At 37.3% G+C, this 57,671-nt stretch carries 54 protein-coding genes and 1 riboswitch (2 of these 55 cut by a window edge); of the genes, 23 read left to right on the top strand and 31 right to left on the bottom strand.

Annotated features, from left to right (window positions below; translation table 11 throughout):
- Positions 1 to 619: the 5' portion of an alpha/beta hydrolase family protein gene (locus ACXACQ_RS09920; protein ID WP_474975785.1), read on the bottom strand. It extends 251 nt beyond the left edge of the window; only the first 619 of its 870 coding nucleotides appear in the window; the start codon lies at positions 617 to 619; the stop codon falls past the left edge of the window.
- A 54-nt stretch (positions 620 to 673) separates the two neighbouring features.
- Between ACXACQ_RS09920 and ACXACQ_RS09925 the strand changes: the two genes are divergently transcribed.
- The gene (locus ACXACQ_RS09925) at positions 674 to 1,648 is read left to right on the top strand and encodes a polyprenyl synthetase family protein (RefSeq protein ID WP_474975786.1); all 975 of its coding nucleotides are present in this window, start codon (positions 674 to 676) and stop codon (positions 1,646 to 1,648) included.
- A gap of 76 nt (positions 1,649 to 1,724) precedes the next feature.
- Here ACXACQ_RS09925 and ACXACQ_RS09930 read toward each other — a convergent pair whose 3' ends face one another.
- A complete protein-coding gene (locus ACXACQ_RS09930; protein WP_474975787.1) occupies positions 1,725 to 3,167 on the bottom strand; it encodes a DUF5106 domain-containing protein in 1,443 nt (480 codons plus the stop codon).
- A gap of 175 nt (positions 3,168 to 3,342) precedes the next feature.
- Between ACXACQ_RS09930 and gldA the strand changes: the two genes are divergently transcribed.
- The 5 genes from gldA (at position 3,343) to dnaN (ending at position 8,846) form a co-directional block, all read left to right on the top strand.
- Positions 3,343 to 4,266, top strand: coding sequence for a gliding motility-associated ABC transporter ATP-binding subunit GldA (gene gldA, locus ACXACQ_RS09935; protein WP_474975788.1), 924 nt, complete (start codon positions 3,343 to 3,345; stop codon positions 4,264 to 4,266).
- Positions 4,263 to 4,991: a gliding motility-associated ABC transporter permease subunit GldF gene (gene gldF, locus ACXACQ_RS09940; RefSeq protein ID WP_474975789.1), complete on the top strand. Its 729-nt coding sequence runs from the start codon at positions 4,263 to 4,265 to the stop codon at positions 4,989 to 4,991. Before gldA ends, gldF begins: the two co-directional genes overlap by 4 nt.
- Entirely contained in the window at positions 4,985 to 6,682 is a 1,698-nt protein-coding gene (gldG, locus tag ACXACQ_RS09945) for a gliding motility-associated ABC transporter substrate-binding protein GldG (RefSeq protein ID WP_474975790.1), read from the top strand. Before gldF ends, gldG begins: the two co-directional genes overlap by 7 nt.
- 3 nt (positions 6,683 to 6,685) lie before the next feature.
- Entirely contained in the window at positions 6,686 to 7,639 is a 954-nt protein-coding gene (locus tag ACXACQ_RS09950) for a DUF4340 domain-containing protein (protein ID WP_474975791.1), read from the top strand.
- Between the two features lie 82 nt (positions 7,640 to 7,721).
- On the top strand, positions 7,722 to 8,846 hold the full coding sequence (gene dnaN, locus ACXACQ_RS09955; RefSeq protein WP_474975792.1) for a DNA polymerase III subunit beta: 1,125 nt from the start codon (positions 7,722 to 7,724) through the stop codon (positions 8,844 to 8,846).
- A gap of 76 nt (positions 8,847 to 8,922) precedes the next feature.
- Here dnaN and ACXACQ_RS09960 read toward each other — a convergent pair whose 3' ends face one another.
- The 5 genes from ACXACQ_RS09960 to ACXACQ_RS09980 all read right to left on the bottom strand — a co-directional run bounded on the left by ACXACQ_RS09960 (position 8,923) and on the right by ACXACQ_RS09980 (position 16,535).
- On the bottom strand, positions 8,923 to 9,753 hold the full coding sequence (locus tag ACXACQ_RS09960) for a mechanosensitive ion channel family protein (RefSeq protein ID WP_474975793.1): 831 nt from the start codon (positions 9,751 to 9,753) through the stop codon (positions 8,923 to 8,925).
- 85 nt (positions 9,754 to 9,838) lie between these two features.
- Positions 9,839 to 11,149, bottom strand: a complete 1,311-nt coding sequence (gene murA / locus ACXACQ_RS09965; RefSeq protein ID WP_474975794.1) for a UDP-N-acetylglucosamine 1-carboxyvinyltransferase — start codon at positions 11,147 to 11,149, stop codon at positions 9,839 to 9,841.
- Positions 11,149 to 11,808, bottom strand: a complete 660-nt coding sequence (locus ACXACQ_RS09970; RefSeq protein ID WP_474975795.1) for a DUF4290 domain-containing protein — start codon at positions 11,806 to 11,808, stop codon at positions 11,149 to 11,151. The genes murA and ACXACQ_RS09970 overlap by 1 nt, the downstream gene beginning before the upstream one ends.
- A gap of 19 nt (positions 11,809 to 11,827) precedes the next feature.
- Complete coding sequence (locus tag ACXACQ_RS09975; RefSeq protein WP_474975796.1) at positions 11,828 to 14,101, bottom strand: ATP-dependent helicase; 2,274 nt, start codon at positions 14,099 to 14,101, stop codon at positions 11,828 to 11,830.
- A 136-nt stretch (positions 14,102 to 14,237) separates the two neighbouring features.
- Positions 14,238 to 16,535 carry a TonB-dependent receptor domain-containing protein gene (locus ACXACQ_RS09980; RefSeq protein WP_474975797.1) on the bottom strand — a complete coding sequence of 766 codons (2,298 nt, stop codon included), beginning with the start codon at positions 16,533 to 16,535 and terminating at the stop codon, positions 14,238 to 14,240.
- 298 nt (positions 16,536 to 16,833) lie between these two features.
- On the opposite strand from ACXACQ_RS09980, the gene ACXACQ_RS09985 reads away from it, so the two are divergent.
- Complete coding sequence (locus ACXACQ_RS09985) at positions 16,834 to 17,409, top strand: DUF3109 family protein (protein WP_474975798.1); 576 nt, start codon at positions 16,834 to 16,836, stop codon at positions 17,407 to 17,409.
- Here the strand turns inward: ACXACQ_RS09985 and ACXACQ_RS09990 are convergent.
- From ACXACQ_RS09990 to pdxA, 10 genes are all read right to left on the bottom strand, one after another.
- Positions 17,406 to 18,044: a hypothetical protein gene (locus ACXACQ_RS09990; RefSeq protein ID WP_474975799.1), complete on the bottom strand. Its 639-nt coding sequence runs from the start codon at positions 18,042 to 18,044 to the stop codon at positions 17,406 to 17,408. The two genes, ACXACQ_RS09985 and ACXACQ_RS09990, sit on opposite strands and share 4 nt — an antisense overlap.
- 103 nt (positions 18,045 to 18,147) lie before the next feature.
- Positions 18,148 to 19,494: an acetyl-CoA carboxylase biotin carboxylase subunit gene (accC, locus tag ACXACQ_RS09995; RefSeq protein WP_474975800.1), complete on the bottom strand. Its 1,347-nt coding sequence runs from the start codon at positions 19,492 to 19,494 to the stop codon at positions 18,148 to 18,150.
- An 86-nt stretch (positions 19,495 to 19,580) separates the two neighbouring features.
- The gene (gene accB / locus ACXACQ_RS10000) at positions 19,581 to 20,069 is read right to left on the bottom strand and encodes an acetyl-CoA carboxylase biotin carboxyl carrier protein (RefSeq protein ID WP_474975801.1); all 489 of its coding nucleotides are present in this window, start codon (positions 20,067 to 20,069) and stop codon (positions 19,581 to 19,583) included.
- A 28-nt stretch (positions 20,070 to 20,097) separates the two neighbouring features.
- Positions 20,098 to 20,664: an elongation factor P gene (gene efp, locus ACXACQ_RS10005; protein WP_474975802.1), complete on the bottom strand. Its 567-nt coding sequence runs from the start codon at positions 20,662 to 20,664 to the stop codon at positions 20,098 to 20,100.
- Positions 20,665 to 20,720: 56 nt separating this feature from the next.
- Positions 20,721 to 21,713 carry a beta-ketoacyl-ACP synthase III gene (locus tag ACXACQ_RS10010; RefSeq protein WP_474975803.1) on the bottom strand — a complete coding sequence of 331 codons (993 nt, stop codon included), beginning with the start codon at positions 21,711 to 21,713 and terminating at the stop codon, positions 20,721 to 20,723.
- Positions 21,714 to 21,727: 14 nt separating this feature from the next.
- Positions 21,728 to 22,669 (bottom strand): phosphate acyltransferase PlsX, encoded by a 942-nt coding sequence (gene plsX, locus ACXACQ_RS10015; RefSeq protein WP_474975804.1) that lies wholly within the window; start codon positions 22,667 to 22,669, stop codon positions 21,728 to 21,730.
- Between the two features lie 11 nt (positions 22,670 to 22,680).
- Positions 22,681 to 22,872 (bottom strand): 50S ribosomal protein L32, encoded by a 192-nt coding sequence (gene rpmF / locus ACXACQ_RS10020; protein WP_202244210.1) that lies wholly within the window; start codon positions 22,870 to 22,872, stop codon positions 22,681 to 22,683.
- Positions 22,873 to 22,899: 27 nt separating this feature from the next.
- A complete protein-coding gene (locus ACXACQ_RS10025) occupies positions 22,900 to 23,439 on the bottom strand; it encodes a YceD family protein (protein ID WP_474975805.1) in 540 nt (179 codons plus the stop codon).
- Between the two features lie 158 nt (positions 23,440 to 23,597).
- Positions 23,598 to 23,984: a TerB family tellurite resistance protein gene (locus ACXACQ_RS10030; protein ID WP_474975806.1), complete on the bottom strand. Its 387-nt coding sequence runs from the start codon at positions 23,982 to 23,984 to the stop codon at positions 23,598 to 23,600.
- 108 nt (positions 23,985 to 24,092) lie between these two features.
- The gene (pdxA, locus tag ACXACQ_RS10035) at positions 24,093 to 25,151 is read right to left on the bottom strand and encodes a 4-hydroxythreonine-4-phosphate dehydrogenase PdxA (RefSeq protein WP_474975807.1); all 1,059 of its coding nucleotides are present in this window, start codon (positions 25,149 to 25,151) and stop codon (positions 24,093 to 24,095) included.
- Between the two features lie 91 nt (positions 25,152 to 25,242).
- On the opposite strand from pdxA, the gene rsmA reads away from it, so the two are divergent.
- The 6 genes from rsmA (at position 25,243) to ACXACQ_RS10065 (ending at position 30,256) form a co-directional block, all read left to right on the top strand.
- Positions 25,243 to 26,028: a 16S rRNA (adenine(1518)-N(6)/adenine(1519)-N(6))-dimethyltransferase RsmA gene (rsmA, locus tag ACXACQ_RS10040; RefSeq protein WP_474975808.1), complete on the top strand. Its 786-nt coding sequence runs from the start codon at positions 25,243 to 25,245 to the stop codon at positions 26,026 to 26,028.
- Positions 26,006 to 27,364, top strand: a complete 1,359-nt coding sequence (gene mgtE / locus ACXACQ_RS10045; RefSeq protein WP_474975809.1) for a magnesium transporter — start codon at positions 26,006 to 26,008, stop codon at positions 27,362 to 27,364. Before rsmA ends, mgtE begins: the two co-directional genes overlap by 23 nt.
- Positions 27,365 to 27,373: 9 nt before the next feature.
- Positions 27,374 to 28,309 (top strand): NAD(P)-dependent oxidoreductase, encoded by a 936-nt coding sequence (locus ACXACQ_RS10050; RefSeq protein WP_474975810.1) that lies wholly within the window; start codon positions 27,374 to 27,376, stop codon positions 28,307 to 28,309.
- 109 nt (positions 28,310 to 28,418) lie between these two features.
- Positions 28,419 to 29,258 (top strand): pentapeptide repeat-containing protein, encoded by an 840-nt coding sequence (locus ACXACQ_RS10055; protein WP_474975811.1) that lies wholly within the window; start codon positions 28,419 to 28,421, stop codon positions 29,256 to 29,258.
- 130 nt (positions 29,259 to 29,388) lie between these two features.
- Positions 29,389 to 29,862 carry a transcription elongation factor GreA gene (gene greA / locus ACXACQ_RS10060; protein WP_474975812.1) on the top strand — a complete coding sequence of 158 codons (474 nt, stop codon included), beginning with the start codon at positions 29,389 to 29,391 and terminating at the stop codon, positions 29,860 to 29,862.
- Between the two features lies 1 nt (position 29,863).
- Complete coding sequence (locus ACXACQ_RS10065; RefSeq protein WP_474975813.1) at positions 29,864 to 30,256, top strand: HIT family protein; 393 nt, start codon at positions 29,864 to 29,866, stop codon at positions 30,254 to 30,256.
- A 3-nt stretch (positions 30,257 to 30,259) separates the two neighbouring features.
- Here ACXACQ_RS10065 and ACXACQ_RS10070 read toward each other — a convergent pair whose 3' ends face one another.
- Genes ACXACQ_RS10070 through ACXACQ_RS10085 form a run of 4 tightly spaced genes read right to left on the bottom strand, consistent with a single transcriptional unit; the run spans position 30,260 to position 33,958 of the window.
- Positions 30,260 to 31,315 (bottom strand): NAD(P)H-dependent glycerol-3-phosphate dehydrogenase, encoded by a 1,056-nt coding sequence (locus ACXACQ_RS10070; protein WP_474975814.1) that lies wholly within the window; start codon positions 31,313 to 31,315, stop codon positions 30,260 to 30,262.
- Positions 31,293 to 32,978, bottom strand: a complete 1,686-nt coding sequence (locus tag ACXACQ_RS10075) for a 1-acyl-sn-glycerol-3-phosphate acyltransferase (RefSeq protein ID WP_474975815.1) — start codon at positions 32,976 to 32,978, stop codon at positions 31,293 to 31,295. The genes ACXACQ_RS10070 and ACXACQ_RS10075 overlap by 23 nt, the downstream gene beginning before the upstream one ends.
- A gap of 50 nt (positions 32,979 to 33,028) precedes the next feature.
- Entirely contained in the window at positions 33,029 to 33,715 is a 687-nt protein-coding gene (locus ACXACQ_RS10080; protein WP_474975816.1) for a hypothetical protein, read from the bottom strand.
- A complete protein-coding gene (locus ACXACQ_RS10085) occupies positions 33,716 to 33,958 on the bottom strand; it encodes a hypothetical protein (protein ID WP_474975817.1) in 243 nt (80 codons plus the stop codon).
- Positions 33,959 to 34,143: 185 nt separating this feature from the next.
- Here ACXACQ_RS10085 and ACXACQ_RS10090 point away from each other — a divergent pair, with 185 nt between their 5' ends.
- From ACXACQ_RS10090 to fabD, 3 genes are all read left to right on the top strand, one after another.
- On the top strand, positions 34,144 to 36,984 hold the full coding sequence (locus ACXACQ_RS10090) for a T9SS type B sorting domain-containing protein (RefSeq protein ID WP_474975818.1): 2,841 nt from the start codon (positions 34,144 to 34,146) through the stop codon (positions 36,982 to 36,984).
- Between the two features lies 1 nt (position 36,985).
- Positions 36,986 to 37,402 (top strand): thiol-disulfide oxidoreductase DCC family protein, encoded by a 417-nt coding sequence (locus ACXACQ_RS10095; RefSeq protein ID WP_474975819.1) that lies wholly within the window; start codon positions 36,986 to 36,988, stop codon positions 37,400 to 37,402.
- Positions 37,403 to 37,518: 116 nt separating this feature from the next.
- Complete coding sequence (gene fabD, locus ACXACQ_RS10100; RefSeq protein WP_474975820.1) at positions 37,519 to 38,394, top strand: ACP S-malonyltransferase; 876 nt, start codon at positions 37,519 to 37,521, stop codon at positions 38,392 to 38,394.
- On the opposite strand, the gene folK is transcribed toward fabD, so the two are convergent.
- Positions 38,391 to 38,873 carry a 2-amino-4-hydroxy-6-hydroxymethyldihydropteridine diphosphokinase gene (gene folK / locus ACXACQ_RS10105; protein WP_474975821.1) on the bottom strand — a complete coding sequence of 161 codons (483 nt, stop codon included), beginning with the start codon at positions 38,871 to 38,873 and terminating at the stop codon, positions 38,391 to 38,393. The genes fabD and folK overlap by 4 nt on opposite strands.
- 81 nt (positions 38,874 to 38,954) lie before the next feature.
- Between folK and sppA the strand changes: the two genes are divergently transcribed.
- Together sppA and bioB are read left to right on the top strand one after the other, a co-directional pair.
- Positions 38,955 to 40,706: a signal peptide peptidase SppA gene (gene sppA, locus ACXACQ_RS10110; RefSeq protein WP_474975822.1), complete on the top strand. Its 1,752-nt coding sequence runs from the start codon at positions 38,955 to 38,957 to the stop codon at positions 40,704 to 40,706.
- Positions 40,707 to 40,783: 77 nt separating this feature from the next.
- Positions 40,784 to 41,782, top strand: a complete 999-nt coding sequence (gene bioB / locus ACXACQ_RS10115; RefSeq protein WP_474975823.1) for a biotin synthase BioB — start codon at positions 40,784 to 40,786, stop codon at positions 41,780 to 41,782.
- Between the two features lie 63 nt (positions 41,783 to 41,845).
- Here bioB and ACXACQ_RS10120 read toward each other — a convergent pair whose 3' ends face one another.
- The 6 genes from ACXACQ_RS10120 to ACXACQ_RS10145 all read right to left on the bottom strand — a co-directional run bounded on the left by ACXACQ_RS10120 (position 41,846) and on the right by ACXACQ_RS10145 (position 47,637).
- Positions 41,846 to 42,523, bottom strand: a complete 678-nt coding sequence (locus ACXACQ_RS10120) for a phosphoadenylyl-sulfate reductase (protein WP_474975824.1) — start codon at positions 42,521 to 42,523, stop codon at positions 41,846 to 41,848.
- Positions 42,498 to 43,100 (bottom strand): precorrin-2 dehydrogenase/sirohydrochlorin ferrochelatase family protein, encoded by a 603-nt coding sequence (locus ACXACQ_RS10125; protein WP_474975825.1) that lies wholly within the window; start codon positions 43,098 to 43,100, stop codon positions 42,498 to 42,500. Before ACXACQ_RS10125 ends, ACXACQ_RS10120 begins: the two co-directional genes overlap by 26 nt.
- Positions 43,087 to 43,845, bottom strand: coding sequence for a uroporphyrinogen-III C-methyltransferase (cobA, locus tag ACXACQ_RS10130; protein ID WP_474975826.1), 759 nt, complete (start codon positions 43,843 to 43,845; stop codon positions 43,087 to 43,089). The genes ACXACQ_RS10125 and cobA overlap by 14 nt, the downstream gene beginning before the upstream one ends.
- Positions 43,842 to 45,977 (bottom strand): HEPN domain-containing protein, encoded by a 2,136-nt coding sequence (locus tag ACXACQ_RS10135; protein ID WP_474975827.1) that lies wholly within the window; start codon positions 45,975 to 45,977, stop codon positions 43,842 to 43,844. Before ACXACQ_RS10135 ends, cobA begins: the two co-directional genes overlap by 4 nt.
- A 101-nt stretch (positions 45,978 to 46,078) precedes the next feature.
- Positions 46,079 to 47,263: a trans-sulfuration enzyme family protein gene (locus tag ACXACQ_RS10140; RefSeq protein WP_474975828.1), complete on the bottom strand. Its 1,185-nt coding sequence runs from the start codon at positions 47,261 to 47,263 to the stop codon at positions 46,079 to 46,081.
- Between the two features lie 26 nt (positions 47,264 to 47,289).
- Positions 47,290 to 47,637, bottom strand: coding sequence for a 4Fe-4S binding protein (locus ACXACQ_RS10145; protein WP_474975829.1), 348 nt, complete (start codon positions 47,635 to 47,637; stop codon positions 47,290 to 47,292).
- Between the two features lie 236 nt (positions 47,638 to 47,873).
- A riboswitch (SAM riboswitch) is annotated at positions 47,874 to 47,999 on the bottom strand.
- 224 nt (positions 48,000 to 48,223) lie between these two features.
- Between ACXACQ_RS10145 and ACXACQ_RS10150 the strand changes: the two genes are divergently transcribed.
- Both ACXACQ_RS10150 and ACXACQ_RS10155 read left to right on the top strand, forming a co-directional pair.
- Complete coding sequence (locus ACXACQ_RS10150) at positions 48,224 to 49,273, top strand: M42 family metallopeptidase (protein ID WP_474975830.1); 1,050 nt, start codon at positions 48,224 to 48,226, stop codon at positions 49,271 to 49,273.
- 8 nt (positions 49,274 to 49,281) lie between these two features.
- Complete coding sequence (locus ACXACQ_RS10155) at positions 49,282 to 49,905, top strand: carboxypeptidase-like regulatory domain-containing protein (protein WP_474975831.1); 624 nt, start codon at positions 49,282 to 49,284, stop codon at positions 49,903 to 49,905.
- Between the two features lie 123 nt (positions 49,906 to 50,028).
- Here ACXACQ_RS10155 and ACXACQ_RS10160 read toward each other — a convergent pair whose 3' ends face one another.
- On the bottom strand, positions 50,029 to 50,475 hold the full coding sequence (locus ACXACQ_RS10160) for a hypothetical protein (protein WP_474975832.1): 447 nt from the start codon (positions 50,473 to 50,475) through the stop codon (positions 50,029 to 50,031).
- 14 nt (positions 50,476 to 50,489) lie between these two features.
- Here ACXACQ_RS10160 and ACXACQ_RS10165 point away from each other — a divergent pair, with 14 nt between their 5' ends.
- Positions 50,490 to 51,146 carry a DUF6232 family protein gene (locus ACXACQ_RS10165; RefSeq protein ID WP_474975833.1) on the top strand — a complete coding sequence of 219 codons (657 nt, stop codon included), beginning with the start codon at positions 50,490 to 50,492 and terminating at the stop codon, positions 51,144 to 51,146.
- Positions 51,147 to 51,206: 60 nt separating this feature from the next.
- Here ACXACQ_RS10165 and ACXACQ_RS10170 read toward each other — a convergent pair whose 3' ends face one another.
- Positions 51,207 to 52,253 carry a hypothetical protein gene (locus tag ACXACQ_RS10170; protein WP_474975834.1) on the bottom strand — a complete coding sequence of 349 codons (1,047 nt, stop codon included), beginning with the start codon at positions 52,251 to 52,253 and terminating at the stop codon, positions 51,207 to 51,209.
- A 178-nt stretch (positions 52,254 to 52,431) separates the two neighbouring features.
- On the opposite strand from ACXACQ_RS10170, the gene ACXACQ_RS10175 reads away from it, so the two are divergent.
- The gene (locus tag ACXACQ_RS10175) at positions 52,432 to 52,659 is read left to right on the top strand and encodes a DUF3820 family protein (protein ID WP_474975835.1); all 228 of its coding nucleotides are present in this window, start codon (positions 52,432 to 52,434) and stop codon (positions 52,657 to 52,659) included.
- Between the two features lies 1 nt (position 52,660).
- On the opposite strand, the gene ACXACQ_RS10180 is transcribed toward ACXACQ_RS10175, so the two are convergent.
- Positions 52,661 to 53,038 (bottom strand): hypothetical protein, encoded by a 378-nt coding sequence (locus tag ACXACQ_RS10180; RefSeq protein ID WP_474975836.1) that lies wholly within the window; start codon positions 53,036 to 53,038, stop codon positions 52,661 to 52,663.
- Between the two features lie 118 nt (positions 53,039 to 53,156).
- Between ACXACQ_RS10180 and ACXACQ_RS10185 the strand changes: the two genes are divergently transcribed.
- Positions 53,157 to 57,671 carry the 5' portion of an alpha-2-macroglobulin family protein gene (locus tag ACXACQ_RS10185; protein ID WP_474975837.1) on the top strand. Its footprint extends 1,050 nt past the window's final position, so the window shows 4,515 of its 5,565 coding nt (coding positions 1-4,515); its start codon is at positions 53,157 to 53,159; its stop codon lies off the right edge, out of view.

Here is a 57,671-nt window from a genome sequence, read left to right on the forward strand (position 1 = left end):
ATCGTTCTTCGTTAGCATAAAAGTCCTCTACAATCTGGTACTTCATTGGCATATCCTGCTTGGTTCTGCTATTAGGCATCATAAATACTCCTTCTTTTTTCCATGCTTCAAGAATGTGATCTGGCCAGCCAAATTTGAAATCAGCTACGGAGGCCCAGGTGGCAACAGCTCTGATGCGGTCATCTTCATAGGTCTTTAGTATGGCTAATCCTCCGCCACGGCTATGGCCTATTAAGAATAATCTTTCTAGGTCCATCTCATCTTTGTCTATGTCACACTCTGCAGAATGTAAATAATCAATGACAGTACCTATATCGTCTAATTCAATGCTAAAGTTATTTTCGCTAAAGGCCTCCATGTTGCCATATTCTGTTGGGTTGTCTACCGTGGTGCCGTTATGCGAGAGATTTAACTTTACGTATACGTACCCTGCTTGAGCCATTTCGTTGGCCACCAGGTTAAATGTGCCCCAATCTTTGAAGCCTTTGAAGCCGTGAATAAAAATAATTACAGGTTTTTTTAATTTATTTTGCACGTATCTGGTGTCGACTAATATTTTTGCAGCTTTATGCTCACTTTCAAGTATGATGTCTTGCTTTATTTTCAAAGAGTTAGTCATTATATATTTTGATTAGGGTTATTTCGTGATTAATATTGTAGCTCACTGGTCAACATGGCTTTAAAACTAAGAGATATTCAGGCACCGATAGCTTCAGAGATGGAGGAATTTGAAAAGAAATTCCGATTATCTATGAAGACAAAGGTTTTATTATTAGACAAAATAATGAGCTACATTGTTAAGCGCAAAGGTAAGCAAATGAGGCCTATGTTTGTGTTTCTTAGCGCGGGAGCTTGTTCTGAAATTACAGAAGCTACATATCGTGGTGCTTCTCTTATAGAATTACTTCATACCGCCACCTTAGTGCATGACGATGTAGTAGATGATGCCAATTACAGGAGAGGCTTCTTTTCTGTAAATGCGCTGTGGAAGAATAAAATAGCGGTGCTTGTTGGTGATTACTTGTTAAGTAGAGGCCTACTCCTCTCTGTAGATAATGGTGATTATGACTTGCTGAAAATCGTTTCGCAGGCGGTGAAGCTAATGAGTGAAGGGGAACTGCTGCAAATGGAGAAGGCCAGAAGGCTGGATATTACCGAAGAGGTTTATTATGAAATAATCAGACAAAAAACGGCTTCTTTAATAGCTTCTTGCTGTGCTGTGGGGGCTGCATCTACTAATCAGAATGAAGATGTAATAGAGAAGATGCAGATGTTTGGAGAGAAGGTAGGAATGGCTTTTCAGATTAAAGATGATTTATTTGATTATGGTGAGACCGAGGTAGGGAAGCCTTTAGGTATTGATATTAGAGAAAAGAAAATGACCCTTCCTTTAATTAATGCATTAGAAAATGCCTCTAAAAGGGAGAAGCGTCATATCCTCAATTTGGTGAAGAACCACAATGACAATACTAAAAAAATTAATGAGATAATTGCTTTTGTAAAGGCATCGGGAGGGTTGCAGTATGCTCAGGATGTAATGCATAAGTACTACCAAGAAGCTTTGGCTATTTTAGATGCGTTTCCTGAATCTCAGTATAAAACTTCATTAAGGCAACTGGTGCAGTTTACCATTGAAAGAAATAAATAGAATAAACTATATCAAAAATAAAAAAGCCAATTGCACTGCAATTGGCTTTTTTTATTGGAGGCTTACATTAAATGTGTTACTGAGATGCTTCGTTTTCCTTTAGCTCCGCTTCCATTTTGGTGTATTTTTCTAAAAAATCTTGAAGCCTATCGGCAGGCAGTTTTTTAGCAATAATTTTCTTTTTGTCGTTCAGTACATAAATAGTAGGAGTAGTTAATGCATCGTATAATTTACGGTAATGCTCTGTGTACGTTCTTGGGCCGTTTACTGTGGTCCATTCCTCAATGTGCATTTTTTTGATGTACTCCTTCATTTTTGTTAAACTAGAATCTGCCGAAATAGCATATATACCTACGTCAAAAGTGGTTTCATCGTAAAAGCTTTTAAGTTTAGGTGTTTCTTTTTTACAGTGCCCACAATCAGGATCATAAATATAAATGATGGTGTATTTGTGAGGTACATCATACAAAGCTTGTGGTACTAAGTTTTCGTCTTGTATTTTTAGAGGCGGGGCTTGCTTGCCAACTAAGCTATTTCTAAGTTGGTCAGCCCTTTCTTTTAAGTTTTTCTTTAAGCTAGCATTAGCCCAAAAATCCATTTCTCCAGATTCGAAATATTGATCGTAAATATCTACGAAAACTTCATCAAGGCCCATGATTTCGGGTTGTTGATATTTAATGGCAGCAGTCCAAACCAAATATTTATAAGTATCGGTGTTCTTCTTAGCTACAGCTGCCATTTTGTTTAATTCCTTTATGACAGTATCAGGGTGTTGTACTATGAGTTTGTCTAAGTAATCTTCTACCTTTTTCTTGTAGATGGGGTCAGCTAAGCGAATAAGCGTAGGGTCACTTAAATCAAAGTAATCCCAATAGTGATTTTTGTAATAATTATATCTGAAGTCAGGGTCTGGTTTGCCATTAGCCATTAGTGGAGCTTCAGGAACGTCAATTCTTTTGTTGGCTTTAAGCATCTTGGCCACAATAGAATTAGGGTGCTTGGCTATAATTTCGTCTTGGTGCTGCAGAACTTTCTGATTTATCTTCTCTAGCCCTTTTCTTGCCTCTGCTTTTTTGTCTTCTGTTTGCAGGCTATCTTGTAATATCTTTACAAAAGGTTGAGCCTCATCATTTCTTTCAATGTTATAGATGATGTTACTAAAGAAGATTTGATTTTCTTCACTGCCAGATATTTTAGCAGATTTTACAAAATCAGGTCGGTTAGTTTTTATAGAAAAATCCTGATCTTTATCTATCACTATGTCAAAAAGACGAGATTTATTGAGTACGATAAAATAAACGCCAGTTTCTAAAGGTTTTTTGCCGGTAAAACTAAAGTTGCCGTTAGCATCTACCGTGGCAGTATCTCTCACATAAGTGCTTTCTCCGAAAAAATTACCTAAGTAAACGGTAGTATCTGCTATTCCTGCTACATTAAACTTTATGTTATAGCCCTTTTGAGCGTGAGCTGAAACAATACTTAGCGTGATAAAAATTAAAAATAATACCCTTTGTTTCATGTTTATCAGAATTAGGTCTGTAAGTTTGAAAATCAACAATAATACAAAACGTAAAGTTTCTTATTGTAAGATTACAATTTTACAGATTTACAATTGAAGTTACTATGCAATCACGGCCTATAATTTTTTTGCCATAAATACAGTAACTTAATAAATTTGTCGTTGATTTTATACTATGTCAATAACGGTTAAGAGTCTTACCAAGATATTCGGAGAGCAGCGGGCAATAGACAATGTATCTTTTGAAGTGAAAAAAGGAGAGATACTGGGGTTTTTAGGGCCAAACGGAGCTGGTAAATCCACTACAATGAAAATAGCTACTGGTTATTTGCCGCCCACCACAGGTACGGTAGAAGTTTGTGGGTTTGATGTTTTAGAAAATTCTTTAGAAGTACGCAAGCATATTGGTTATCTACCTGAGCATAATCCTCTTTACTTGGATATGTATGTACGCGAATACCTGGAGTTTATAGGTAAAGTGTATGGGATGAAAGGTAAAGCTTTGCGTCAGCGCCTCGATGAGATCATTGCTTTATGTGGCCTTACCAGAGAGCAGAATAAAAAGATAGAGGCTTTATCTAAAGGGTATAGGCAAAGAGTGGGGCTTGGGCAAGCATTGATTCATGATCCGGAAGTGTTGATTTTGGATGAACCTACCACTGGGCTGGACCCCAATCAGATTGTAGAGATACGACAACTCATAAAAAGCATTAGCCAGAATAAAACCGTAGTTTTTTCTACGCATATCATGCAAGAAGTGCAGGCGCTTTGCGATAGAGTAATTGTGATTAATAAAGGTAAAGTGGTAGCTAATGATGCTATAGAGCAGTTGAAGACCACTTCTACCAAAGTGGCTGTTATTACTGCTGAGTTTGATGCACCAGTGTCTGTAGATGTTTTGAAGGATATTGAGGGGGTGCTTGAAGTAGAGGCATTAAAAGATAATAAATATTCCATAAAAGCAGCATTGGACAAAGATGTGCGTCCTGCAGTATTTAAGTTTGCTAGCGAACAAGGCCTTACCTTGTTGGGTATGCAGCAGCAGGAAGTGACTATAGAGAATGTATTTCAGGAGCTTACAAAAGGAGGAGATAAATGATACAGGTTTTTGTAAAAGAGTTTAATAGTTTTTTAAACTCACTTATCGCCTATATTGTAATTAGCGTGTTTTTAACGGGCATAGGTCTGTTAATGTGGGTTTTTCCTGATACATCTGTTTTAGAGTATGGCTATGCCGATATGGAAACGCTGTTTTCATTAGGACCTTATGTTTTTATGTTTCTAATCCCCGCTATCACCATGCGTATGTTTGCGGAAGAGAAACGTGGCGGTACCATAGAGTTATTGTTGACAAAGCCGCTAACGGATTGGCAAATTATTTTAGGTAAATACCTTTCTGGATTTATGCTAGTGGTTTTTGCTGTACTGCCTACACTCATTTACTATTGGTCTATCTATCAACTAGGAGCACCTAAAGGAAATATTGACACGGCAGGAGTGATGGGTTCTTATATCGGGTTGCTGCTTTTGGGAGCAGTTTTTACAGCTATAGGCATCTTCTCTTCTTTAATTAGTACTAATCAGATAGTTTCATTTATAGTGGCGGTGTTTTTATGCTTTATTGTCTATACCGGATTTTCATCTATTGCTGCTATTAACGAATGGGGAGGCTTCTCTTCTTTTATAGATCAACTAGGGATATTATATCATTACGATTCATTAAGCAAGGGGCTGATTGACAGCCGTGATGTAATTTATTTTTTAAGTGTAATTACAGTAGTGCTTTTGGCTACTAAATTAATTTTAAGCAGCAGAAAATGGTAAATCTCAACAGTCGGAAATTAGAGTCTTTTTTAAGATTTGCTATAGGCTTAGTGGCTGTTATATTGATCAATATAGTGGTTTCACAACATTTTTTTAGAGTGGATCTTACTGAAGAGGGACGTTACTCTATAAAAAAGCCAACCAAAGAGATGCTCAAAGACCTCGATGATGTGGTGTATATTGAAGTTTACTTGGATGGGGAGTTGAATGCAGGTTTTACTCGATTGCAAAAATCTATAAGAGAAACTCTTGAGGAATTTAGGGTTTATTCTGGAAATAATATTCAGTATACTTTTAACGATCCTTCGCTGGCAATGAGTGAAAAGGCCAGAGGTGAGTTTATGCGAGGCTTAATGGCGAAAGGTATTCAGCCTACTAATATTATTGATGAAAAAGATGGTAATAGGGTGGAAAAGCTCATTTTTCCAGGGGCTGTTATCAGTTATGGTGGTGCCGAAGTAGGAGTGATGCTGCTAAAAGGAAATAAGGCTTCTACCGCAGAGGAGAAACTCAATCAGTCTATAGAAGGCGTTGAATATGAGTTTGCTTCAGCTATAAGAGGTTTAACTACATTAGAAAGAAAGAAAATTGCAGTCATTAGAGGGCATAATGAACTTGATTCATTAGAAATGGCTAGTCTGAGCTCATCTCTAGCTGCTAATTATGATTTGGCTAAAGAAGAATTGAATAAAGATTTGCAGGCTTATGATGCCATGATAATAGCTAAACCTACCACATCATTCTCCGATTATGAGAAGTATTATCTAGACCAGTACATTATGGCTGGAGGTAAGGTACTATTGATGATGGATAAGCTCTATGCAAATATGGACAGTGCATCTGCCGCTAACAATTTTGCCTTGCCCTATGATTTAAATTTAGATGATCAACTTTTTAAATATGGTGTTAGGGTTAATGCTGACTTAGTGCAAGATCAAAGGGCTGTAGGTTACCCCGTAGTAGTCGGAAATATGGGAGATCAGCCGCAGATTAAACTTCAAAATTGGCCTTTCTATCCTATAATAAATAGGTTTGCTAATCATCCTATAACTCGCAATATGGATGGCGTATTGCTGAAGTTTGCTTCTACTATAGATAGCATTACTGTAGCTGGCGTAAAGAAGACACCTTTATTGTTTACCTCTCAATATTCACGTTCAGTAACAGCTCCTGTAAATGTTTCAGTTCAGGATTTAAGAAAGAACTTAACTCCAGAGATGTTAAACAGGCCATTCATTCCAGTTGCTTATCTGCTTGAAGGAGAATTTGAATCGTTGTATCACAATAGGTTTAAGCCAGAAGGAGTAAATGATAAAAACTTTAAAGAAAGGGCCGCTGAAGGAGCTAAGCTTTTGGTTGTGGCTGATGGTGATATTGCCGCAAATGAAATCAATAGGAGAACCGGAGAACCTCAGCCTTTAGGTTTTTATCCTTTTGTGAAGACTGAATTTGCAAACGAAGATTTTCTTATGAATGCAATAGCCTATTTACTTGATGATTCAGGAATTATTACAGCGAGGAATAAAGAAATTAAAATCAGACCATTGGATAAAGTAGCCATTAATAATGAAAAAACGGAATGGCAATTAATTAATCTTGTGGTGCCCGTGGTGCTGATCATTCTTTATGGACTACTAAGGTATTATTTGCGCAAAAGAAAGTATACTGGATATTCTACAGAAGAGAAATAAACAATGCAGAAGAGACGAAATATAAGGCTTCTTTTAATTTTAATAGTACTGATTGGGGCTACTGTACTTGCGTATTTTGTAACTAGGCCAGAAGATAGGCTGGATGTAAAGCGGGAGCTTTTTAGCTATGCAGACCCTAGCCATGTTAATAAAGTGGAGTTTGTGCAAAATGGGAAGGTTAATACCTTAATGTTTAACGACAGGGAGTGGAAAATCAATGATAAATATGAGGCAGATCAACAACGTGTAAGCGTTTTGTTTGCCGTACTTAAGCAAGTGAGGGTGAGGCGTAGGGTTTCGAAGCATAAAATTGATTCTATAGAGAGTAAAATGAGGGTTGATGGTGTAGAGGCTAAATTCTATGAAGGTGATAACCTGATAAAAGATGTAGTTATCTGGGGAGATGAAGATAATCATGTTACCTATATGCAGAAAGCAGGTGATTCAGAACCTTATATAGTGGAGATACCTGGGTACAGAAGTTATTTGGCAGGTATTTATGATTTAGATGAGAATGGATGGAGAAATCCATTAGTTTTTGATGTCAACTGGAATAATCTAGAGCGAGTAAAAATGGATTATGCTCTTCAATCTACTGAAAATTTTACGGTAGAACATTCAGAGGGTTTTTATCATATACCACAAATAGAAAAGACAGACTCCCTTAAACTAACAGGGTTTTTAGATGATGTTTCGCTTTTGTATGTAAATGATTATCTTAATGAGACGGAGGTGGCTGAACATCAGCAATATATGGTGGATGGTCCGCAGGCTGTAATAACGGTTGAGGATATTGCCAATAAAAAGTATACCTTAGAGGTATTCAAGGAGATTAAAAATAAGAAAGAAATCTTGGTAAGGATTGACTCTTCAGAAATGGGTGTGGTGGATTATTATAAGATAAAAAGAGTCCTTAGGCCTAAAGATTTTTTCATTGAAAAGAAACGCTCGATATAATGCAATATCCCGTTTCCTATAAATGATTTTATTTTTAACTTTACCGAGTTTAAAATATAACTATACGTAATCATCATCAGTAATGAAATTTATTGTTTCTTCATCAGCACTTTTAAAGCAGCTTGCAAGTATCAATGGAGTAATTACCACTAATCCGGTAGTTCCTATTTTGGAGAATTTTCTTTTTGAAATAGAAGATGGGAAATTAACTGTTACAGCTTCTGATCTGCAAACTTCTATGATTACTGAAATAGAAGTAGAATCAAAAGAAGGTGGTAGCATTGCTGTTCCTGCAAAAATTCTTCTTGAGACACTGAAGAATTTACCAGAGCAGCCAGTGACTTTTTCTATTGATGAGGATACCTATAGTGTTGAAATCAGCTCAGATAACGGTCGTTATAAGTTAGCAGGTGAAAATGCTACAGACTTCCCTAAAGTGCCTACAGTATCTGATGATTTCTCTGTAGACATGTCTACTCAGGTTTTGAGCAGTGCTATCAATAATACTATTTTCGCAACTAGCAACGATGAATTAAGACCGGCCATGACTGGGGTTTACATGAACCTTACTGATACAAATACTACGTTTGTATCTACTGATGGTCATAGATTGATTAGGTATAGAAGAGTAGATGTAGCCTCTGATAATGGCAATGCTATCATCATACCACGTAAGGCATTAAATCTATTAAAGTCTACGTTGCCTTCTGAAAATACTAATGTTTCTGTTGAGTTCAACGTGTCTAATGCGTTTTTCAGATTCAATAATATAAAAATGATTTGTCGTCTGATCGATGAGCGTTTTCCTGATTATGAAAACGTAATTCCTGCAGATAATAACAATACAATGATTATTGACAGATCTGATTTGGTGAGTTCATTAAAGAGGATCGCAATTTATGCCAATAAAACAACACACCAGGTGAGATTAAAAATTACTGGTAGTGAGCTTCAAATTTCAGCTGAAGATTTAGACTTTGCTAATGAAGCTAATGAAAGACTTTCGTGTGAACATGATGGAGAGGATATCGAAATCGGATTCAACGCTAAGTTTTTAATAGAAATGCTTAACAATGTAGATTCTGATAAGGTAGAATTAAGACTTTCTGAGCCTAATAAGGCAGGACTTTTAATTCCTACTGATAAGAATGATAATGAAGATATATTAATGCTTGTAATGCCTGTAATGCTTAATAATTACGTGTAATAGGTATACATGCTGATGAACAAAAAAGGCTTTCCTTACAAGGAAAGCCTTTTTTGTTTTATATAAAAGTAAGTTTTTATTCTTTGCTAGCCGTTTCATTGTAAATATGAACATCTCTTTGTGGGTATGGAATAGAGATGCCATTTTTATCAAATTCAAGTTTAACATTCTCTTGGAAGTCCCAGTACAGATTCCAGTAATCAGCACGATTAACCCAAGGTCTAACATTGAAGTTAACAGAGCTATCGCCAAGACTAGCTACTGTTACAGTAGGTTCAGGCTCCGCAAGCACTCGAGAATCATTTTTAACCATGTTCTCTAGTATTTCTTTAGCCTTTTTAATGTCATCGTCATATCCAATTCCAAAAACCAAATCAACTCTTCTAGTATCGTTGGCCGAATAGTTTTTGATCGAGTTATTAGATAAGTCTCCGTTGGGTATCACAATTCTTACATTGTCGGGAGTGGCCAATACAGTTTGGAATATTTGTATTTCTTTTACCGTACCGGAGTGTCCGCCACCTTCAATATAGTCACCTACTTTGAAAGGTCTTAATGTAAGCAGTATTACACCTCCTGCAAAGTTTTGTAGAGTGCCTTGAAGAGCTAGACCTATAGCAAGTCCTGCGGCTCCAATAATGGCTACAAAAGAGGTCATTTCAATGCCTACTGTAGTGAGTACACTAAGCACTAGTAATACAAGTAGGGTGTTGTGGAAAAGGCTGCTAAGGAATGGTTTTAGTGAATCATCAACCTTGCGGCCCTCTAAGAATTTTGTGAAAGAGCGAGATATAAATTTTACAACCTGCAAGCCGATGACTAATATAAGTACGGCTTTTATGATCATTAGGCCTATATCTACCCCTTTGGTGGCTAAAAATAGTTTAGCTTGATCTAGGTATTCCATAAAAGATAAAATTGTTAAGTTTTAAGTATATCTAAAGACGCATAGTTACATGTAAAATAACTTAAAACTTAACAATTTCCTAGTCTTAATGTTCTAAACGCTGGATGTCAGCACCTAAAGCTTTAAGTCTTGAATCAATATTTTGATATCCTCTATCTATTTGTTCTACATTAGAGATAATACTCTCACCTTCTGCTGATAATGCTGCAATGAGTAATGAAACACCAGCTCTAATATCAGGAGAAGACATTTTAATGCCTCTTAAATTTTGCTTTCTGTCTAGGCCTATTACCGTAGCTCTGTGCGGGTCGCATAATATAATCTGTGCGCCCATGTCTATGAGTTTGTCAACAAAGAATAAACGGCTTTCAAACATTTTTTGATGTACGAGTACAGTACCCTTTGCCTGAATAGCTGTAACCAATACAATGCTAAGCAAGTCAGGAGTGAAGCCAGGCCAAGGTGAATCTGCAACAGTCATGATGCTACCATCAATGAAAGTGTCAATTTCATAATGCTTTTGCGCAGGTACAATAATGTCATCGCCATTAAATACCATTTGTATGCCGAGCCTTCTAAATACTTCAGGGATAAGTCCTAGTTGTTCAATCCCTGCATTTTTTATAGTAATTTCAGACTGGGTCATAGCGGCTAAGCCAATGAAGCTACCTACTTCTATCATATCAGGAAGAAGTGTATGTTCTGTGCCTCCAAGTTGGTCTACTCCTTCAATAGTTAGCAGGTTAGAGCCAATGCCCTGTATTTTTGCTCCCATCCTATTAAGCATTTTACATAGCTGCTGTAAATAAGGCTCACAGGCAGCATTGTAAATGGTAGTTTTGCCTTTAGAAAGTACTGCCGCCATTACAATATTTGCGGTACCAGTAACAGAAGCTTCATCAAGGTGCATATAGCAGCCTTGAAGATTAGACGCGTCAATTTTAAAGAATCCGTCTTTAGAGTTATAGTTGAATTTAGCTCCTAACTTTTCGAATCCTATAAAGTGAGTGTCAAGTCTTCTTCTTCCTATTTTATCACCACCCGGTCTTGGAATTTTAGCCTTTCCGAATCGGGCTAATAATGGGCCTAAAATCATTATTGAACCTCTTAAAGAAGCCGCTTTTGATTTGTAAGCGTCTGTCTCCAGATAGTCTACATCTATATTTTTAGCTGTGATTTTATATGATTCTGAATCTAGCTTCTCTACCGTAGCTCCTAAATCACCAATTAGCTCTATAAGCTTATTTACATCCCTTATATTGGGTATTTTGTGGAGGGTAACTGCTTCTTCAGTGAGCAACGTTGCAGCTACAATTTGCAATGCTTCGTTTTTTGCTCCTTGAGGGATTATTTCTCCGCTGAGGCTGTGACCTCCTTGTATTTTGAAAGAACTCATTAATTTCTTCTTCTTCTTCTGTTGTTGTTGTTTGACTTTCTGTTATCTCTATCTCCCGATTTTCCCTTTTGAGAATTATTTTGATTTGTCTTACGCTTGTTTTTGTATAACTTCTCAAATAGGTTGTCTTCCTTCACTTTTTCAAGATCGATGTCTAAACTACCACCAGAAATGCTTTTAATATTTTCTAGAATAACAGAGTCATCAATTACTTCTTTATTCCAGCTGCCATAGAAGCTTTTCATTAATTTACCTATGTAAATAATAGCTTCTTCTCTTTCTTGAGGGTCTTCTTTTTTTATAGCTTCTTTTATTAAAAGCTCTATGTTTCTGCCGTAATGGCGGTATTTAATATGATGATAAGTATATTCTAATCTCTTTGGCTTTTTAAAAAGTAAACCTACTTCTGGAGCAGGGTATGGACAATCGATATCTAGGTCAAAGTCAGCCATGATAAAAAGATCGTCCCAAAGCTTTTGGCTAGTTTCAGGGGTTTCTTTTACAGAAGGAGTAACCTGTCTCATTAATTCTATTAGCGTTTCAGCTTTTTGCGAGCGCTCTTCCCTGTCTTTTATAGTCTTTAAGTACTTAACTAGTTTTTGTACATTTCGACCATATTCTTTTAAAATGAGTGGTGGTTGGCTAGTGTTATATTCCATCGTGAGGATATTAGTGCTATTAATTAGCGTGTATTTTTAATTTAGCAAAACTAAGTAATAAAGTCTTTTCTCCAAAGTCGTCAAAATGAACTTTGGCCTTTCTATTGGCGCCCGATAGATCCAGTTCTACAACTTTTCCAAACCCAAATTTTGGGTGTTCTACTTTCATGCCTTCTTTTAGCTGCGAGGTATCGCTGGGCTTAAAGTCTGCCGAAGGTTTGTAATTAGATTTTCTTACAACGGGTTGAGATCTAGTAGTTTTTTTTATTCCATTAACTAAATCTTTCGCGTAGTTAGAGTTGGAGCTGCTTTCTCTTACTGCTGGCCCTGATTCTACCTTTGTATGACGCCTGCTGATTTTAATAAAAGTAGGGTCTATCTCATCAATAAATCTGCTAGGTTCGCAGTTTTTTAGCCTTCCAAATCTATATCTTGATAACGCATAAGATAAATAAAGCTTATGTTCGGCTCTGGTTATGGCTACATAGAACAAACGTCTTTCTTCTTCAAGGTCGGCTCTACTACTAATCATCATCTGAGAAGGAAAGAGATCTTCCTCCATGCCCACCACATAAACATTCTTGAACTCAAGTCCTTTGGCCATGTGTATGGTCATCATGGTTACTTTTTCTTCGTCATCATCCTTATCGTTATCAACGCCTGTGATCAAGGCCACCTCTTGTAAGAATGATCCTAAAGATTTGTCTTCCTTCTCTTCATCATCTACATATTCTTTTACCGCATTTAAAAGCTCTTGCACGTTTTCGTACCTGCTAAGCCCTTCTACAGTTTTGTCTTCGTAGAGTTCTTTTAGCATGCCTGAGCCTTTTGCAATAGTGTTTGCAGCTTCAAAGGCATCCTTTTTTTCAATTTCTATTTTGAAACGTTTTATTAAAGTCACAAAATCCATCACGGCATTGGCAGCTCTGCCAGGCAGGTACCTACTAATGTTCGTTAAAACGTCCCAAAGTCCAATGTTATTTTCATTGGCAGCAACTACTATTTTGTCTATGCTGGTGCCTCCAATCCCTCTTTTGGGGTAGTTGATGATTCTACGTAAAGACTGCTCGTCATTGTGGTTAATGCTATACCTTAAGTAAGCCATTAAATCTTTGATCTCTTTACGTTGGTAGAACGATAATCCTCCAATTATTTTGTAGGAAATGTTCATTCGCCTTAGGGCTTCTTCCATAGCCCTTGATTGACTATTGGTTCGGTAAAGAATGGCGAAATCTTTATTTGTTAATTGGTTTTGAGCTTTCTCTTCAAATATGGAGTTGGCTACCAATTTACCTTCTTCATTATCACTCGTGGCTCTTAGCAGTTCTATTAACGTACCATCATTATTGGCAGTCCAAACGTTTTTCTTTAACTGCGCGCGGTTTTTAGCTATAATAGAGTTGGCTGCATTTACTATGTTTCTGGTTGATCTGTAATTTTGCTCTAGCTTAATTACTTTCAAATCAGCATAGTCCTTTTCAAAATTGAGTATATTTTGAATATCAGCACCACGGAAGGCGTAGATACTTTGAGCGTCATCACCTACCACGCAGATGTTTTGGCGAACTGCAGACAGCTTTTTCGTAATTAGGTACTGGCTGATGTTGGTATCCTGAAACTCATCTACCATTACGTAATGAAAGCGCTGCTGATATTTGTTTAAGACATCAAGGTGTTCTTTAAAAAGCACATTGGTGTTGAAGAGTAAATCATCAAAATCCATAGCACCTGCTTTAAAGCACCTTTCTGCATACGCTTTGTATATTCTTCCCATTTCTGGCTTCATGTTGCTTTCATCATCAGCCTTATAAATGGGGTTCCGCAAGTATTCTCGCCAAGAAATAAGTCTGTTTTTAGCTCCTGATATTCTATTAAGTACCACGTTGGGCTTATATAGTTTATCGTCAAGACCCATTTCTTTTACTATGGTTTTAATGAGCTGTTTAGAATCATCAGCGTCATAAATAGTGAAGTTACTTGGGTAGCCTAGCTTATCTGCTTCGGCCCTTAAAATTCTAGAAAACACGGAGTGGAAGGTTCCCATCCATAGGTTTCTTGCATCTTTGCCCACCACAGATTCAATACGATCGCGCATTTCTTTTGCGGCTTTATTGGTAAATGTTAGGGCTAATATATTAAAAGGGTCTATCCCCTTTTTTTCCATTAAATAGGCAATTCGAAAGGTTAATACTCTGGTTTTTCCCGATCCGGCACCCGCTATAATCATAGTTGGCCCGTCTGTGTTTACCACCCCCTCGTACTGCGGTTCATTAAGAGTTTTTAGATAATCCATTCTCGATCTTTAACAACACGTATACTATTCCAAAGTTCAAAAATAACTTAATCTTTTGTAATATGTGGAGTGCCTGCTTGTAATTTGCAGATTTACACGTTTAAAGACTATTAATTTTTAAATAAAAAGCTGTGTGTTAGAATATTCGAGATTTTTCTTCTTCGTTTTTGCTTCTATCCATATCACTTTTCACTTTGCCTCCGATGCTGTAGGTAAGCCTTAGTAATACATACTGGGAATCATAATATCCTGTAAAGGTGTTTTTTATGCCATCGTAATAAGAGGTGAAGATGGCTTTTCGGCTTTTCAAAATATCGTTGCCTGTTAGTTTAACCTTAAGGGCTCCATCCATTAAACTCATATTTACTCCGCTATTTAAATAGTAGAAATCGCTGCTGCTATCAAGGTTGTAATTTCCTTTGGTAATGTAGCCGAAGGTTATGAAATATGAAATATCTGGCGATTTACGGAGTTCTAACTCATTACTGATGATGAAGTCTCCATTCCATCCTTCAAGGTGGTTAAGTACATCAGGTATGGTGGCAGTGGTTTTGGAATAATATCCAGAAAGTTGAATGCTTGTTTCGCAATATGAAAGGGGGTTGAAAACTATATATTCGAAAATGCCCCAAGTGTTATTAGAATAGAAATTAATGGGGTAAACGGTTTGTGTCTTGGCTTCATTGTCTAAGATAGTTACTTGCTCGTAACCGTTATCTAAATGTGAATAATAAAACGTAGTGGTAATACTTTCCTTCCACATCGTTTCTAGCTCTATATTATGAGTATATGATGGTCTTAGGTTTGGATTTCCTTTAGAAGTGGAGTAGGGGGAATATACCCACACAAAGGGGTTGAGATCAGAAAAATAAGGGCGACTTATTCTTTTACCATACTTCACCGAATAGCTGAAATTACCATCAGGACTGTAGGAAGCATAAAAGCTAGGAAATAATTTTGAATAATTGCGCTTGTTAGTCTCTAATGAAGATATGCCTTTTGTTTGCGTATATTCTGCTCTAAGGCCAGCTTGCAAAGACCATTGTTTTGTTAAATCTTTATTCACTGATATGTAACCTGCTTGAGTATGTTCCTTAAATTGAAATTGATTGTATATTTCAGTCATATTCCAGTTAGAATATATTAAGTTATCGGTATTTGAAAACGAAAATTTAGCCCCGTAATTAAAATTCACCAATGTGATAGGGTGCTCTATATTAATATTTATGGCGTGGTTTTTAACGCTTTGTGTTCCTGAGTTTAAAAAGTGCTGATGTTGGTTAGGCTCAGAATTGTTGATAAGGGAGGTGTGTTGATTGTCGTTATTATCATTACTATAATCAATGAAATCATAATCTAGTTCTACTTTTCTGTTTTTTGAATCTAGTATATATTCTGTATGTAGGTTGGCCGTGTGAGTGTCTTTAATAGAGTAATTTTCACCAAGAGTTAATAAAATGCTATCAACGCTAAGTTGCTCATTGTAAATGCTAGTTTCAATATTGTTATCAGCACTATCATCCGCCCTGTTGAATCCATAATTGAACCCCGCCTTGAAATTATCATTGAATTGATATTCAGTGCCTAGTTGAAAAGCATATTTGTCTATTTTATTTTTAGTTCTATAATCTTCAACCCAAAGATTATTAGGAAAGTAAATTTTAGTAACATTAGAAATGTGTAGGTTATAGCTCGAATAGTTTATGCTACTAGCAATATTTAATTTTTTCTTATTCAAATTTAGATTAGCGAAAGCTCCATCTGAAGTCATACTGCCTTGTCTTACATATGGGCTTATTGATGCACTCCAATTTCTGCTATCTTTATTCAAAATAATATTAATCATCCCACTATTGCCTTCTGCGCTGTATTTTGCAGGAGGAATGCTAATTACTTCTATTGAAGCTATATTTTCGGCTGGTATCGTTTTTAAATAATTAAGTAGATCTGTGCCGGTTAGTTTTTGTAATACGCCATTTATCATAACTCTGATATTACTTTTGCCCACCATTTTCAAAGCATCTTGATCGATTCTTATTCGTGGAGTGAGTTGCAGTGCGTCAACTGCATTTCCCTGTGAAGCAGCCACACTTTGATTGACATTAAACACTAGTCGGTCAGCTTTTTGTGTGATTATGGCTTTTTTTCCATGTATCGTAAGTTCTTGTAACTGAACATCACGCTGTGCGAGTTTAATAATGTTTAATGTTATGTCTTGTGACATTTCTATGGATTTGGAATAAGGTTCATATCCCACAAAACTGGCTGTTATATTATACTTACCCTTTTTTAAATTAATGCTGAAAAAACCGTTTTTATCAGTAATGACACCATTACTAGTGTGATGAATACTGTCAGTTACAATTATATTTACAAATTCTAGAGGTTGATCTGTTGCATCAGTAACATGACCAGATAAGTGTACCTGTGCCATTATTTCTGTATTAGTGGTTATTAGTATAAAGAGTAATAAAAATAGAACCAGTAGCTTATTTGTATGCATTGTAGAAATAAGTAAGGACAGTTGAGTTTAGGATAATATAGTATTATGATTAATTAATATAAATATAATTATTTTAAATTGATTTTAATAAGTATTTTGAGACGTAAAGAATTAGAGGTTAAATAATCAGCTGTATTTGAGAGTTTTATCAAGATTGTAATGGTTCTAAATAGTGCATAAAACTGATTAGGACTACAAAGGGATCAGGTAAAAGAATTAATTTTGAAGTATGATAGAATTAGAAAATACAATCATATCAGATGATATAAAGGAAAAGTTCTTTGTATGCAATCTGGAGAAATGTAAGGGGGCTTGTTGTGTAGAGGGCGATTTGGGCGCTCCTTTATTGGAAGAAGAGTTGGCTGTATTTGATGAGATATATGATAAGGTAAAGCCATATTTATCAGAAGAAGGGAAAAAAGCCATATCGGAGCAAGGGAGGTATATTTTAGATGAAGATGATGAGTTTTCAACTACTACTATAGAAGGAAAAGAGTGTGCCTATGCCATTTATGATGACAAGGGTATTTTAAAGTGTGGTATTGAGCAGGCGTATAATGATGGGAAAATTGATTATCAAAAACCTGTTAGTTGTCATTTGTACCCTATAAGAATAACAAAGTACGACCAGTTTGAGGCCTTAAATTACGATAGATGGGACATTTGCAGCCCAGCCTGTAGTTTGGGTGAAGAGTTAAGTGTACCGGTATATAAATTTGTAAAAGGACCTCTTATTCGTAAGTATGGAGAAGAATGGTATGCTAAGCTTGAAAAAATTATTGATGAAGAAGGTGATAAGGCCTAAGGTAGTGGCGCATAAATTGCTATTCTAAAACTCAAAATATTATCGTTACCAATATCCCCTAATTCAGATATATTGTCCAAATAATCTGTTAGGGGATTTTTTATTGATGCTTGAAGCCCCACGCCCATTTTATTAGGAAGCCTGTAAATTCCCCCAACTGAAGTTGGCAACATTAGCGTTGAGTTGCTGTATGTTTCATCTTCCTGCCTGCTATTCTCGATGTCAGACAAGTCATTACCTTCACTATCTTTAGGCGTAAATCTTATTAACCCTATACCTTGCCCTATATAAATGGTATAGTCCGTTTTGTAAATAAGGTTGTAATGAAGTTCGTAAGTAAAAGTGATAAAATTGGATTTGAAATATCGGTTAGGTCGTGCATTTACTATGCTATTGTCTGCGTTAAACTGGTAGTTCTCACCAGAAACAGATCCTATACCTAGATTTAAGCTGCCATTTAATTTTTCTTTTTTATGAAACTGAGCACCTGCTTCAAAAGAACCTCTATATCCTTCATAAGAAGATAAATCACCGTTATACGAATTCATACCAATACCAACGTATAGGTTAGTTTGAGCATAACTGCTGATAGTGGTTAAGAGTATAATGTAAATGATACCAAGTGCTTTATTCATAAATGAGCATTGATTTAAAGTAAACCAATTTATGAAATTAAAGGGCATAAAAAAAGCCCTAACCACATAGGTTAAGGCTTTTTTTATATCATAGTCAGATACCTTATTTGATAGTGCTGAAATCAAATGTATCTAAGAATTTGGTAGTGAAGTTACCTTCATTAAATTCTTCGTTATCCATTAATGTCAAATGGAAAGGTATAGTAGTTTTAATGCCTTCAATTACGAATTCATTCAAAGCACGCTTCATTCTGGTAATTACTTCTTCTCTTGATTGTCCACTTACAATGAGTTTCGCAATCATAGAGTCGTAGTTTGGAGGAATAGTATAGCCAGCATACACATGGCTGTCTACTCTTACTCCATGTCCACCAGGCATGTGCAAGTTAGTAATTTTCCCTGGAGATGGTCTGAATCCGTTAGAAGGGTCTTCAGCATTGATTCTACATTCCATAGAATACAAGTTAGGGAAATAGTTCTTACCTGAAATTTCTATACCAGCAGCAACTTTAATTTGTTCTTTTATCAAGTCAAAATCAGTTACTTCTTCAGTAATAGGATGTTCTACCTGAATACGAGTATTCATTTCCATAAAGTAGAAGTCTCCATGCTTGTCCACTAAGAACTCTACAGTACCAGCACCTTCATATTTAATAGCTTCAGCTCCTTTTATGGCAGCTTTACCCATTTTTTCACGAAGTTTTTGGGTTACAATAGGAGAAGGAGTTTCCTCTACTAACTTTTGGTGTCTTCTTTGAATAGAGCAATCTCTTTCAGAAAGGTGGCAAACTCTTCCGTTTTTATCACCTACAATCTGAATTTCGATGTGTCTAGGCTCTTCAACAAATTTCTCTAAGTATAATCCGTCATTACCAAATGCAGCACCCGCTTCTTGACGAGCATCATCCCAAGCTTTCTTGAATTGAGATTCGTCATTAACGATACGCATACCTCTACCACCACCACCGGCAGTAGCTTTTAGTATAACAGGATATTTAATTTTCTTAGCTATGTTTAACCCTTCTTCTATAGAACTTAAAAGCCCTTCAGAACCAGGGATGGTAGGTACTCCTGCCTTTTGCATTGTAGCTTTGGCAGTAGCTTTATCTCCCATGTTGTTAATCATATCAGGAGATGCCCCGATGAACTTAATACCATACTCCGCACATACAGCACTGAACTCAGCATTTTCAGCCAAGAAGCCGTAGCCAGGGTGAATAGCATCAGCATTAGTAATTTCAGCCGCTGCTATAATATTAGGTATATTTAAGTATGACTCACTACTAGGAGCTTTACCTATACAAACCGCCTCGTCCGCAAACCTAACATGCAAACTGTCTTTATCAGCAAGTGAATAAACAGCCACAGTTTTGATGTCCATTTCACGACATGTGCGGATAATCCTTAAGGCAATTTCTCCTCTATTGGCAATTAATATTTTCTTAAACACGATTGTCGGTTTTTGTTGCTTATAAATAACTTATTTTCCGGATTCCTTGAAGAAATCCATGTACTAAGGTGATACCTACAAGCTTATTATGAAGGATCTACCAAGAATAATACTTGATCATACTCCACAGGAGAAGCATTCTCAACCATTACCTTAACGATAGTACCAGAAACCTCTGATTCAATCTCGTTGAATAATTTCATTGCTTCAACGATACATACAGGTTGTCCTATTTCGATTTTATCTCCTACTGCTACAAAGGCAGGAGAATCTGGGTTAGAAGATCTGTAGAAAGTACCGATCATAGGAGATTTAACCTCTATATATTTAGAAGTATCTTCTTTAGGTGCAGCAGCAGGAGCCTCTGAAGTACTAGCTGCGCTTGGAGCAGAAGTAGGGGCTGGTGCTGGTGTTACAGGTGCAGGAGCTGATACTGGCGCACTTTCAATATACTTAGTCTCAACATCAGGGCTACGCTTTACAGAGAGCTTTAGTTCTTCTGTTTCAATGTTAACTTCGTTAAGCCCACTTTGAGAAATGAAGTCTATAAGATCTCTTATTTCCTTTGTTTTCATATAAGTAGCAATTTTTTTTAGTAAAAATTTATTCTTTAACCCTTTCAGAGTATGAATTTGTACGGGTATCTATTTTTATTTTATCACCTTCATTGATAAATAAAGGTACTTGAATTTCTGCTCCTGTTTCTAACGTAGCAGGTTTAGATGCATTAGTAGCAGTATCACCTTTTATACCAGGTTCGGTATAAGTAATGGTTAACTCTACAAAGGCTGGTAATTCAGTACCTATAATTTTTTCTTCTTCTGCATGGAAAAGCACATCAATGATTTGCCCGTCTTTAATGAGACCTGGATTTTCAATTAAATGTTCTTCTACTAAGCCTTGCTCGAAGGTTTCGGTATCCATAAAATTAAAGCCCAAATCATCTTTGTATAAAAACTGATGAGGTCTTCTTTCAATTCTTGCAGTATTTACTTTGTGACCTGATGAAAAAGTGTTGTCCACCACTTTACCTGTAGTTACACTTTTAAGTTTAGTTCTTACGAATGCAGGTCCTTTTCCTGGTTTTACATGCTGAAACTCCACAATAGTGTAGAGATCATGATTGTAATGGATGCATAAACCGTTTTTAAAATCGGCTGTTGTTGCCATAACAGAAAATAGTTTAAATCTAATTTACAATTCAAATAACGAATAATCCGCCTGGATTATTTGGGATCGTACGCCCATTTTAAATAAATAGCTCCCCAAGTAAAGCCTCCACCAAAAGCAGCCAATACTAAGTTATCGCCTTTTTTTAATTTGGATTCATAGTCCCAAAGTAACAAAGGTATAGTACCAGCAGTGGTATTGCCATACTTTTCTATATTAATCATTACTTTATCATCAGTAATGCCCATACGGTTAGCTGTGGCGTCAATTATTCTTTTATTCGCTTGGTGCGCTACTAGCCAATCTACATCTTCAGACGTAAGATTGTTGCGTTCCATAATTTTTGCAGCATAATCAGCCATGTTGGTTACAGCAAATTTAAATACTGTAGCTCCATCTTGTCTTGCATAATGCTCGCGAGCATCTATAGTTTCGTGAGTAGCAGGATAACGGCTACCTCCGGCTTTCATATTTAAGTATTCTGCTCCTTTACCATCACTTTTGTGAATAGAATCTATAATACCTGTTTCGTCAGTGGATGGCTCTAATAGTACCGCACCGGCACCATCACCAAAGATAATACAAGTTGTACGGTCAGTATAATCAATAATAGAAGACATTTTGTCTCCTCCTATTACGATTACCTTTTTGTACATTCCAGATTCGATAAATTGAGAAGCAGTAGTTAAGGCGTATACAAATCCTGAACATGCCGCTGAAATATCATAACTGAAAGCGTTTACCGCTCCCACTTCAGCAGAAATGATGTTGGCAGTAGAAGGGAATACCATATCAGGAGTTACTGTAGCACAGATAATTAAATCTATATCTTCAGCGTTAGTTCCTGTTTTTTCTAATAACCCTTTTACGGCAGCTACTCCCATTACAGAAGTACCTTGGCCTTCACCTTTCAGTATTCTTCTTTCTTTTATTCCCGTTCTGGTAGTGATCCACTCGTCAGAAGTGTCTACCATTGTTTCTAACTCTTGGTTAGTTAGCACATAATCAGGAACGTACCCTTGTACGCCTGTAATTGCGGCTTTAGCCATATTTTTATAAAAATTTATTCTCCTAAATGCTCTTTAATTTTCAAATGAATGTTTGACTCAGCCATTTTTAATGAGAGCAATATCATGTTTTTGATAGCTTCTGCACTAGAAACACCATGTCCAATTACCACATTGCCATTGATACCCAAAATTGGGCTTCCTCCAATGGCTTCGTAATTGAAGCTGTCAAAGTATTCATGTTGAATATTACGTGATTTCAATAAATCATAAAAAGTTTCAGCCATTTTCAGAATCACGTTTCCTGTAAAACCATCGCACACAATAACATCAGCCTTGTCGTTAAAAACGTCACGGCCCTCGATATTACCTATAAAGTTGAATTTTTTTGTGAGCTTGAATAATTGGTAGGCTGCTTGGGTGAGGAGAGTTCCTTTTTGTTCTTCTTCTCCTAGGTTCATGAGTCCCACGCGAGGGTTCTCATATTCTAGCACGTGTTTGGCGTATAACGAACCTATTTCCCCGAATTGATAGAGTACATCCGGTTTGCAATCTGCGTTGGCTCCTACATCCATTAGGATACCAAACTTACCGGACTCCTTTGGCACAAAACCGGCAATTCCCGGTCTAATGATACCTTCTATGGCTTTAATGGTGAACATGGCTCCTACATGCATGGCGCCAGTGTTTCCTGCACTACAAAAAGCTTGAACGGCACCGGCTTTTAATAAGCCATAGCCTACTGGAATACTTGCATTAGGCTTTTGCGATAATGCCTTAGTGGGGTGTTCGCCCATTTCTATTACATCATCAGCATTGAATATTTCAATGTTGGGAGATGTAACATTGTGTTCTTCCAGTTTAGCTTTTAGAAGGCTCTCTTTCCCGACAAGTACTATTTTTACATCATCGGGCATTTCTTGTGAGGCTAATCCTGCTCCCAGAACTGTGCAGTCGGGAGCAAAATCACCACCCATTGCATCTAATGCAATTTTCACAAGCAACGAAATTAAGCCAGAACTTCTTTTTCCATCACAACTTTACCTTTGTAGTAAAGTTTGCCTTCGTGCCAGAATGCACGGTGTGGTAAATGAAATTCGCCTGTTGTAGGGCATACTGCCAAATGTTTAGCTTCGGCTTTGTAATGTGTCCTTCTCTTATCTCTTCTAGTTTTAGACGTCTTTCTTTTAGGATGAGCCATTTTTAAAAATTATTTAAAATTAAAATTTTATTTCAGGTTTTTAAGTTTTTGCCATCTTGGGTCAATTTCATCTTCCGATGTATCTTCCTGCGATGGCTCTTCAGTCTCTGAAGTATATATTATTTCATCGACTTCATTATCTTCTGCTTCTTCGGCAAACCTTGGGTGCAACTTCTTCATTGGTATTGCTAAGCCAATGAATTCGTATATATAATGCGCAAGGTTAATTCTTTGCGTATCTCTTCTGATAATGCTTATTTCATCATCAATTTCTTCGTCTTCTTCTCCAAATTTTAATATTAAACTGTCTGAAGTGCTTAGCGGATAGTTAAATAAGTCTAAACTTCTATCACACTCTAATTCTACTTCAGCAGAAATATTAAACTTAATTCTGATGAAATTATCAGTTTTTTCAAGCGATACGTCTACATTTCCTGAGCCTTTCTCGATAATACTATCGGGTAAAGCTTCAAAAAACAAATTACCAATTTCAAATTGGTAATCGTGAATGCCGTTTTTAAGCTTAAATATGTCTACGTTAAATATTTCTAAAACGTCCACAGTCATTCCCTCCAAATTAAGGATGCAAATTTAAAACATAATTCTAATTAGAAAAAGGAAGTTAATACCTTTTTATTTGAGAAGGCTAAATACATGTAAGTCTTCACCATTATATTGAAGTTACATGTTATCTGTCAGATATGCAGTAAGTAAGGGGCTAAATGTTAATTATACTCTGCAAATATAATCTTTTTTAACTCTTTTTTAGAATAAGAATGAATTTCATCTTTCAAAAAAAGTACTACATCTTTTTTAAAACCTAGCTTAATAGCAATGTCAATGCAGAAGATTATTTCACTGTCAAAAATTTGTTCATCTACCAACATAAGTTCTATGCAGCTAATAAGGTATTCAAATTTTTGCTCATCAGACAATGCACCAAACGAACCAATGGGTTCTGGGTTTTCCATTAGTTCTTGTACACAGTCGTTAGAGAAGTTACGCTTTTCTGCTATTCTGTAAATCAAGTTTTTCTCCAAAGTAGAGAAATCTCGATCAGCTGATGCTAATTGGATTAGAATATTTAACTGTTTACGTGTTACAATATCCATTTGCTTAGGAGTATATCGGTAATGAATCGCTTAAATTTAGCTTTTTATAATGAATTAACATAAGTCCTTAATAAATAGTTACAAAGGCTATGTTACTTCAATTATAAATCAAGGATTTTTTTGAGATTCCTTTGTGCTTATTTCCTCAGAATGAGTTTTCCTATGTTTGTAGATGTCTCTGGCCATATATATTGCTTGTAGCATGCTAGTGGCATTGGCAATATTTTTACCTGCTATATCATAGGCTGTGCCGTGGTCTGGCGAGGTTCTGATGATAGAAAGACCAGCAGTATAATTTACTCCATTTTCAAAGGCTAATGTCTTAAAAGGTATGAGGCCCTGATCGTGGTACATGGCTAATACAGCATCAAACTTTGCATATTCTCCAGTTCCGAAAAAACCATCGCTAGGGAAGGGGCCAAAAATAAGGTTGCCTTTTTGTTTTAGAATTTCTAAAGTAGGTTTTATGAGTGCTTCTTCTTCTTTGCCTAGTAGTCCTTCTTCTCCCGCATGCGGGTTAAGGCCTAGTACTGCTATTTTAGGTTTTTGAATGCCGTAGTCTAATTTAAGTGAGTTAATCATTACATTTAGCTTTTTAATGATCAACTCTTTAGTTAATGTTCTGCTTACCTCTTTTAAAGGAATGTGACCTGTGGCAACACCGATCTTTAGATTTTCAGTAGTCATGAACATTAGACTGTCTTGCGCCTCAAAATTCTTGGTGAAGTATTCTGTATGACCAGCATATTTAAAGTCTTCACTTTGGATGTTATTTTTGTTAATAGGTGCTGTTACAACGGCATCTATTAAACCGGCTTTTAAATCAGTAGTGGCTCTTTCTAATGCTAAATAAGATGCTTTTCCTCCTTCTGGGGTTACTTCTCCCATTTTTATTTCAAGCATCTCATTCCAACAATTGACTACATTTACTTTTTTATGATGAAATTTGCCATCATCCTTCACTTGAATGTAGTTGAAGTCGTCAATTTTTAGTGTTTTTCTGTAAAAAGATAACACTTTGGTTGATCCATATATAATGGGAGTAACATAATTTAACAAACGATTATCTCGGAGTGCTTTAATGATCACTTCTGGCCCTATACCATTTATATCGCCTATTGTTATACCAACTTTTGGTTTGTCTTGATGTTTTGAATGACTACTCATTATATATTAACAACTTTAAAATTCCGGAATTACCGGTAAAATATCATTTTTGTGGATGCAATTTAAAGCATTTTCTAATTATTGAAAAAACATGGTAAGAGCAAAGAAACATCTTGGGCAACATTTTCTTAAAGAAGAGAATACCGCATACGATATAGTAAAGTTATTAAAAAGGAATGAGGAAGGAGTAAAAATTTTAGAAATAGGTCCCGGGAAAGGTGTTTTTACCCAGTTTTTGTTTGAGATGTATGGCGCCAATACACTGGCTATTGATGTGGATCAAGAATCTGTTAGGCATTTGAAAAAACGTTTTCCTGATTATGAAGAAAATATAATTTTAGGAGATTTTCTTAGAGAAGACCTTAAACATAAGCTTGGAGATAAATATTTAGTAATAGGTAATTTCCCTTATAACATTTCGTCTCAAATTTTTTTTAAAATACTAGAAGATAGAGATGCGGTATTAGAAGTGGCGTGTATTCTTCAGAAGGAAGTAGCCGAAAGGCTGGTGTCACCTCCAGGAAATAAGGCTTATGGTATATTGAGTGTGTTGCTGCAGGCATGGTATGACCTTGAGTATGTTTCAACTTTACCTGCTAGTGCTTTTGAGCCAGCCCCTAAGGTTAGCTCAGGTATAATCAGGTTGAGTCGTAACAATGTTACGGATTTGGGGTGCAGCGAAGAGCTTTTTAAACAAGTGGTGAAACAGGGCTTTCAAAATAGGCGCAAAACGTTGCGTAACGCGCTCAAACCTCTAAATTTGAATGATGAAGTGAAGCAGTTGCCCGTGTTGGACAAGAGGGCTGAGGCCTTGTCAGTAAATGATTTCGTAGAATTAACTAATGCAATAGAAAGTGGAAGAGATAATAGAGTTTGAGTTATCAAATGAGTTTAGGGAGCGCTTTGAATTGGCGCTAGAGGAACATGACGAACGCTTTATTAAAGCTGTTTTGGAAGGGGTTAACCCTGCGGATATTTCCACATTATTGCATGAGTTTGATACAGATCAGTCTAAGTATGTAATTGATTTGCTGCCAGGTGAAATAAGGGCTGATATCATTAATGACTTAGATGAAGATATCAGAGGGCGATTTTTAAAGGTATTTGAGCCTACGGAGATCACCGCAATAGTAACGCATCTGGACTCTGATGATGCTGTGGATATCCTTAATGAATTACCTATCAAGGAGAGGGAAGAGGTAATAGCAAGTCTGGATAACGAAGAGAAGGAAGCTAATATACTTGACCTTTTAAGGTATGATGAGGATGTAGCCGGTGGTTTGATGGCCAAAGAGTTAATTAAGGCTAATCATAACTGGACCGTGGTGCAATGTATAGATGAAATTAGAAGGCAGGCCGAATATGTACAGAAACTTTACTCTGTATATGTAGTAGATGATAATGATATTCTGCTCGGTCGTGTTTCTTTAAAGAAGATCGTATGTGCTGATGACCATACCTATATTGCAGATATTTATGATCCGGGTGTAACCAGTGTAGAGACTTATATGTCAGAAGAGGAAGTGGCTCAGGTGATGCGTAAATACGATTTGGAGGCTGTGCCTGTGGTAGATGTAAGGGGGAAGTTGCTAGGAAGAATTACCATTGATGATGTGGTGGATGTAATTACTGAACTTGCCGAAGAGGAAAGACAAGTGATGTCGGGTATTAGTGAAGATGTAGAAGAGGCGGATAGCGTTTGGATGTTGACTCGAGCCCGATTGCCTTGGCTTATAGTAGGTGTTTGTGGCGGTTTTATTAGTGCCAGACTTATAGGTGTATTTGAAGAAGAATTGACTAGAATTACCGCTATAGCCTTTTTTATACCTTTAATTCAGGCTACTGGCGGCAACGTGGGGATACAGTCGTCATCCATTGTGTTGCAAAGTTTGGCTAATCCATCAGCATTTAACGATAGTTTGCAAAAAAGGCTATTTAAAGTTTTTATGGTGGCAGCATTAAATGGGGCGGTTTTAGCTACATTGGTTTATGGAGGTAACCTGCTTACCGGAGGCACGCCTCAGTTAGCCATGGTGGTGTCATTTGCATTATTCGCAGTGGTTTTGATTGCTTCATTTATTGGGACTATAACTCCTTTATTGCTTAATCATTTTGGTTTTAACCCTGCATTGGCTTCCGGGCCGTTTATTACTACCACTAATGATGTAATGGGGTTAGCAATTTATTTTTATACTGTACATATATTATTGTAGCTTTAAAGAATGAAAGTCCTTATAGTTGATTACATGCATGAAAGCATAGGAGAGTTGATGAGTGGTATTGGCGTAGAGGCAGATTATTCTCCTGAAATTACAAGAGCTGAAATACTTGAGGTTGTTCATAAATATGATGGTCTTGTAATAAGAAGTAAAACCAAAGTAGATAAGCAATTGATCGATAGCGCCACTACTTTAAAGTTTATTGGCAGAGCCGGTGCGGGTATAGATAATTTAGATGTCGATTACTTAGAGGAGAAGGGTATTACTATACTTAATGCGCCTGAGGGTAATAGAAATGCCTTAGGAGAACACTGCTTAGGTTTGTTATTGTCATTATTGAATCACATTCCTAAATCTGATAAGGAAGTGAGAAATGCCGTATGGGATAGGGAAGGTAACAGAGGTTTTGAGTTGGCAGGTAAAACTGTAGGGTTGATAGGGATCGGCCACATGGGGATGTCATTTGCTAAAAAACTTAAGGGCATGGGAGTGCGAATATTGGCTTATGATAAATATAAGTCTGATTTTGCTGATGATAAAATAGAAGAAAGTAGCTTAGATAATATATTTAGTGAGGCAGATATACTAAGTATACATGTGCCACTAACGGACGAAACGCGCTATATGGTAGATGCGGAGTTTATTGATAGTTTTGATAAGCCTATTTTTATATTAAATACATCTAGAGGTGAGGTTTTATCCTTAGCAGCATTGTGCGAGGCGCTGAAGTCGGGAAAAGTGTTAGGTGCTGGGTTAGATGTATTAGAAAATGAAAAACTTGCTACCCTTAGTACTTCTCAAAGAGTCTCTTTTGATTACCTGGCTAATTCTGATAAAACGATATTGACTCCACATGTAGGAGGTTGGTCATTTGAATCTTATGAAAGAATTAATCAAGTGCTAATTGAGAAAATAAGAAAAGAAATATTGTTAACTTAATATAGAATATTACGTGATAGCGGAAATTAAATTGCAGTATATTTTTTAATTTCTAGCTGCTTTTTGTTAATATAGTTCAATATACTCATTTTTTCTAGTCATCCTTACGATGCTTAAAAACCAAAATAAAAAACTCGTAGAATATGTAAACTCAATTCTGGAGAAGCCTTTGTTAACTTCTGCCATAGTATTGGTTTTGCTCTCAATTATTGTTCTCGGGTTAAGTTTAAAGTATTATATCACAGAGTTTCATGCCTTTTTTGGACAGGTATTGGCCGAAGCACACGGAATGCTGTTTGATATAGCCGTAATCGGTATGTTAATATTCTGGTTAAATAAGAATGGAGAGATAAGGCAGAGGATAAGGATGTATAAAGATGAAATTGATGATTTCCGTTTGTGGGAATCTGAGGAGGCAGCTTTTAGAACTGTGGGTAATATAAAGCGATTAAACAGGCATAATATTCATGAGATTAATTTGGTGAACTGCCACTTAGCGAGGACCAACCTTAACTATGTGAATTTGGCAAGCTCTAACTTGAATTCAGCTAATATTTCTAATGCCTATTTAATAGAAACCAACCTAGAAAACACAAGATTAAATCAAACTAATCTTGAAAACTCAAACCTTAATCAGGCAATATTGTTAGGTGCTTATGCCAGTGGCGCTAATTTTAAAGATGCTTATTTGATTAAGGCTCAATTAGAGAATGCCTTCTTAATAAAGACTAATTTTCAAAATGCCTTTTTAATGGAGGCCAATTTAAGGAACTGTTACTTAACGGGGGCTAACTTTGAAAATGCCAGTTTGTATAAGGCAGATCTAAGAGGAGCAAAAGGACTTACCATAGAGCAGCTGACACAGGCAAAAACGCTTTATTTGGCTCAGTTTGACGAAGAAATCTTAAGCCAAATCAAGACCAACATGCCCGAGTTGGTGGGCAAGTAGTTTGTGGGAATGTTTGAACATCTCCAATAATGACTTAACTTTGTGATTAACATAATAGCAATAATTAAATAAAACGGTTTCGTGGTAGAGGCCGTTATTTGTTTTTTATAGAGATAATAAAATATGAAATATGGGACAGGTGGCATACTATACTAAAGAAGGTTTAGATAAGTTAAAGGCTGAACTGAACGATTTGAAGACTAAAGGGAGGGCTGATATTGCAAAACAAATTGCTGAAGCCAGGGATAAAGGTGATTTAAGTGAAAATGCAGAATACGATGCGGCTAAGGATGCTCAAGGACATTTAGAAGCTAAAATTGCTCAATTAGAAGAGGTGGTGGGGAATGCCAGAGTGATAGATGAAAATACAATTGACACTTCGAAAGTATCTATTCTGTCGAAAGTGAAAATCAAAAATAGAAAAAATGGAGCTGTATTTACTTACGCATTGGTTAGTGAGGAAGAGGCAGACCTTAAGGCTAGTAAAATATCTGTTCAATCTCCAATAGGAAAAGGATTACTAGGGAAGAAACCTGGAGAAACGGCTAAAATACAAACTCCTGGTGGGGAAATTGAATTTGAAGTAATTGAAATAGGTGTTTGATATGGCTACTATCTTTACTAAAATAATTAATAGAGAAATCCCAGGACACATAGTGGCTGAGGATGATAATTACATTGCTTTTTTAGACATTAGTCCATTGGTTCATGGTCACTGCTTGGTAGTGCCTAAGCAAGAGGTGGATTATATGTACGACCTCGATGATGAGGTGCTTGCAGGATTGCATGTATTTGCGAAAAAGGTAGCTATTGCTATTAAAAAAGTAGTGCCTTGCATTAGAGTGGGGGTGGCTGTTATTGGCATTGAGGTGCCTCACACGCACGTGCACTTGGTGCCTTTGAACTCTATGGATGATATTAACTTTACCAGACCAAAGATTTCACCTTCTCAAGAAGAGTTAGGAGAAATGGCAGCGAAGATAAAAGCTGCCATGTAATTTTTACAAGAAATCAATGTCTACATTGTAGGGGTAGCGCATAAGCATTTGAAGTGCTTTTTCTGCTGATAACCCTTCAAATAAAACTTCGTAAAGGGCTTCTGTAATGGGGGCCCTTAATTTATTATTGTCAATTAGTTTTTTCATAATACGGATGGTATTCACACCTTCCGCCACTTCTTCTAAGTTGGCCTGAATGTCAGCTAAAGATTCCCCTTGGGCCAATCTCCTTCCCACAGTATGGTTGCGGCTCAATGTACTATTACATGTGGCTACCAAATCTCCAATACCTGCCAGACCTAAGAAAGCATTTACATCACCACCAAGCATTTTGCCTAGATGGATCATCTCAATCATACCGCGGCTAATTAATAGTCCTTTGGCATTTTCCCCTAAGCCTAATCCGCTGAGTGCTCCTGATGCAATAGCAATTATATTTTTTAATACTCCTGCAAGCTCTATCCCTATCAGGTCGCTATTGCCATACACCTGAAACCTCTCGTTTCTGAGTAGCTTTTCCCCTGCTCTGATAACTTCTTTGTAGTGGCTGGCTACAACTGTAGCTGCAGGGTGATTAGCCGCCATTTCTTTTGCTAAGTTAGGCCCTGCTAGGCAGCCTATTCTAAGTACCACGCTCTCATCCATTATCACTTCACTCATGGTTTTAATATGGGCCCTAGAGAGGGCTTCGAAGCTGTCTAGCGTTTCTCCTTTAGGAAGTGAAATATCAAGGCCTTTGGTGCCGTGTATTAGTATGTGATAAGGGTGTAAATATGGAGATAGCTGCTGCATCATACTTCTGAAAGCCGAAGACGGCACTATGGGAAATATAATGTCGCAAGAGTTCGCTAAGTAGCTTAAATCCCCTGTGGGCGTTACATTGGTATGTAGTTTATGTCCACGGTTTTCCTTTTCTTCAGCTATTTTTCTTACCGTTTCGCTGGTACGGGCATATAATAAAACTTCGCTCTTTTCAGCTAAAATATTAGCTATAGCAGAACCGAAGCTGCCAGCACCGATAACTCCTACAGGTTTGTTAGACGTACTTTTCGAGGTCATAGCCATCCATTCTGTTATGGTAATAATATAAAGTATTCAAGTCTTTAGTAATGATATTACCTTCTTTGTTAAACAATAGAGGTCTTTTAGAGTGGTACATGCCTACGTTATCTATGCCTAGTTTTATTACTTGGTCAAGGTCATCTTTTAAATGTGCGGCTATGTTTACCTTTTTGCTCTTTTTTAGTTTAAATACTTGCTCTCTCAATGTTTCAAAAGTGCTTTTAAACTCATTGTAGTCTATGAAAAGCTCTTCCTCGGGAAGTCTAAGAAAATCGTATAAGTCAAGTCTTTTGTATTTCTTTTTCCAAATTTTAAAGGCAGTAAAGGCCACTAAATGACTGGCGAATACCCTGTTTATTCTGTGGAATTCTTTTATTATGATTTGACTCAGTCTTCTGGTGTATTCTTCTTCTCGCTGTTTGTCTATAGTTATTATACCTTCTGATGTGAAGTAATCTTTCGTATCTATAAACCTGCCTTGCTTGTCTATGCTGCGCCCTTGGTTGTCTACATAATTACCAAGAAGATCCATGCCCCTACCAATAGAGACTGAAATGTCAGAGCCTTTTGTGAAGAATTTGATCAGAAATTTGATCATCTTATAGGAGGTGGAATAAGCATCATTTTCAATGTAATACTTTTCTCCTCCTTGTCGCTCAAGGTGTTCGTGTATTAAAGCCGGAGCTTCTAATACAAAGTTGTAATTAAGGGTGACGGGTACTATGAATATCTTTTTGGGGTTGCCTTCAGAGCTGTTCATAAACATGCTTCGCTGAGCTTCCATAGCAGTACCCAATAGCCCAAGCTTCAGGTTCGTTTCTATTTTCCCTGATCGGGATCGTGTTCCTCCAGGGAAAAATAGGCTATGCGCACCTTCTTGAATAGCCAAATTGGAGTATGCCTTAAGTGTTTCAATGTAGATGAAGTTTTTCTTTCTTCTATCTACTTTGTAAGCCCCTAGGCTGTTCATGAAATAGGCGAAAATCTTTATGTTAAAGAGATTGAGTCCTGCTCCATAAATAAACGCTGGAAGCCCTAAGATATGAATGATCCAGCCTATGAGTACCGAGTCGAGATTACTGAAGTGTGTAGGTACCATCACTACAGTGCCTATTTTTGCAAGCTTTCTAAGCTGCTTGGCTTTGCCAGTAATTTGTATTTTATCTCTTAGGGTATATTGGTTTCTAAAAAAGGCACCAAAACGCTTTACTCTCGTAGCGTTAAGTAATCTTGCAAAACCAAATTTAACTAGTTCTCTGGCGAGCTTATACCTGCTCTTTTTGAAATTACCAGCTATTTCACTCGCATATCTTCTAATGATTCTGCGAAGAATTTCCTCTTCCTCTTCCTTTGATTCATCTTCGCCAGAAATAGTCAATAAATCATTTTTTACTTTACTCCAAAACTTATGCTCGTCTTGGGGGTCAACGCGCCAAGGGTTTTGTTTAATCCTCAGTCTTTCCAGATAAAGCGTGTTTTCAAGCTCATCTCTTAGCTCTTGCTTACCAGGATTTGCCTCTATTACTTTTTGAAGAGTCTCTTCAGTAACCTTTTCTATAAACTTCTTCCTGTTTTTGCTAAGCTGTACCACAGGCCAGTGCTTAGTGCCAGGGAGAATAGGTTTGTAAGATTTATTTTTTGAATTGCCTTTAGGCTTCATTACAGCTTTTTTGTGAACCTCAAATATACTAGAAACCACTTATTTCTACCTTATACCTCTTCGATATATTGAGTAGGAATGTTACTGGTGATAACAGGTATGCGGTTGTTTTTGTTGTGATCCTCTTGAAACGAGATGTTTATTCGGTGTTCGGTAGGGCGAATGCTCAGTAGCTTGTCTTTAGCGCTTAAGGTTAAGCCAAATCGTTCACTAGAATTATAAAGTCGGGTAGGTTGGGTGATTTTTAATAGTCCTTTTTCCTTGGCCAATCGCCATTCCTCAATAGGGCAGATGAAATAGAATACATTGAACATCTCTTGGTCTGATTGGAATTTTTTAACGTATTGTGTAAAGGCTATAAGGTTTGCAGATGGCTTTTTGATAAAGAAATCATATTCTTTAACGTGTGTTTTTACAGTAAATGTATGAGATCCTTCCCATCCCAAATAAAATAAAGAGCCTCCCAAGATAAGGAGACTGTAAAGCAGCCAAGGGGAATATAAATGGTTTAGAAGAGCGTGTAAGCTCAAGGGAGCAATGATGCCGCCTATTACCAAAGGAAGAAGTATGAATTTGTGTTGTAAAGTAATGTCTTGAATGATTTCAAGAGGGAAATTACTGAAATGTTTTTTCTGTTTAACGAAGAGGCTTTCATTGGATACAAAACATGCATTGTTATTGTCTCCATCCTTTTTGAAGTAGCATACGGCTAATATAGACTGTCCGTCAATTTGCATTTATAAAATTGAACTCATTGATTTTCGTAGTGCCAAATGCATTTGCATGAAGTTGTTTTTTACAGCCTCCAAAAAATCATCATTTACAATTTCTTTAAGCTCATCTTCGCTGGTAAGGTCAAGCTCATTTATCTTGTAGGATTGCTCTAATGCACCTTGCTCAAATTTCAATATATATTTTTCATTCCACTGAAACACAGTGATTTTAAAATCTTTATTGGGGATTTCACCAATTACACGCATTCTTATGAATCTTTAAAATAAAGGTTTACGTTCTGGAGTTATATACTTACCATTGTGTAAGTGTATTAACTATGTAGATGTTACAAATATTGCAACATATTAGTTAAATTTAATGTTTATCAATCATAACTTTCAATAATTCTTAAATCTCTGTGGGTAGGCGTAATTTTTCTTATTTAATTATTTTGGCAGCAGTTTGCTTTTCGTTAACTGCAGGTATATTTAATTATGCCTCTGCCACTCATTTGCGTGCGGGTGAAATTACAGTAGAAAGAAAGGACTGCTCATCTCGTACATTTATTATTACCATACGCGTGTATACAGATACTCAGTCTGATGTGAAATTTGGTGAGGGCTTGTTAGATTTTGGAGATGGCACAGATCCTTATCAATTGCCGCAAATAGAGAATACCGGTACTGGCCTTGGTGATGATGTAGGGGTTGCTGAGTTTACAATAGAGCATGCTTATAATTCTCCTGGTAGGTACACTATTTCATATGCCGAGCCCAACAGAAATGAAGGCATTTTGAACATAGATAATTCTGTAAATACTCCGTTCTGTGTGCAAACGCAAATCTTAATAGACCCGTCTTCTGGGTGTGATAATTCTCCTGTATTATTAATACCGCCTATTGATAAAGCCTGTTCAGGTATTGCATTTTATCATAATCCTGGTGCTTACGATCCTGATGGTGATAGTTTGGCTTACGAAATAGTGACGCCAAAAAGAGATCTAGGTGTAGACGTATCTGGTTACAGACCGGTTAACGACCAAGGTTTGTATAGTAATTATAATCAAGGAAACCAAGATGAGGATGGACCTCCTACATTTACTATAGATCCATTTACTGGAGAGTTAGAGTGGGATGCACCTGGTTTTGTGGGAGAGTACAATGTGGCCTTTATTGTAAAAGAGTATAGAATGATTTATGGCGAGTGGAAGCTTTTAGGTTACGTTACTCGTGATATGCAGATTATTGTGGAGGACTGCCAAAATGAACCTCCTGTTTTGCAAGTGCCTGGTGACTTGTGTGTAGTTGCGGGTGAAACGGTAGATGAAAATATAACAGGGAGCGATCCTGATGGTGATCCCGTAAAAATTGAGGTTTTTTCGGAGTTATTCCCTAATGATAATATTACTTTAAACCCTTCTGGAGCTCCTTTTGAGGCTTCGCCAGCTAATTTAAATTTCAATTGGTTGACAGAATGCCTAGATATTAGAGAAGAACCTTATCAGTTAGTATTTAAGATAACAGATAATCCGCCTGATTTAATTGTAGGTGGAGTGAGGCACCCACAACCAAAATTAGTGGATTTTGCCACATGGAAGATAAGAGTTATTGGCCCAGCACCTGAACTAACTACCTTAAGTCAAACAGACCAGAGTATAGTTGTTAATTGGAACTCGTACTTCTGTGATATTAATGCTGATAGTATTCAGGTGTGGCGAAAAGTGGACAGTAATAATTATACGCCAGACGAGTGTGAAACAGGTATGCGTGAAAGTAGTGGGTATGAATTGATAAATACCGTTTCTGTTGATGCTACTTCTTATCTTGATAATGATTTAGACCCGGGAGCAAAATATTGTTATCGGTTAGTGGCTAGCTTTCCGCAGCCATATGGCGGTGAAAGCATAGTGTCTAATGAAGTATGCGCAGAACCTGTTTTGGCTACAGCCCCTATTATTACGAAAGTTAGTGTAATAAGAACCGATGAAACCCAAGGTCAAATTACTTTAGAGTGGAGAGAGCCATTTGATTTAGGAACTATAACGCCTCCATTAACCTACAAGGTTTATCGTTATGAAGGGCTGTCAGGACAAGATAATGAAGTGGTGATTACTGATAATTTCCAAGTGAACAATTTGGGCGAAGTAGCATCACTAACAGATACAGATATAAATACAACTGAACTGCCTTACCATTATGTGGTGGCACTGATTGACGGTGCTGATGAAATTAGCTCTGCGCCAGCTTCATCTGTGAGATTGGAGTCTGAACCTCAATTTGAGCAAATTCAGCTCACTTGGGATGCGGTTGTGCCTTGGTCCAATACAGTGGTGTCACCACCAGAAGATAGTAAACATTTGATTTATAGGGGTAGTGAAGGCGATACGGAAGAAGAGTTGGAGTTGATTGATGAAGTAGATGTTACGCAGTATGGTTATGTATATGTAGATAGTGGGCAGTATAACAATACTCCATTGAGAGATGATCAGTTGTATTGCTACAGAGTTCTTACAAAAGGCACTTATGGAAACCCTGATATCGCTTCTCCATTAGAAAATTACTCGCAAATAGTATGTGCTCAACCCAGCGATACTGTTCCTCCTTGTGCACCTTCTTTAAGCATTCTTACTCCTTCGTGTGAAGAAGTAATGGCTGCTAATAAGTGTAATTTTAGTGATTTTAATAATGAATTGTCATGGGAGCGTGGAGGAGACTGTGCTAATGATGTAAGGGTTTATCAGGTTTACTACGCAGAAACTACAGAGGCGGAGTTTGAGTTGATAGCAGAATTGAATGCTACTACTTTCCTGCATGACAGATTGAGTTCTTTTAAAGGATGTTATAAAGTACGAGCCATTGATAGGTCGGGTAATGTAGGTGAGTTTAGTGAAACCATATGTAGAGATAATTGTCCTAATTATTTGCTGCCGAATGTATTTACGCCTAACAATGATGGTTGTAATGATGTATTTAGTGCATATGGGCAAGAGGTAGCAGTAGATGAGGGTGGAGAATCTGGTGGATGTGGAGCTGTTTTAGCGGTAGGTGAATGCGCTAGGTTCGTGAAAACGGTTCACTTTACAGTGTATAACAGGTGGGGCGGAAGAGTCTATGAGTATGAAGGTCAGTTTGGATCTGAAAATGGTATTTATATCAATTGGGATGGTCATGACGATAATGGCACCGTGGTGGCATCTGGAGTTTACTATTATTTAGCCGAGGTGGAGTATGACGTAGTAGATCCATCTCAAGCAAATAAAAAGTTAAAAGGCTGGATTCATATTTTGCGATAAATTGCAGACTGAGAATAAAAATATTGTGTTTTTCGATGGTGTATGTAATCTCTGTAATGGTGCAGTGAATTACATCATCGACAAAGATGTTAACAAGAAATTTAAGTTTGCATCATTACAATCACCGGTTACAAAGCAGATACTTAAAGGTCACTCATTTAACCCCGATCATTTAGAAAGTATGGCCTTGCTTAGCAGTGAAGGCCATTTTTACACTAAAAGCAGTGCTGCGTTATATGCCGCTAAGCAGTTGGGAGGTTTTACTTCTATGCTGTTTGTTTTCATAATAATACCCAAATTCTTAAGAGATGCCGTATACGATTTAGTGGCTAAAAATCGTTATCGTTGGTTTGGTAAGAAAAACCAATGCAGAGTGCCTACCCCCGATCTTAGGAAGAGATTCTTGGACGCTTATTGAATATATAATTTTGTTTATGTTACTTTTGTGGCCAATTTTTTAAATATCACTTTAACCTTTATTAACTTTTATATAACAATAGAGGTTAAGTGTATGATGACTAAAAAACAAAACTTATGAAGGCATATGTTTTTCCCGGACAGGGATCACAATTTTCTGGTATGGGTAAAGATTTGTACCAGTCTAATGAGCTTGCAAAGAAAAGGTTTGAAGAAGCAAATGATATTTTAGGTTTTAAAATTACCGATATCATGTTTGAGGGAAGTGCGGAAGATTTAAAACAAACCAAAGTAACGCAGCCGGCCATTTTTTTACATTCTGTAATTCTTTCAGAGACTATCGCAGATTTTAAACCTGCCATGGTTGCAGGTCATTCTTTAGGTGAATTTTCAGCATTGGTAGCCAATAAATGTTTGGCTTTTGAAGATGCTCTTGTTTTAGTGTCTAAAAGAGCTTTAGCCATGCAAAAAGCATGTGAAGTAAATCCTTCAACTATGGCTGCTGTATTAGCTTTAGATGATGCTAAAGTAGAAGAGATATGTGCCGCTATCGATGGTGTAGTAGTGGCAGCTAATTACAACTGTCCTGGGCAATTAGTAATTTCTGGTAGTAACGAAGCCATTGCTGAAGCATGTGAGAAAATGAAGGAAGCTGGTGCAAGAAGAGCATTGCCATTGCCAGTCGGAGGAGCTTTCCACTCTCCTTTGATGGAGCCTGCTAAAGTAGAGTTAGAGGCAGCAATCAAAGCTACTAAATTCTCTGATCCTATTTGCCCTGTTTACCAAAACGTAAACGGGATGCCTGCTACTAATGTGGAAGAAATTAAAACTAACTTAATAGCACAATTAACTGCGCCAGTTAGATGGACTCAGTCAGTGCAGAAAATGGTAGAAGATGGTGCTTCTGAGTTTGTGGAGTGTGGTCCTGGTAAAGTATTGCAAGGATTAGTTAAGAAAATATCTGCTGAAAGTGCAGTTAGCGGAGTAGCTTAAACTCTGTTAACGGGTAGCGGATCAGTACAATCAATATATAGCTCTTGGTTAGATTTGTTCAATATTGGATGAATGTAATCAGGAGCTATTTCATTTAAAGGGCATAGTGTAAACTTCCTTTCAGGTATGCCTGGGTGTGGAATGCTCAAGTTAGGCGTGTCTATGATTTGATTGTTATAGTATAGAATATCTATGTCTATCGTGCGGGTGCCCCATTTTTCTATTCTTACTCTCCCTAGCTGTGCTTCAATTTTATTGATGCATGCCAGTAAATCTTCTGGCGATAATGTGGAGCTAATCACTAATACCTGATTATAAAATGAGGGTTGATCTTCTTTGCCCCATGCAGCAGTTTCGTATATAGATGACTGATTGGTGATAACGCCAGCTTTTTGGCTAATCGCTTCTGTTGCTTGCTGAAGCATTAATTCTTTATCACCTAAATTCGAACCTAAGAGTAAATATATTCCTTCTATCATAAATCTGCTCAAAAATAAAAATCGCTGCGTATTTATGTATTATGAAGTTGTTATTTTTGGTCCCTTATAAATAAAATAGACATGAAGTTTTTGAGAAATTTGTTGGCCTCTTTTTTAGCATTGGTGATTTTCTCCTTGCTGGGCTTAATAGTTGTGGTTGGAGTTATTTCTATTATGGCTGAAGATGAGCCTGTTGCCTTAACATCTGAAGGTATTTTATATTTAAATCTTGATAAACCTATTTCGGAAGTGGAACTGCAAAATCCTCTGGCGGAGGTAGGGGTTATTTCTACTGTTCCTAATAGCATAGGCTTAGTGCAACTCAAAGAAGTTATTAAGCAGGCAAAGACGGATGATAAAATCAAGGGTATCTTTCTTAATCCTTCAGGCTTACAAGCCGGTATTGCTACCATAGAAGAGGTGAGAGGCGCGCTTGAAGATTATAAAGAAAGTGGTAAGTTTTTAATATCATACAGTGAGTATTATTCTGAAGGAGCATATTACTTGGCCTCAGTAAGTGATAAAATATATATGCAACCCGAAGGGGATTTAGAACTCAATGGTATGAGTGCTAATGTGGTTTTCTTGAAAGGTTTATTTGATAAACTAGGTGTAGAACCTCAAATTTTCAGGGTAGGAGAGTTTAAAAGTGCTGTAGAGCCATTTATTAGAAAAGATATGAGTGAGGCCAGTAGGCTTCAAACTACCTCTATGTTAACTTCTCTGAATGATTTTATGCTTTCAAACATTTCTAAGTCTAGGAGTATCCCGCTTTCTAAGCTAAAGGAAATTTCTAACCTGATGGAGGCAAGATCTCCCAAAACAGCAGTTGAGCTAAAGTTAATAGATGAATTAGCTTATTATGATGCTGTAGAAAAGGATATGATGAGTAAGGTGGAGGTGAAGGAAGGTGAGAAATTGCCTTTAATCAGTTATTCTAAGTATAAAAAGAGTTTTAATAATTATGTGAGTTCTGATAATGAAGTGGCAGTGATTGTGGCTTCGGGAGAAATTCATGGAGGGGAAGGTGATCTTAAAACTATTGGTTCTAAGACTTTTTGTAAAGAAATAAAGAAGGCCAGAAACGATGATGAAATTAAAGCTGTAGTGATAAGGATAAACTCTCCTGGAGGAAGTTTTGTAGCTTCTGATGTAATGTGGAGAGAAATTAAGCTTACTTCTGAAAAGAAGCCTGTAATTGCAAGTATGTCTGATATGGCTGCTTCTGGAGGTTATTACATGAGTATGGCTTGTGATAGCATTGTGGCACAGCCTAATACCATAACAGGTTCTATTGGTATTTTTGGTATGATATTTAACTTCAAGCAGTTTCTTAACGATAAGTTAGGGGTAACGAGTGAAGAAGTGAATACTGGTGAGTTTTCGGGAATGCACACAGCCTCTCGACCATTGACTGAGCAGGAAAAGGCAATAATTCAAAAAGATGTTGAAGAGGGGTATGAAACATTTGTAACTAAAGCGGCAGAAGGTAGAGGCATGTCAGTAGAGGCGATAAAAGATGTGGCTTCAGGTAGGGTATGGACTGGGGCGCAGGCCAAAGAAAGAGGATTAGTAGATGTGTTAGGAACGTTTGACGATGCTATTGTTTTGGCTGCTAAGGCTGCAAAAATTGAGGATGACTATAAGGTTCGCTATTATCCTAAGCAAAGATCAGTTTTCGAACAATTCTTTAAAGATTTAGAAGAAGAAACAAAGACTAAAGCCTTAAAGTCAGAACTAGGAGAATTTTACCCATACTTCAATGCTGTTCAAAAGGTTAAAAAGGTGCATGGAGTACAAGCCAGGATGCCTTATGATCTTTATTTGGATTAAATCTTTCCTTATTTTATAAGGCCTTTTGGTGTTTATGTGCTTAATTTAGACCATCATAAAAATATACTGTAGGTGATATGGCAGAAATAAGAAATGACTGGACTAGAGAAGAAATTACTGAAATATTTAATTCTCCTATCCTAGACTTGATGTATCGTGCTGCTACGGTTCATCGTGAATATCATGAAACTTCAGAAGTGCAGGTGTGTACCTTACTTTCTGTGAAAACAGGTGGATGTCCTGAAGATTGTGCATACTGCCCTCAGGCAGCAAGGTATCATACTGATGTGAAAGTGCATAAGCTTTTACCTACCGAAGAAGTTTTAGCTAAGGCGAAAGAAGCAAAAGATGCTGGTAGCACTCGTTTTTGTATGGGGGCTGCATGGCGCGAAGTTAGAGATAATAAAGATTTTGACCGTGTGTTAGACATGGTAAAGGGTGTAAGTGCTTTGGATATGGAAGTGTGCTGTACATTGGGTATGCTTACTGAAGATCAGGCTGAGAAGTTAAAAGACGCGGGTCTGTACGCTTATAATCATAATCTTGATACTAGTGAGGAGCACTATGGTGATATTATTTCTACCAGAACGTATGATGATAGGTTAGATACGTTAGAAAATGTACGTAAGGCTAATATATCTGTTTGTTCTGGAGGTATTATTGGTATGGGAGAAAGTGATGGAGATAGAGTAGGTATGTTGCATACACTCTCTACATTGCCAGAGCACCCAGAGTCAGTGCCTGTAAATGCATTGGTGCCGGTAGAGGGAACTCCATTAGAGGAGCAACCAAAAGTATCTGTATGGGAGATGATTAGAATGATTGCTACTGCAAGAATTATTATGCCCAAAGCAATGGTTAGATTGTCTGCAGGTAGGGTAAGAATGAATATGGAAGAGCAAGCTTTATGTTTTATGGCAGGAGCTAACTCTATATTTGCAGGAGATAAATTATTAACCACTCCTAATCCTGATACTGTTACGGATGAGGAAATGTTCCAAGTGCTTAACTTAAAGCCGCGAAAAGCATATAAAGGAGAGAAGTCTGTTAAGTTTGAGCAAATTCCTTTGCATTAAGAGAATTAACTCCTTAGATATATAAAAACAAAGGGCTAACAGATATCTGTTAGCCCTTTGTTTTTATATGTGCAATCCACATTCAGTCTTTGATTGGTTGCTCCAGCGGCCTTCTCGGCCTTTTCCTTTCTTGGTACAGTGAGAACACCCAATAGAGTCGTATCCTTTAGCTATTAATGGGTGTGCGGGTAATTCATATATTAATTTATACAAATCAGCATCTTGTGCTGACATGTCAATTAATGGGTGAAATTTTAATATATCTTGCTTTAATTCAAATATACGTGTGTTACTTCTGTTGGCATTTTGGTGAGCCATCAATCCCGAAATCCACACCTTATAATCATTTTTAATCTGACTTAGAGGCTCTACTTTATTTATATAGCAACATAAGTCTTGGTTTAATTTGTAGGTGAAGTTTTGCTTTGTGAATTTATTTTTATTCTCAGGCGCTTTTACCTCAACAAGGTTAAGTTTTAATTTCTTCTGTAGTTCTTTTTTATAGTTAAGCGTTTCTTGAAAATGAAAACTAGTATCAATAAAGTGTACTGGTTGTTCAGGTGCTACTTTGCTTAATATATGTAAAAGAATGGCAGAACTACTCCCAAAAGATGATGTAATAAGGATGTCCTCAGGGGCATAATCATCAAAAAGTTTTTTTATTCTGTCTTGTGGCGTTAAAGGCTCATAAGCTTTGTTGGAGGGAGTAAGGCTATCATTGATCAGACTGTTTGGATTCATGGGCAACCAGGTCTTTTGTGTGTTCATTTAAAATCTTTACTTTTTCTGAGAAACCTACTTTCAGCTTATTTCTTATCAAATGAAGGTTTTGAATTAAGCTGTTGGTTTCGTCAGGAAGAATTTCTTCCAATACTTCTCTAAAGCGCTTAGCGAAAGTAGGCGATTTTCCATTGGTTGATATGCCCAATTTAAGGTCGCCTTTGGTCACAGTTGATCCAAGATAAAAATCACATAGATCAGGGGTGTCCGCCACGTTGGTTAAAATTCTTTGTTGTTTAGCTAAGGCATAAATCTCAGCATTAGTATCTCTGTTATCAGTGGCTAAAATAAGCAACTGTATATCTCCTTCTAAGTCTTTCGGCTCAAAGGGTCTTTCTATCAGCTCTAGTTGAGTTTTTGTAGCCGCTATATCTTTAATTCTATCATCAATAGCTGTGGCTACTATGGTTACATTAGCTTCGGGGTCATTTTTTAATAAAGCTCCTAGCTTTTCTAAACCTACTTCACCACCACCCACAAGTAAAATATGGATTTGATCAATCTTTAGAAAAATAGGAAAAAGCTTATTTGTACTCATAATGATTGTTGTTGTATTCCGGGTGGTGCGTTTTCAAATATTGACCAACGGACTCTCCTATAACAATAAGTGCAGGAGATGGTATTTCGTTTTTCTTGTTTAATATGCTGCTAATACTGCCTGTGGTCACTTTGCCTTCAGGTAAAGAACCTTGTGAAATGATAGCCACAGGCCAGTCTTTTTTATTGTATTTAGTGTATAGGGTTACTATTTCTTCTAATTTATTTAACCCCATAAAGAATATTACTGTAGCACTTGATTGGGCTGCCAGCTCAGCATCTTTTGATAGCTTGCCATTTTTTGTGGTAGCTGTCACTGCCCAGAAACTTTCATTAATGCCTCTGGTGGTCAGTGGAATGCCGTAATAGCCAGGAAGATTAATGCTCGAGATGCCAATCACTACATCGGTACTGATGCCAAAACTCTTAGCGTAGTTTAACTCTTCCATACCTCTAGCAAAAATAAAAGGGTCTCCTCCCTTTAGCCTTACCACGTGCTTGCCCTTTAGTGCGTGCTCTACAATCAGAGTATTTATTTCGTCTTGATTGGCACTATGTTTTCCAGCTCTTTTGCCTACAAATACTAATTCTGCACTGCTTACAGCATATTGTAGTAACTCTGAATTTGCAAGGGCATCGTATAATAATACATCAGCAGAAGCAATGGTTTTTGCTCCTTTAACACTAATCAGGTCCGGGTCTCCAGGCCCGGCCCCAACAAGTGTCAATTTTCCTTTATTCATCATGCTCTGTAATTGTTGATTACTTCTTTTTCAACGTTGCCTTCTTCCAGTTGAGATCTTCTGGTAGTTTTAACTAAGTCAAAAAAGTTTTCAGCTCTAGCTAAGAAAGTCTTAGCGAAACCTTCTTCAGGAGCATGATTGTTAATTTCCAAAGCGAATGATTCAAAGTCAGTTTCTAATGATAAAATACCGCTATCAATATATTCTTTCTGGAAATCTTTTATGATACCTATGTGTGTGTTACACTTTACATCTTTGCTAAGAAGCAATGCTTTTGCTCCAATTACTATAGAGCTATAGCTATGATAAATTGAATCTGAGTAATATCCTTCTTTGAATGATTCTTGGGCATATTGAAGACGCTCGTCAGAGTCGTTAATAATGGTCCCTACCATATCATAGCTTACGCCTGCACATTCCCCTGTACCTATTTCAGGTATGAATGAGTCATCTTGTCCCCAGTCTTTGTAATCATCTTCACTTAATGAGTCTATGTCAGCTAATGGCTTAAGTAAGTTGTAGAAGTACATTTTCCCATTGCGTACAAAGAAATCGTTGAAGTACTCATTGTCCTCGCCATTGGCATCAAAATCATTAAGAAGTATTCTTACTGCTTCCGGAATCCTCTTTGTAGGTAATTTAATTACCTTTTCGGCTACAAAGCCACGGCCTTGCTCATCTACACCGCCACCAAGCACTACCTGAAGAGCAGGGATAACCAAACTCTTATTTTTAATAGAGCTACCATGGAATCCAATATTTGCAATCATATGCTGACCACATGAGTTCATACAGCCACTTATCTTTATCTTGATTTCAGAATTAGCAATCAAATCATGAAATTCTTTGCTAATCATATCTTCAAGTACTTCTGAAATAGCAGTACTGTTAGTTACACCCAAGTTACAAGTGTCGGTTCCAGGACATGCGGTGATGTCCACAATGGTATCACTACCAATGTGAGCGAGGTCTAATTTTTTAAGAATAGTATATAAGAAAGGTAATGCCTCCTTAGTGGCGAACCTTAATAATAAACCTTGTGATATTGTTACTCTGAAGTCGTCAGCAACATAACCCTTTGTTAGTGCTACAAGCTGGCGAGCGGTTTCCGCCTGAATGTTACCGAGTGGAAGCTTTACTTTTACTCCGTAATATCCTTTTTGCTTTTGTTCAAAAGTATTGGTAGCTAACCATTCTTCGTATTCAGCACCAGAAGGTTGCTCAAACTCAGGAAGTGGCTTCGCTGCAGGAGCAATGTTATCAAATCCTGTAGCGTCTACAGGAAGAGAATGTGTTTTATTAGAAGGCTTAACCTCTTCTATTAGTTCTAAGAATTTATCTAAGCCCAAGCCTCTTTTCTCCTCAATGAGGAACTTCATACGTGCTTTAAATCTTTTCTCACGCTCACCGTAGCGGTCAAACACCCTTAGGCCAGCCTCAATAAAAGGTATTACCTTATCTTCAGGTAAAAATTCATAAGCGGTTTGTGCTATAAAAGGTTGAGCGCCTAAGCCGCCACCCACTACTACTTTAAATCCTTTTTGACCATCCTGAATTTTAGGGATAAAGCCAAAGTCATGAATATAAGTAAAGGCGCTGTCTTTTTCGCTTGATGAAAACGCCATTTTAATTTTTCTACCCATATCTTGGTTGATAGGGTTTCTTAAGAAATACTGTGTAACAGCATGTGCATATGGAGAAACATCAAATGGCTCTTCGGGGTCGATGCCCGCAAGAGGAGATGCAGTAACCGTTCTTACAGTGTTACCACAGGCTTCTTTTGTAGTTACACCCGTTTCTTCAAGTTTCGCCCACATCTCAGGAGTGTCTTCCAAGTGGATGTAGTGAAGCTGAATGTTTTGTCTTGTAGTGGCGTGCAGGTTGCCATTAGTATATTGGTCAGAGAGATCTGCTATACGTACAATTTGCTCGCCAGTAAGCTTACCATAAGGTAGCTTTATACGAAACATTTGAACTCCAAGCTGACGCTGACCATACACACCTCGAGTTAAACGAAATGCTTTAAATCTTTCTTCAGGTATAACGCCAGTTTTGAATTTCTCAATTCTTTCTTGCAAGTCAAGAATGTCTTTCTGGGCGGCTGGTGATATTTTGTCGTTAAGTGTTACGCTCATTTCTTCCTGATTTAGGGTTTGGTTTAAAAGTTATTGGCCTATTTGTATATCCGAAAGAGGCCTCTTTTAAACTACTTCCGAATAAGTTTTTTATTAATGCCTCAAGGTTGTTTTGAGTCCCTTAGTGCATTTTCTATATCTTCTATAATATCGTTTACGTTTTCTAGCCCGGCAGAAATTCTTACCAAGCCAGGTAGTATACCTACATTAGCACGCTCTTCGTCAGTGAGCTTAGAGTGTGTTGTAGATGCTGGGTGCGTTGCTATGGTCCGCGAATCGCCTAGATTTGCTGTAAGCGAAAGCATCTTTAATGCATTCAAAAATCTTCTTCCTCTGTCTATTCCTCCTTTCACTATGAATGTTACTATGCCTCCTCCTAATTTCATTTGCTTTTTTGCTAGCTCATGTTTAGGGTGCGATTTTAAAAACGGATATTTTACTACTTCCAGTTCCTCATGCCCTTCTAAATATTCAGCTATTTTTAAAGCATTTTCGCAATGCTTCTCCATTCGTATGGCTAAGGTCTCTAGGCTTTTTGAAAGCAACCACCCGTTGAATGGTGATAATGAGGGGCCTGTATGTCTGGTGAAAAATCTTATTTTTTCAATAAGATCAGCGCGGCCTAATATGGCTCCGCCTATAGTTCTTCCTTGTCCATCTAAAAATTTGGTGGCAGAGTGAGTCACTATGTGCGCTCCAAATTTTGACGGCTGCTGAAGGTAAGGTGTAGCAAAACAATTATCAATATTTAATATTAAGTTATGTTTTTCTGCAAGCTTACCTAGCCACTCCAAGTCAATGATGTCCAATGCAGGGTTTGAAGGTGTTTCCGCAAAAATCAATTTGGTGTTGGGCTGTATTTTTGCTTCCCACTCATCGGGGTTATTAATATCAGCATAAGAATGCGTGATGCCCCATTTAGGGAATATTTGAGTGAAAATTTGATGCGTAGATCCAAATACAGACCTAGAAGCCAAGATATGATCTCCACTTTCTAAAAGCCCAGCCATACTGCAAAACATTGCAGCCATACCCGATGCAGTAGAAAGACCATCTTCTGTGTCTTCTAAAATGCATAGCTTTTCAATGAATTCATCGGTATTAGGGTTAGAGTACCTTGTATATATGTTGCCTTCAATTTCTTCTGCAAACATGGCTCGTGCCTGTTCTGCGTCTTCAAAAGTGAAGCTCGAAGTCATATATATAGGAGTAGTGTGCTCGTTAAAGCTCGACTGCTCACTTTGGTTTCTAATGGCCTGGGTTTCGAAGTGTTTATATTTAGACATACTTGGAGTAAACGTGTTTAATTAAATTATGATGCGTGAAGCCACTCTTGTTTTGCTGTTAACTCATCTTCTGTTTCTTCATAGTCAGGGTCAGGTACGCAGCAGTCTACCGGGCAAACGGCCGCACACTGTGGTTCTTCGTGAAAACCAACGCACTCGGTGCATTTACCAGATACAATGTAAAAGAATTCGTCAGAGAAAGGCTCTTGCTTCTCAGTAGCGTCTACTTCAGAGCCATCTTCTAGTTCTACGGCAGAAAGCTCGGTGCCATCGCCCCATGCCCATTGCTCTCCACCTTCATAGATAGCCGTATTAGGGCATTCTGGTTCACAAGCTCCGCAGTTAATGCATTCGTCTGTTATGTAAATTGCCATATTTTTTCAGTTTAATGATGATTAGAATTAAAGATTTTGTTTAGTAGGTGTATCAATTCCTTTAATCTCAATGCTGAGGTGGAATTATACAGAAGGAAAAGAGAAATTTTCCCTTAGCAACAACAACAGCAAATATGCTTTGCTACAGTGTTGGTAGAAATGTAATGGTTGATTGTTAGCTCGTTGCGTTTGTAAACTGGTGCAGAAATGATATTCATTGTATTCTAAATTTGTCAATTTATATTCTCCTGCTTGCATTTTGCAAGGTCTTAGGATCAGGATTTGGCACCTATATCACGTTTAAACGATTGATGGTTGCCAGAGGGTCTTCGAGCCTGTCTCTCACCTCTTCTTTATAAATCAACTACGCTTTCGAGTAATTGATACTGTAAATATAAGTAGCTTCTTTTTATAACTCCAAATTTCTAGAGCATTTTTGTGTTATTTATACCTAATAAAAATAGTGAGTGTAAATATTGTCTAAGTCTGTGAGTATTAATTGTCTTGTGAATGAACAGAATAATTTTTGATTGGTTAATATTGAATCTAGGTTCAAAAAGAATTTTTAACGTAAAAACAGATAACAATGGCCATAGATGTAAATCTTCTAAAACGCATATGTGAAGCTCCTGGTGCACCTGGTTACGAAAGTAAAATCAGGAATTTGATAGTGAAAGAAGTTAGTCCTTATGTAGATAGCATAGAGATTGATAATATAGGAAATGTTATAGCTATAAAAAAAGGAAGGACAAGTGAGAAGAAGGCCATGGTAGCTGCTCACATGGATGAAATTGGGTTTATCGTTACTCATATTGATGATAACGGATTTCTAAGGTTTACTACATTGGGAGGTTTCGATCCTAAAACGCTTACAGCGCAGCGTGTGATTGTGCATGGCAAGGAAGATATAATTGGTGTAATGGGAACTAAACCCGTGCATGTGATGGAGCCTGAGGAGAGAACCAAAATGCCAAAAGTGAAAGATTTTTACATAGATCTTGGGATGCCCAAAGAGGAGGTGGAGAAAATTGTATCTGTAGGAAATCCTGTAACACGTGAGCGAGGGCTTATAGAAATGGGAGAGTGTGTGAACTGTAAATCGTTGGATAACAGGGTTTCGGTTTATATACTGGTAGAAACGCTTAAAAACTTGAAAGAATGTCCTTATGATGTCTATGGTGTATTTACAGTGCAAGAGGAGGTAGGCTTAAGAGGGGCTAATGTGGCTGCGCATACTATAGATCCCGATTTTGGTTTTGGACTAGATACTACTGTGGCTTATGACCTTCCTGGTGCTGCTCCACATGAAAAGGTAACATCTTTGGGTAAAGGTACGGCTGTAAAAGTGCTAGATGCTATGACTATTTGTGATTACCGAATGGTGGATTTTATGCGTCAAACAGCCGATGAAAATAATATTACTTGGCAAAATGAAGTGTTGGTAGCTGGAGGTACAGATACTGCAGGTTTGCAGCGGATGGGAAAGAGGGGGGCTATCGCAGGAGCGGTTTCAATCCCTACAAGGCACTTACATCAGGTAATAGAGATGTGCCATAAATCAGATATTCAAGGGAGTATCGATCTGCTGTCGGCTTGCCTTATTTCGTTAGATAAATATGATTGGTCACATAAATAAAAAGTAATATGAAAGTGCTGAGAGGAAGTTTAATGCTGCTAATGTTTGTGGGTTTTGCTACAATTAGTTTTGGGCAAATAGTAAAGGCACCAAATTCAGTGCGGTTAACCGGTTCTGTGCTAGATGCTGATCAGGGTAAAACTTTGCCTTATGTTAATGTGAGGGTTAAAGGCACCATGTATGGTACATCTACAGATAATAACGGATATTTTACCATATTTATTAGTGCAGGTGATACGCTTTCTTTCTCGGCAATAGGCTATCGAGATGCTACTTTCATTATGCCTTATGAGGTGAGTTCTGAGCAGTATTCACTGATGCAGTTGATGCGTGAAGAAACAGTATTGCTTAGCGAAGTGGTGATTTTTCCTTGGCCTTCTATAGAAAGCTTTCACAAAGCTTTTATGGATACAAAGCCCAAAAGGAATATGGATGATTTGATCTTTGAGGTGAAGCGTGATTTGGATAAGGATGTAAAAGAAAACGAAGAGAGTAAATATTATTACGATCAGATGAGGTATAACCATTTGTATCAGATTAGTGGGCAAATGCCTCCTAATAATTTTCTCAATCCTATGCGCTGGGCTGACTTTTTAAGGGATATTAATGATCAGAAAAAATCTGATAAATAGAAATCAACAGGTGCTGTGAAGTGCGCAGTGCCTGTTTTACATCCTGCCTCTGGGGTTACTCATTTAGAATGGTAAGCCATTTTATAAAATGCCAGGCACTGACTTGGGTGTTTTATTGGAATTTCACTTCTTGATTTTTTTTGAGCATTTTTTCCTTAAATACTGAATTATTTTTTGGTATTCTGTGTGCTCTTGATAAGACAGATGCAGCCTTTTTCTGTTATCTATGAATTTTATTTCTACCTCCTTAAACGTTCCTGTAGCTGTTTTTACAGTGTTTTCTTTCCAGTAATCTATGTTACTAATGCTGAAATGCTTGGTTTTGAACTGTACAGGGAAGTGAATATCTATTTTTTCTTTTCCTATGGTAACTGTTTGGTAGCCTACTATTGTTTTAGCTAAAATTCCAAGGCCAATGGGCCCCAAAATAAATAATAAGGCAAGATGATACCATGCAGGTGCATTATTGCCATATACCTCTGTGGCTCCGTATATTGCTCCTGCTGCACATATTGCTATAAATGCCCCTAACGAAAAAAGTGTTCCTGTTTTTGGTTTAGATACTATCAAAGCCGGTAATTTTTGTGTGCAAAGAAACAAAAGGAGTAAGAAAAGACACTGTTTTTGTGGAATTATTACTCGTTTCTACTGATCGATGGGCTTGTTTCTTTTGTTTTTGGCCCATTTGGGGTGTGGCACTGCATTTGAATATTGTTAATCGAAAATACAACGCAGTTGACTTAAGAAATATAATAAAAATATATACAGACATGAAAGAGGATATTATATATACAGACGGACACGGTGTTAAAATTACCCGCGATAAATTTTATACTGATCATCATTCATATAATTTAAATGGTATCACTAGTATACACTTACAGCGGTTGCCGGCTACCAAAGCACCTGGCATTGTTTTGTTTTTGTTAGGGTTTGCTAGTATTTTATTAGGCTCTATGGACTTTTTTGCTGATGTGACTTATAATACACAAGAAGCACTTTATTTGATAGATGCCAATATGGTGTCCATAGGTGCGGGTGTTCTTTTTATCTTTGGAGGTATTGTGTGGATGATTGCCGCAAAAGATAAGTATGCGGTGGAGATCACAACGGCAGAGGGTGACAAAAGACCTGTTGTGAGTAAAAGAAGAGAGTATGTGGCTCATGTGGTAGCCTCGCTTAAAAAAGCTTATTATAGATATGTAAAAAGAGAAAGAGTGGAAACCGTAGTAGTTAGCTAATGCCGGAAATAAAACCTTTTTCGATTTATTAAAGCTGTTTGCCCTTCCAAACAGCTTTTTTTATATGGGAAATTGGTAAGTTGATTTTTGCGAAGTAGTCATGTCTAGACTTATTTTTAAGATTTCGCCCATAGAGCTACATTTTAAAAAGTCATCATTGTCATAATGCTTTGCTAAGTCTACTCCCAAGCTTTTAATATTTTCCTTTGTGGATATTTGATCGGCCGACATGGCCGTAAGTAGCGTATCTATTTTAGTGCGGCTCGCTTTTACTCTGGCAGCTATTAATGACCTTTCTTCTTTTTGATATTGCTTAACAGTTTCAGGAGTCATGCATTTTATGCCTATCTGTATTAGAGGATTATTCTGTTTAAAATACTGAGGTAGGTATATAGATTTTCTTCCTTCATAAGATTGCTGATCAAAGTCTATTGCTCTTATACGGTAGTCTACATCTTCGAAATCGGGAGTGATGTCAATTACAAAATTACTACTATGCATATCTCCCAGAAGCCTAACGAAACACCTTTCGTTAAATTTCACGAACTCTTTTGCTAGTCTAATTTGGTTTAAATTGGGTGCTGTAAGGTAGGTTTTCATAAATTGATCGCCCGGTATGCCTACTATGTGCTCTTCTACCAATGTGTCATGGTCTACGGCATAGCTTATCCTGTTTGGTGATAATAGGTGCTCTAGTTCTAAACCATAAATTCGAGATGCATCAGCATGTTTTATGTAGAAGTAATCGAAGTTATCGTTGATTCTGTTCACTATTCTGATCCTGAAAGGTTGAGTGTTTCCATACACACAAAGATCAATTCTGTCTACAAAAAGGTGATCCATTACAGAAAGGTCTCCATCTGCTTTAATAATGGCATATATTTTTTTTAAGCCATAGTGAATGTGTTCCATTTCAGTCTGAGGAAAAAGAACTGTTTCCCATAGCGTATCATTATTATGCTTATCCACCAAAGGCAAAGAATTGTCGTACCGCTGAAGGTCATTATAATTGAGGGGGAGCGAGAGTTCTCTGTCATTTTCTTTAAGGTATTTTCTTAGAAGGTTGCTGACTGGATATGTTTTTTTCTTTTTACTAATAATAGCCATTGAATATGAATCTTGATGAATTTTTTAACGAACCAAAGCAATAGAAATTAGACCTTACCTTGTTTTGTGATTGTAGTGTTTGTGGTATGAATATACGTTTTTTAATGGTTAACATTCATTTCTTGTAAAAGGATATAGTATGATAATAAATCTTATATCGAAGGTTTAAGACAAATGGATGTCTTTTATTTGCAGCAAAATAAATGCACTTATGGAGGATTTTGACATTAATAAAGCGAGGCAAGAGATGGCCGAATTACTTCAATATAAAATGCCTTTTGGTAAGTATAAGGGTATGCTATTGATGAAGCTGCCTGTGGAGTACTTAGTTTGGTTTAGGAGAAAGGGATTTCCTCCGGGTAAATTAGGCAGGTATTTGCAAATAGTTTTAGAAATGAAGGCATAAGTTATAAAGCTTGTGCCTTTCTCATTTTTTGAATGATTGAATTAAGTTCATTCTCTTTTACTCTATAGTATTCTTTTATTTCATCAAAAGAATTTTCGCTCTGCTTTTTAAAGCTACTTACCCATTCTAGAAACTCTTCGTTGGCTTCTTTTAGTTGTGAAGCTTTCATATTATTCTCCCTGTTTTGGGTGTTTATAATGGCAAAATGATTATTGACTGTAGGCATAAGCGAGTCGTATTTTGACATTATCTTATCATAAATAATGTTTAAACTATCTATCTCATAAACAGATAATTGAGCTTTTTGTTGCGTTTTTTCGCATGAAAATAATAGTGTGGCTATAAGCGTGTAGCACAAAGACAATCTGATTAAAATCATTTTTCTGGATAATTATTATTTTTATAATTTTAAATATGAATTAAATTTTATATTTGTTCAATTATTTTGTAATTGCTTTTTATAGTTAATTCTTCCAATTTTTTAATTTTCATTTATTATGGCGGCTTCTAAATCCTTCAGATTGATTTTGGTTGCTGTGGTGGCAGTAATACTGGCCATTACAGCGGTGTTTTATTTTAATGAACCCAGCAGGGCGAAAAATGTTGAGTATCCTACTAATACTATAGATCCAGCGTTCAGTGCTTTTATTTCTTCATATACTGCAGGTGTAATATCATCTCAATCTTCAATTCGAATACGTTTGGCTATGGATGTGGCTGATTCTGCGCAGATAGGCAAGCAGTTGGAGGAGACGGTATTCGATTTTGACCCTAAAATTAATGGGGAGGCATTGTGGTTAGATGCACGTACTATTGAGTTTACACCTGAAAAATCACTTGTATCAGGTCAATTATATAAAGTGAATTTCCACCTTTCTAAGTTGATGGAGGTTTCGGAAAACCTTTCTACACTTACTTATAATTTTCAGGTTATCCATCAAGATTATGATTTAAGCGTAGAGAATGTAGCTACTGTAGCAGATACGGATTTTAGGACTCAGGAAATCAAAGGAGTGTTAAATACTGCAGATAAGGCAGATGAAAAACAGGTAGAGAAAATGCTTGTGGCAGAGCAAGGTGGTCAAAAGTTGCCGGTTAAATGGACGCATGTTCAAAATGAACATTACTTTGTAATTGGAGACGTAAAACGTGGAGATAGCAAAAGCGAAGTTGATTTAGAAGTGAATGGAGAGGCTTTGGGCATAGATAAGGAAATGGAAGAGGATGTGTATATTCCTCCGCTTGGTGATTTTACGGTTACTAATGTCAAGGTGATTCAGAGCCCTAGTCAATATGTTTTGGTGCAGTTTTCAGATCCTTTGCAGGCAGACCAAGAGTTAAAAGGTTTGGTGAAGGTTAGTGGTGTTTATTCATTGAATTATGACGTGAAGGGAAATGAATTATATGTTTATCTACCTACCAGACAAGTTGGAGATAAGTATGTGAGCGTATTTAAAGGCATAAAAAATGCAAAAGGTTCTAGGTTGGGGGGTGAAAGTAAGTATCAGGTTACTTTTTCTCAAATAAGCCCTGATGTGCGTTTGCTTGGCAAAGGAAATATTTTGCCGAGTTCAGAAGGGTTGATATTTCCATTTGAAGCAGTTAACCTAAAGGCTGTAGATGTTGAAATTATAAAAGTATATGAAGATAATGTCATTCAGTTTTTGCAAGCTAATGATTTTGATGGTTCAACGGAGTTAAGAAGAGTAGGTAAGCCCGTGCTAAGAAAGACGGTGGCACTGAATACTTCAGGTATAGTTGATCTTTCTAAATGGAACAGGTTTACGCTTGATCTATCTCAGTTGATTAATGCAGAAGTTGGAGCTATTTATCAGGTAAGGATAAGCTTTAGGAGGTATCAGTCGGTGTTCTTCTGTGGAGAGGCTCCTGAGGAAGAGGATATGATGCCGTTGGAAGAGAGTAATTGGGAGGATGATGATAAAATGTTTAGTCGTTATGATTCTTATAGAAGATATAAATATACCTCTGATTATAGATGGTCTGAAAGGGATAATCCTTGTCATGTAACTTATTATTTGGAGCATGAGGGAGTAAAAAGAAATGTTTTGGCCTCTGATTTGGGTTTGATGGCTAAAAGAGGGAATAGTGGTGAAATATTGGTTGTTGTTACTGATCTGAAAACAGCGCAGCCAATATCTGGAGTAAAGGTTGAGGCCTATGATTTTCAGCAGCAACTTTTAAACACAATTGAAACGGATGCTAACGGTGTGGCGCATATGCCAGCCGGCAGAAGACCTTTTTTAGTGAAGGCTACTAGTGGTTCGCAGCGTGGTTATTTGAAAATGGATGATGGCTCATCATTATCGCTAAGTAATTTTGATGTGAGTGGCTCGGAAGTGAAGGAAGGTATTAAAGGATATATTTATGGCGAGCGCGGAGTTTGGAGACCTGGAGATACATTGCATTTAAGTTTTGTTTTGGAAGATAAGTTAAAGAGACTTCCTGAGTCTCACCCTGTGATAATGGAGCTCTATAATCCGTCTTGGCAGTTGGTGAAAAAGGAGGTGAAAACGCAAGGAGAGAATGGATTTTATAGGTTTGATATAAGTACTGACTCTGAAGCGCCTACTGGTAATTACACCGCTCAGGTTAATGTGGGAGGTGTTCAGTTTACTAAAACGCTCAAGATTGAGACAGTTAAGCCAAATAGATTAAAGATTAAGTTAGATTTTGGAGGAGCCAAGCTAACATCTAATAATAATAGCATTTCTGGAGATCTACAGGTTAACTGGCTGCATGGGGCTCCTGCGCGTGGCTTAAAAGCAGAGTTTGATGTGAAACTTACGCCAGCTAAAACTGTATTTGATAGATTTAGAGCCTATACTTTTGATGATATTGGCCGAGATTTCTACAGCTCAAGTAAAAAGATATTTGAAGGTTATGTAGATGATGAAGGGCATGCAAAAGTAAACGCCAGTTTGTCAGCGGATGGCGAATCGCCAGGTATGCTAATGGCTAACTTCACAGGAAAGGTATTTGAAGAAGGAGGTAATTTTAGTATCGATAATTTTTCATTGCCCTACTATCCTTATAACTCATTTGTAGGTGTTAAGCTTCCTGAGTCTAAAAGTTGGAGTAAATTATTTTACAATAAAACCAATAAGATTAATGTAGCTACTGTGGATTCAGAAGGAAATCCTATTTCAAGAAATGGAGTTGAAATAGCTGTTTATCGACTTTCATGGAGTTGGTGGTGGGATCAGGAAGATGAGTCGGTCGCTAATTATATGAGTAGGTACAGTGTTAGTCCTGTTGTTAGTGGCAGGATCAATACGGTTAAAGGGAAAGGTACTTTTACTTTTGATCTCAATGATTGGGGTAGGTACTATATCCGCGTTTGTGATCCTGTAAGTGGTCATTGTACCGGAGAGGTGCATTATACCTCTTGGGGAGGAGATCAAAGTGATATGCCAGGAGGGGCAGCTATGCTTAATTTTACGGCTGATAAAGAGAAATATGAAGTGGGAGAAACGGCTGTAATTAAGATACCTGGCAGTGATGTGGGAAGAGCATTTATCAGTATCGAAAATGGAAGCCGGGTGTTGCAGTCAAATTGGGCTGATACCAAGAAGGGAGAAACAGAGTTTGCTTTTGAGGTTACTCCTGATATGGCGCCTAATGTGTATGTTTTTGTTACGCTGCTACAGCCTCATAAACAGACTGTAAATGATTTGCCTATAAGGCTCTATGGAGTTATTCCTATTAATGTTGAAAATCCAAGTACTATCCTAAAGCCTAAAATTCAAATGCCTAAAGTGCTAAGTCCTGGGGCTGAAGTAGAGATTAAGGTTACGGAAGAGTCTAAAAAGAAAATGACTTATACTGTAGCTGTTGTAGATGAAGGCTTGCTTGATTTGACGCATTTTAAAACGCCTAATGCATGGGGGTCTTTTTATGCTAGAGAGGCTCTTGGGGTTAAAACGTGGGATATTTTTGATTATGTTATAGGAGCGCATGGAGATAAGGTAGAGCGTCTATTGTCTATTGGGGGAGATGAGCAAGGAGATAAATCTAAGGGAGCCAAGGCAAATAGATTTAAGCCAGTGGTTAAATACTTCGGGCCATTCACTTTAGAGAAGGGAAAGACTAACTCACATAAATTTATAATGCCTCAATATATAGGATCTGTAAAGACTATGGTAGTGGCAGGTTACGAGGGTGCTTATGGCAGTGCAGAGGAGGTGACTCCAGTAAAGCAACCTTTGATGGTGCTAGGGACACTGCCTAGAGTTTTGGGGCCTGAAGAAGTGGTGAAGTTGCCTGTGACTGTTTTTGCCGGTGATAAAAGGATTAAAAATGTGAAAGTGACCGTTGCGACAAATAAATTACTTTCTGTGATAGGTGAAAAAACGAAGACAGTTTCTTTTACGGAAGCCGGTGATAAAGTGGTTTATTTTGATGTGAAGGTAAAGCCCGCGATTGGTATAGCTAAGGTGGATATTACTGCCACTTCAGGTCAGGAAAATGCTAGTCATAGTATCGAGCTCGATGTTAGAAATCCAAATCCTTCAATAACTCGTGTGTATGATGAGTTGCTAGATTCTAGAAAGAGCTTGAGTATGGACTTTAACTCTATTGGTATGGAAGGTACTAACGCTGCCGTACTTGAAGTTTCTAATATTCCTTCCCTTAACTTGGAGAAAAGGCTAAAATACCTCATTAGATATCCTCATGGATGTATTGAGCAGACTACCTCTTCAGTTTTTCCTCAATTGTACTTATCAAAATTAATGGAGCTGTCAGGTGTTGAGAAAAATAGAATTGAAGATAATATAAAAGCTGGAATATCGAGATTGACCAAGTTCCAGAAAAGCGATGGAGGGTTTTCGTATTGGCCGGGAGGAGAAAATTCTGACAGTTGGGGTTCTACCTATGCTGGACATTTTCTAGTAGAAGCAGAAAAGCATGGGTACAAAATACCAGCAGGGATGTTGAGGAACTGGAAAAGATATCAAAAGCAAAAAGCAGCTGAATTTAGAAAAAATAACAAT

This window comes from Fulvivirga sp. AWR4_260 (genome assembly GCF_056158185.1).

Coding starts and splice junctions, on each gene's coding strand:
- ACXACQ_RS09990 (WP_474975799.1), bottom strand. CDS start 18,044: ATGAATAAAGCACTTGGTATCATTTACATTATACTCTTAACCACTATC.
- bioB (WP_474975823.1), top strand. CDS start 40,784: ATGGCAGAAATAAGAAATGACTGGACTAGAGAAGAAATTACTGAAATA.
- ACXACQ_RS10135 (WP_474975827.1), bottom strand. CDS start 45,977: ATGAGCGTAACACTTAACGACAAAATATCACCAGCCGCCCAGAAAGAC.
- ACXACQ_RS10175 (WP_474975835.1), top strand. CDS start 52,432: ATGTCTTTTATTTGCAGCAAAATAAATGCACTTATGGAGGATTTTGAC.
- ACXACQ_RS10155 (WP_474975831.1), top strand. CDS start 49,282: ATGAAAGTGCTGAGAGGAAGTTTAATGCTGCTAATGTTTGTGGGTTTT.
- ACXACQ_RS10140 (WP_474975828.1), bottom strand. CDS start 47,263: ATGTCTAAATATAAACACTTCGAAACCCAGGCCATTAGAAACCAAAGT.
- ACXACQ_RS09985 (WP_474975798.1), top strand. CDS start 16,834: ATGATAGAATTAGAAAATACAATCATATCAGATGATATAAAGGAAAAG.
- greA (WP_474975812.1), top strand. CDS start 29,389: ATGGGACAGGTGGCATACTATACTAAAGAAGGTTTAGATAAGTTAAAG.
- ACXACQ_RS09925 (WP_474975786.1), top strand. CDS start 674: ATGGCTTTAAAACTAAGAGATATTCAGGCACCGATAGCTTCAGAGATG.
- accB (WP_474975801.1), bottom strand. CDS start 20,069: ATGAAAACAAAGGAAATAAGAGATCTTATAGACTTCATTTCTCAAAGT.
- ACXACQ_RS10120 (WP_474975824.1), bottom strand. CDS start 42,523: ATGAATCCAAACAGTCTGATCAATGATAGCCTTACTCCCTCCAACAAA.
- ACXACQ_RS10145 (WP_474975829.1), bottom strand. CDS start 47,637: ATGGCAATTTACATAACAGACGAATGCATTAACTGCGGAGCTTGTGAA.
- ACXACQ_RS10180 (WP_474975836.1), bottom strand. CDS start 53,038: ATGATTTTAATCAGATTGTCTTTGTGCTACACGCTTATAGCCACACTA.
- gldF (WP_474975789.1), top strand. CDS start 4,263: ATGATACAGGTTTTTGTAAAAGAGTTTAATAGTTTTTTAAACTCACTT.
- ACXACQ_RS10075 (WP_474975815.1), bottom strand. CDS start 32,978: ATGAAGCCTAAAGGCAATTCAAAAAATAAATCTTACAAACCTATTCTC.
- ACXACQ_RS10065 (WP_474975813.1), top strand. CDS start 29,864: ATGGCTACTATCTTTACTAAAATAATTAATAGAGAAATCCCAGGACAC.
- fabD (WP_474975820.1), top strand. CDS start 37,519: ATGAAGGCATATGTTTTTCCCGGACAGGGATCACAATTTTCTGGTATG.
- ACXACQ_RS10170 (WP_474975834.1), bottom strand. CDS start 52,253: ATGGCTATTATTAGTAAAAAGAAAAAAACATATCCAGTCAGCAACCTT.
- dnaN (WP_474975792.1), top strand. CDS start 7,722: ATGAAATTTATTGTTTCTTCATCAGCACTTTTAAAGCAGCTTGCAAGT.
- pdxA (WP_474975807.1), bottom strand. CDS start 25,151: ATGAGTAGTCATTCAAAACATCAAGACAAACCAAAAGTTGGTATAACA.
- rpmF (WP_202244210.1), bottom strand. CDS start 22,872: ATGGCTCATCCTAAAAGAAAGACGTCTAAAACTAGAAGAGATAAGAGA.
- ACXACQ_RS10025 (WP_474975805.1), bottom strand. CDS start 23,439: ATGACTGTGGACGTTTTAGAAATATTTAACGTAGACATATTTAAGCTT.
- folK (WP_474975821.1), bottom strand. CDS start 38,873: ATGATAGAAGGAATATATTTACTCTTAGGTTCGAATTTAGGTGATAAA.
- murA (WP_474975794.1), bottom strand. CDS start 11,149: ATGAGTTCTTTCAAAATACAAGGAGGTCACAGCCTCAGCGGAGAAATA.
- ACXACQ_RS10030 (WP_474975806.1), bottom strand. CDS start 23,984: ATGGATATTGTAACACGTAAACAGTTAAATATTCTAATCCAATTAGCA.
- ACXACQ_RS09970 (WP_474975795.1), bottom strand. CDS start 11,808: ATGGAATATAACACTAGCCAACCACCACTCATTTTAAAAGAATATGGT.
- gldA (WP_474975788.1), top strand. CDS start 3,343: ATGTCAATAACGGTTAAGAGTCTTACCAAGATATTCGGAGAGCAGCGG.
- ACXACQ_RS09930 (WP_474975787.1), bottom strand. CDS start 3,167: ATGAAACAAAGGGTATTATTTTTAATTTTTATCACGCTAAGTATTGTT.
- cobA (WP_474975826.1), bottom strand. CDS start 43,845: ATGATGAATAAAGGAAAATTGACACTTGTTGGGGCCGGGCCTGGAGAC.
- rsmA (WP_474975808.1), top strand. CDS start 25,243: ATGGTAAGAGCAAAGAAACATCTTGGGCAACATTTTCTTAAAGAAGAG.
- ACXACQ_RS10085 (WP_474975817.1), bottom strand. CDS start 33,958: ATGCGTGTAATTGGTGAAATCCCCAATAAAGATTTTAAAATCACTGTG.
- ACXACQ_RS09960 (WP_474975793.1), bottom strand. CDS start 9,753: ATGGAATACCTAGATCAAGCTAAACTATTTTTAGCCACCAAAGGGGTA.
- ACXACQ_RS09980 (WP_474975797.1), bottom strand. CDS start 16,535: ATGGCACAGGTACACTTATCTGGTCATGTTACTGATGCAACAGATCAA.
- sppA (WP_474975822.1), top strand. CDS start 38,955: ATGAAGTTTTTGAGAAATTTGTTGGCCTCTTTTTTAGCATTGGTGATT.
- ACXACQ_RS10080 (WP_474975816.1), bottom strand. CDS start 33,715: ATGCAAATTGACGGACAGTCTATATTAGCCGTATGCTACTTCAAAAAG.
- ACXACQ_RS10125 (WP_474975825.1), bottom strand. CDS start 43,100: ATGAGTACAAATAAGCTTTTTCCTATTTTTCTAAAGATTGATCAAATC.
- ACXACQ_RS10010 (WP_474975803.1), bottom strand. CDS start 21,713: ATGGCTAAAGCCGCAATTACAGGCGTACAAGGGTACGTTCCTGATTAT.
- ACXACQ_RS10150 (WP_474975830.1), top strand. CDS start 48,224: ATGGCCATAGATGTAAATCTTCTAAAACGCATATGTGAAGCTCCTGGT.
- ACXACQ_RS09975 (WP_474975796.1), bottom strand. CDS start 14,101: ATGGATTATCTAAAAACTCTTAATGAACCGCAGTACGAGGGGGTGGTA.
- ACXACQ_RS09950 (WP_474975791.1), top strand. CDS start 6,686: ATGCAGAAGAGACGAAATATAAGGCTTCTTTTAATTTTAATAGTACTG.
- efp (WP_474975802.1), bottom strand. CDS start 20,664: ATGGCAACAACAGCCGATTTTAAAAACGGTTTATGCATCCATTACAAT.
- gldG (WP_474975790.1), top strand. CDS start 4,985: ATGGTAAATCTCAACAGTCGGAAATTAGAGTCTTTTTTAAGATTTGCT.
- ACXACQ_RS10050 (WP_474975810.1), top strand. CDS start 27,374: ATGAAAGTCCTTATAGTTGATTACATGCATGAAAGCATAGGAGAGTTG.
- ACXACQ_RS10055 (WP_474975811.1), top strand. CDS start 28,419: ATGCTTAAAAACCAAAATAAAAAACTCGTAGAATATGTAAACTCAATT.
- ACXACQ_RS10070 (WP_474975814.1), bottom strand. CDS start 31,315: ATGACCTCGAAAAGTACGTCTAACAAACCTGTAGGAGTTATCGGTGCT.